This is a genomic window from Paenibacillus sp. HWE-109 (assembly GCF_022163125.1).
Classification (GTDB): domain Bacteria; phylum Bacillota; class Bacilli; order Paenibacillales; family NBRC-103111; genus Paenibacillus_E.
Genome location: NZ_CP091881.1, coordinates 2,768,231 through 2,825,901, shown reverse-complemented (window position 1 = coordinate 2,825,901; position 57,671 = coordinate 2,768,231). Strand labels below are relative to the sequence as shown.

Annotated in this window: 37 protein-coding genes (2 of these 37 running past the window's edge); 4 read left to right on the top strand and 33 right to left on the bottom strand. The window is 44.0% G+C overall.

Annotated elements, in window-relative coordinates; genetic code table 11:
• The 6 genes from pgmB to LOZ80_RS11455 all read right to left on the bottom strand — a co-directional run.
• A protein-coding gene (gene pgmB / locus LOZ80_RS11480; RefSeq protein WP_238171560.1) for a beta-phosphoglucomutase crosses the window boundary here: on the bottom strand, window positions 1-169 show its start. The gene continues 473 nt to the left of window position 1, outside the view; only the first 169 of its 642 coding nucleotides appear in the window; its start codon is at window positions 167-169; the stop codon falls past the left edge of the window.
• 40 nt (window positions 170-209) lie between these two features.
• Window positions 210-1,946 carry a glycoside hydrolase family 3 protein gene (locus LOZ80_RS11475; protein WP_238171559.1) on the bottom strand — a complete coding sequence of 579 codons (1,737 nt, stop codon included), beginning with the start codon at window positions 1,944-1,946 and terminating at the stop codon, window positions 210-212.
• 7 nt (window positions 1,947-1,953) lie between these two features.
• Window positions 1,954-2,742 carry a tyrosine-protein phosphatase gene (locus tag LOZ80_RS11470; protein WP_238171558.1) on the bottom strand — a complete coding sequence of 263 codons (789 nt, stop codon included), beginning with the start codon at window positions 2,740-2,742 and terminating at the stop codon, window positions 1,954-1,956.
• 28 nt (window positions 2,743-2,770) lie between these two features.
• Window positions 2,771-4,276 (bottom strand): ABC transporter substrate-binding protein, encoded by a 1,506-nt coding sequence (locus tag LOZ80_RS11465; RefSeq protein WP_238171557.1) that lies wholly within the window; start codon window positions 4,274-4,276, stop codon window positions 2,771-2,773.
• A gap of 66 nt (window positions 4,277-4,342) precedes the next feature.
• Window positions 4,343-5,971, bottom strand: coding sequence for a response regulator (locus LOZ80_RS11460; RefSeq protein WP_238171556.1), 1,629 nt, complete (start codon window positions 5,969-5,971; stop codon window positions 4,343-4,345).
• Window positions 5,968-7,719, bottom strand: coding sequence for a sensor histidine kinase (locus LOZ80_RS11455; RefSeq protein ID WP_238171555.1), 1,752 nt, complete (start codon window positions 7,717-7,719; stop codon window positions 5,968-5,970). The genes LOZ80_RS11460 and LOZ80_RS11455 overlap by 4 nt, the downstream gene beginning before the upstream one ends.
• 296 nt (window positions 7,720-8,015) lie before the next feature.
• Between LOZ80_RS11455 and LOZ80_RS11450 the strand changes: the two genes are divergently transcribed.
• Together LOZ80_RS11450 and LOZ80_RS11445 are read left to right on the top strand one after the other, a co-directional pair.
• Window positions 8,016-9,569: a response regulator gene (locus LOZ80_RS11450; protein WP_238171554.1), complete on the top strand. Its 1,554-nt coding sequence runs from the start codon at window positions 8,016-8,018 to the stop codon at window positions 9,567-9,569.
• On the top strand, window positions 9,562-11,352 hold the full coding sequence (locus LOZ80_RS11445; RefSeq protein WP_238171553.1) for a cache domain-containing sensor histidine kinase: 1,791 nt from the start codon (window positions 9,562-9,564) through the stop codon (window positions 11,350-11,352). Before LOZ80_RS11450 ends, LOZ80_RS11445 begins: the two co-directional genes overlap by 8 nt.
• A gap of 95 nt (window positions 11,353-11,447) precedes the next feature.
• Here the strand turns inward: LOZ80_RS11445 and LOZ80_RS11440 are convergent, their stop codons facing one another.
• From LOZ80_RS11440 to LOZ80_RS11365, 16 genes are all read right to left on the bottom strand, one after another.
• Window positions 11,448-17,306, bottom strand: coding sequence for an OmpL47-type beta-barrel domain-containing protein (locus tag LOZ80_RS11440; protein WP_238171552.1), 5,859 nt, complete (start codon window positions 17,304-17,306; stop codon window positions 11,448-11,450).
• A 228-nt stretch (window positions 17,307-17,534) separates the two neighbouring features.
• A complete protein-coding gene (locus LOZ80_RS11435; protein ID WP_238171551.1) occupies window positions 17,535-18,401 on the bottom strand; it encodes a carbohydrate ABC transporter permease in 867 nt (288 codons plus the stop codon).
• Between the two features lie 15 nt (window positions 18,402-18,416).
• A complete protein-coding gene (locus tag LOZ80_RS11430; protein ID WP_238171550.1) occupies window positions 18,417-19,325 on the bottom strand; it encodes an ABC transporter permease in 909 nt (302 codons plus the stop codon).
• A gap of 79 nt (window positions 19,326-19,404) precedes the next feature.
• The gene (locus tag LOZ80_RS11425) at window positions 19,405-20,856 is read right to left on the bottom strand and encodes an extracellular solute-binding protein (RefSeq protein ID WP_238171549.1); all 1,452 of its coding nucleotides are present in this window, start codon (window positions 20,854-20,856) and stop codon (window positions 19,405-19,407) included.
• Between the two features lie 319 nt (window positions 20,857-21,175).
• Window positions 21,176-23,494 carry a helix-turn-helix domain-containing protein gene (locus tag LOZ80_RS11420; RefSeq protein ID WP_238171548.1) on the bottom strand — a complete coding sequence of 773 codons (2,319 nt, stop codon included), beginning with the start codon at window positions 23,492-23,494 and terminating at the stop codon, window positions 21,176-21,178.
• A 136-nt stretch (window positions 23,495-23,630) separates the two neighbouring features.
• On the bottom strand, window positions 23,631-24,806 hold the full coding sequence (locus LOZ80_RS11415; RefSeq protein WP_238171547.1) for an amidohydrolase: 1,176 nt from the start codon (window positions 24,804-24,806) through the stop codon (window positions 23,631-23,633).
• Window positions 24,803-25,630 (bottom strand): GNAT family N-acetyltransferase, encoded by an 828-nt coding sequence (locus tag LOZ80_RS11410; protein WP_238171546.1) that lies wholly within the window; start codon window positions 25,628-25,630, stop codon window positions 24,803-24,805. The genes LOZ80_RS11415 and LOZ80_RS11410 overlap by 4 nt, the downstream gene beginning before the upstream one ends.
• Before the next feature lie 28 nt (window positions 25,631-25,658).
• Complete coding sequence (locus LOZ80_RS11405; RefSeq protein ID WP_238171545.1) at window positions 25,659-26,612, bottom strand: carbon-nitrogen hydrolase family protein; 954 nt, start codon at window positions 26,610-26,612, stop codon at window positions 25,659-25,661.
• A gap of 27 nt (window positions 26,613-26,639) precedes the next feature.
• Window positions 26,640-27,752, bottom strand: a complete 1,113-nt coding sequence (gene menC, locus LOZ80_RS11400) for an o-succinylbenzoate synthase (RefSeq protein WP_238171544.1) — start codon at window positions 27,750-27,752, stop codon at window positions 26,640-26,642.
• A gap of 228 nt (window positions 27,753-27,980) precedes the next feature.
• Window positions 27,981-31,706: a stalk domain-containing protein gene (locus LOZ80_RS11395; RefSeq protein ID WP_238171543.1), complete on the bottom strand. Its 3,726-nt coding sequence runs from the start codon at window positions 31,704-31,706 to the stop codon at window positions 27,981-27,983.
• A gap of 118 nt (window positions 31,707-31,824) precedes the next feature.
• Window positions 31,825-35,988, bottom strand: coding sequence for a stalk domain-containing protein (locus tag LOZ80_RS11390; protein WP_238171542.1), 4,164 nt, complete (start codon window positions 35,986-35,988; stop codon window positions 31,825-31,827).
• Between the two features lie 219 nt (window positions 35,989-36,207).
• Window positions 36,208-37,794 carry an ABC transporter substrate-binding protein gene (locus LOZ80_RS11385; RefSeq protein ID WP_238171541.1) on the bottom strand — a complete coding sequence of 529 codons (1,587 nt, stop codon included), beginning with the start codon at window positions 37,792-37,794 and terminating at the stop codon, window positions 36,208-36,210.
• Between the two features lie 51 nt (window positions 37,795-37,845).
• Window positions 37,846-38,784, bottom strand: coding sequence for a carbohydrate ABC transporter permease (locus LOZ80_RS11380; protein ID WP_238171540.1), 939 nt, complete (start codon window positions 38,782-38,784; stop codon window positions 37,846-37,848).
• Window positions 38,785-38,807: 23 nt separating this feature from the next.
• Window positions 38,808-39,725 (bottom strand): ABC transporter permease, encoded by a 918-nt coding sequence (locus LOZ80_RS11375; RefSeq protein WP_238171539.1) that lies wholly within the window; start codon window positions 39,723-39,725, stop codon window positions 38,808-38,810.
• Window positions 39,726-40,229: 504 nt separating this feature from the next.
• On the bottom strand, window positions 40,230-40,676 hold the full coding sequence (locus tag LOZ80_RS11370) for a DUF2269 family protein (RefSeq protein WP_238171538.1): 447 nt from the start codon (window positions 40,674-40,676) through the stop codon (window positions 40,230-40,232).
• A 16-nt stretch (window positions 40,677-40,692) separates the two neighbouring features.
• Complete coding sequence (locus tag LOZ80_RS11365; RefSeq protein ID WP_238171537.1) at window positions 40,693-41,136, bottom strand: DUF4267 domain-containing protein; 444 nt, start codon at window positions 41,134-41,136, stop codon at window positions 40,693-40,695.
• A 119-nt stretch (window positions 41,137-41,255) separates the two neighbouring features.
• Here LOZ80_RS11365 and LOZ80_RS11360 point away from each other — a divergent pair, with 119 nt between their 5' ends.
• Entirely contained in the window at window positions 41,256-41,588 is a 333-nt protein-coding gene (locus LOZ80_RS11360) for a winged helix-turn-helix transcriptional regulator (RefSeq protein ID WP_238171536.1), read from the top strand.
• Between the two features lie 745 nt (window positions 41,589-42,333).
• Here LOZ80_RS11360 and LOZ80_RS11355 read toward each other — a convergent pair.
• From LOZ80_RS11355 to LOZ80_RS11310, 10 genes are all read right to left on the bottom strand, one after another.
• Complete coding sequence (locus LOZ80_RS11355) at window positions 42,334-42,681, bottom strand: VOC family protein (protein ID WP_238171535.1); 348 nt, start codon at window positions 42,679-42,681, stop codon at window positions 42,334-42,336.
• 262 nt (window positions 42,682-42,943) lie between these two features.
• Window positions 42,944-43,369: an HIT family protein gene (locus LOZ80_RS11350; protein ID WP_238171534.1), complete on the bottom strand. Its 426-nt coding sequence runs from the start codon at window positions 43,367-43,369 to the stop codon at window positions 42,944-42,946.
• A gap of 54 nt (window positions 43,370-43,423) precedes the next feature.
• The gene (locus tag LOZ80_RS11345) at window positions 43,424-45,028 is read right to left on the bottom strand and encodes a response regulator transcription factor (RefSeq protein WP_238171533.1); all 1,605 of its coding nucleotides are present in this window, start codon (window positions 45,026-45,028) and stop codon (window positions 43,424-43,426) included.
• A gap of 3 nt (window positions 45,029-45,031) precedes the next feature.
• Window positions 45,032-45,943 (bottom strand): sensor histidine kinase, encoded by a 912-nt coding sequence (locus tag LOZ80_RS11340; RefSeq protein ID WP_283214784.1) that lies wholly within the window; start codon window positions 45,941-45,943, stop codon window positions 45,032-45,034.
• Between the two features lie 96 nt (window positions 45,944-46,039).
• The gene (locus LOZ80_RS11335; RefSeq protein ID WP_238171531.1) at window positions 46,040-46,879 is read right to left on the bottom strand and encodes a hypothetical protein; all 840 of its coding nucleotides are present in this window, start codon (window positions 46,877-46,879) and stop codon (window positions 46,040-46,042) included.
• A gap of 18 nt (window positions 46,880-46,897) precedes the next feature.
• Window positions 46,898-48,490, bottom strand: a complete 1,593-nt coding sequence (locus tag LOZ80_RS11330; RefSeq protein WP_238171530.1) for a type 2 periplasmic-binding domain-containing protein — start codon at window positions 48,488-48,490, stop codon at window positions 46,898-46,900.
• A gap of 190 nt (window positions 48,491-48,680) precedes the next feature.
• Window positions 48,681-51,788, bottom strand: coding sequence for an alpha-mannosidase (locus LOZ80_RS11325; RefSeq protein WP_238171529.1), 3,108 nt, complete (start codon window positions 51,786-51,788; stop codon window positions 48,681-48,683).
• Between the two features lie 34 nt (window positions 51,789-51,822).
• Window positions 51,823-53,448 carry an extracellular solute-binding protein gene (locus LOZ80_RS11320; RefSeq protein ID WP_238171528.1) on the bottom strand — a complete coding sequence of 542 codons (1,626 nt, stop codon included), beginning with the start codon at window positions 53,446-53,448 and terminating at the stop codon, window positions 51,823-51,825.
• Window positions 53,449-53,626: 178 nt separating this feature from the next.
• The gene (locus LOZ80_RS11315) at window positions 53,627-54,403 is read right to left on the bottom strand and encodes a carbohydrate ABC transporter permease (RefSeq protein WP_238171527.1); all 777 of its coding nucleotides are present in this window, start codon (window positions 54,401-54,403) and stop codon (window positions 53,627-53,629) included.
• Between the two features lie 27 nt (window positions 54,404-54,430).
• Entirely contained in the window at window positions 54,431-55,318 is an 888-nt protein-coding gene (locus LOZ80_RS11310) for an ABC transporter permease (RefSeq protein ID WP_238171526.1), read from the bottom strand.
• 478 nt (window positions 55,319-55,796) lie between these two features.
• On the opposite strand from LOZ80_RS11310, the gene LOZ80_RS11305 reads away from it, so the two are divergent.
• Window positions 55,797-56,438, top strand: coding sequence for an MFS transporter (locus tag LOZ80_RS11305; protein WP_238171525.1), 642 nt, complete (start codon window positions 55,797-55,799; stop codon window positions 56,436-56,438).
• Here the strand turns inward: LOZ80_RS11305 and LOZ80_RS11300 are convergent.
• Window positions 56,368-57,671, bottom strand: partial view of a glycoside hydrolase family 31 protein gene (locus LOZ80_RS11300; RefSeq protein WP_238171524.1) — the 3' portion only. It continues 235 nt past the right edge of the window; only the last 1,304 of its 1,539 coding nucleotides appear in the window; its start codon lies beyond the right edge, outside the window; it ends in the stop codon at window positions 56,368-56,370. The genes LOZ80_RS11305 and LOZ80_RS11300 overlap by 71 nt on opposite strands.

The following is a 57,671-nucleotide window of genomic DNA, read 5'->3' as shown; positions in this document are numbered from 1 at the left end:
GAATAACTTCCAAGCTCTCCATACGGCTAACGCCACGCAGTCGGTCACCCGCGGACTCCTCGAATACAATGCCTTCTTCGTCCGCCATACGCTTCCATGCTTGGTAGTGATACTGATCTGTATGCACAAGCACGCCGTCCAAATCAAAAATGACTGCTAGTATCGACATGGTAGAAATCCCCTTTCATCGTCCGGCTTACGCGTATTGCTTACAGACGAGTATCCCAATAGCCGCAAAATGGATCTACTGGGTTAATCCCCTTGAAGGAGGAGCGTCCCAGCAGCTTCTCAATAATCGCGTCCACGACATGCTCGCTGGCTGAATACGCATTAATAAACGTTGGGATGCGCGGTACATCCAGCAGATGGTACGGATTAGCTACGGAAATGAACATCGTTGGCAGTTCCTGAATAAACCACGGCATATCTAGACCATAAGGAGGCGCCCAGTTAATGCGGACAGTAGTTTGGTTGCTGTGAGTCTCAAAATTGGAGAAGTAGATAGCAGCATCATACTGATCACTCATCGCCTTCACTCCAGCAAACATCGTTCTGAAATCGAAATTTTTCGAATCAAATATCTTGATCTCGAAGCCCTCCGCTTCCATTTTGGAAATGAAGTAAGGTGCAATGTTCGTTGATTTGAACAAGCCGTCCTCGCCGCCAAGAGAGAACAGTAGAATACGCTTGTGATGGTCTGGGCTTATGGGCAGCAATTGCTGCGTGTCCTTCACGAGCGTGACCGATTGATCAGCACACTCCTCTGCCCATCTCAGATGTTCGTCGCATTTCAGAACGGATAGCGCCTCTACGCCCGGCACAAGTGTCCCTTCCCGCTTCATCTTATGCAAGCCAAGCGACGCTTTAACACCAAGAATGCGTGTCACCGCTTCATCCACCCGCTCCACGGTCAGGATGCCCGTCTCGATCCCTTTCATCATGAAGAAAAAATCTTCCTCGATACTCTTATTAAACAAGAACATATCGCAGCCTGCAGCAATCGAAGCCGGAACGGCTGTCTCCCGCTTCATCGCCATCATAAATCCGGCCATAGGCGTAGCATCCGTCGTAATAAGCCCATTGAATCCGAGTTTTCCTCGCAGCAGATCGTTCAGCAGCTCCGGCGCCAAAGTTGCAGGCATAATGTCCGAATCTGGGATCTCTGGACGAAGCTGCCTGCTGTACGCAGGCTGAGCGATATGTCCGACCATTACGCTCAAGGCTCCGGCATCAATACAATCTTGATACACGCTGCCGAACGTAGCGTCCCACTCCTCAACCGATAACGAGTTGATCGACGTTACCAAATGCTGATCGCGTTCATCCACGCCGTCGCCTGGGAAATGCTTAATCGATACAGCCATGCCAAGCTCCTGAACCGCAGTTGTATAAGCTTTGCTCATACGAGCAACCCGGTCTGGATCAGAACCAAACGTTCTCACATTGGTGATTGGATTGCGGAAGTTGATGTCGATATCCACAACTGGCGCGAACGCCCAGTTTGCGCCTACTGCGCTGCCTTCCCGAGCTGCAATGACACCGAGTCTGCGGGCCATTTCCGTATTATCCGTAGCAGCAACTTGTAATTGCTTACCGAAAAAAGTACCATCCACAGTGGAGCCGTTGCCCCCTGCTTCCAGATTAGCCGCAATAAGGAGAGGAATTTCCGATGTATCCTGCAAAAAGCGATGCGTTTCCTGAACTTTCTCCCCGGGTCCAGGCCGATACAGGATGCCGCCAATCCTCATCTTTTGCGTCAGCTTCGCTAGCTGCTCTTTGTCATCGGTGAATCCAATTGGGCAAAACAACTGTCCAACCTTAGCTGTAAGATCCATGGCGGCCAAAGTATCCTTGACCCACTTCATCCCCTCGTCATCCAGATGAAAAGGTTTTGCCTGCAAATCAACCATGTATCGTTCCTCATCTCTTATGACAAATTTGGCCATATCACTTTTACTCTAAATAAAAGCTTTTCAATTTTTCTCGCGCCTCAGGCGTCAAGCCGAGCACTTCTTCCATATAAGTTTCCATCGTCCCATAGTTCATTTGGATTTCATTTAGTGCCGTAGTCAAGTATTCCTGCTTTACAGCCATCATTTCCCTAACCTTTGCAAGCTTCACGTCATCTCCTAGCCTTTCTTGAATCGAGCTAAGCATGTGCTCTATCGCTTCTTTCCGGTTATTATTGCTTCTTAAGAAATCTTCCATGACGGTTTCCATCGGCACTTCTAATGCAAGAAGCAGGATGGCTCCAGCAAAACCCGTTCGGTCTTTACCTGCTGCACAGTGCCAGAGCAGCGGACTGCCTTCTGCCTGCAGCACCAGATCAAAAAATCGGCGATAAGCAGCCTGAGCGACTGGATCAGAGACAAACTGTACATATACGTTTTCCAGCCAATCTCCCTTGAACTCAGATATGTCCATTTTCATAATCACTTCAAACATTTCTTGTGGATTTACAACTCCACCAAGTACGGAAATATGAATGTCTTCTGCACCAGTGACGACTGGGTTCGGCTTAGCTCTTTGTTCACCTTCCGAACGGAAATCGCAAATATAACGCAAACCGTTTTCTTGCAGGTAAGCAATATCTGCTCCGTTCATTTCCGCTAGCTCTGCGGAACGGAACAATAGATTAGGCTTGATTGTCCTTCCATCTGTCGTGTGATATCCACCTAAATTACGCAAGTTGGTTCTGTGCTCTATTTCCTCTACTCTTTGCTTGTAGGCAGTTTCCATCATATCCTCCTGAATTTCACTGATATTTCGCTTACTTCACGTTATTTTCTTTGGCCCAAACATCCAACTGTTTTTGCTTTTCAGCAATAATTTTATCGATTCCAGCAGCTTTCAGCTCCGAAATGAACTTAGGCAGTTCTTTATCCGGATCGAAGGCTCCATCCTCCAGCCCTAATCGGTACTGATTCACGACGTTGCTTACAGCGGCAACTTCTGTCTTCACCGACGTGTTGTCATACGTGAACCCAAGTGCTTTCGATCTTGTTGCACTTTCGTTGAACTTCTTCGTTTCCTGCCATATATTCTTGTCATTACCTTCCCATACATCGGCAAGGAACGAATTACCGAACATAAACCCTTGGTTCAAAGCGTAACCTGTATTATTCTCATCTACTCCTGAAGGGTAGCTGATCAAACCGTCTTGCTTTTTGATATAATGCTTGCCTTCGATACCCCAAGAGAACAAATTGACAATCTCTTTGTTAGCGTACATCAGATTAAGGAATTGCATAGCTTTCTCGGGATTTTTGGAGCCTTGGGAAATTCCCCACATTACGCTATTTACCGTACTTGTATTCGCAGCAGCTGGAGCAAGTTTGACCGAGGTCATTTCAGTACCGATTATTTTCGACTGCTGCTCAGCAAAGCCCGGTTTCATATGTGTTAGATTCCCTGCTGCTTTACCTGCTTTAATAATGGTGTTTTCACTTTCTTTATTTGTCACGACATCTTTAATCGCGTATCCCGCTTGGTTCCATTTTCTCATGAGTTTCACCATGTCGGCATATTCAGGAGTCTCGTACCAGTTCACGACTTTCAACTCGCCTTGTCCATTATTCAGGAGCACCCCTAAATCGTCGCCCAAAGAATCTCTAGTGCTAAACGAACCGTATAGGGAACTAGTCACCTTATTCGTCATAGGAGCCATGCTCGGCTCGTTTTCTTTAAGCACCTTTAGCACACTTTCAAGATCGTCCAATTTTTTCACATTACTCAAATCTATGTTGTATTTGGTCACCAAGTCTTTTCTCAAGATAAAGCCGTAATCTTGCGCTAAATCACGAATGGTCGGCACGCCATAAATTTTACCCTTCACTTTCGGGGCATTTAGAAATACAGGCCCTAATGATTCTGAAACATCTTTGCCGTATTTGTTGAGTAAATCATCAAGTGCAAGCAATTGTCCTTTGGCAATATAGTTGGAGTAAAACGCTCCCCATTCCACCATTAAATCGAGCTTTTCACCGCCGGTCATCATCAAATTCATTTGATTCACATAGGCACTGTAACTGATCGGCAGGAGCTTCACGGTGGCGTTGATTTTCTCTTTGGCAATCTTGTTAATTTCGTCATTCACCAACTGCATGTCTTTCGGAATGGCACCTTTAACTGGGAATGCCACTGTAAGCTCATATGGCGCTTCGGTCTTCTTGTCGTCCTGCTTCTTGGGACTTGCTGCATCATTCTCGGAACCGCAACCTGAAACAATAACCGTCAATGCGACAATCGAACTTAAGAAACTCAATCTTTTCTTCATGGTTATCTCCTTTTATGTGTTGTTCTCCGATACAATTTTCATTATAAGTACCCAGTACAACGGTCACTACTCCGTTTTCGACTTTCCGTTTGTATCATTCCGACCATGCTGCTGTCGATAATCATTCGGATTCATCCCTGCCACACTTTTGAATCGTTTGGAGAAATGCGCAAGATTCGAGTACCCGACATGCGCGGCGATGCTGCTGATCGACATGCCGCTTTTGGACAACAGCTCCTTGGCCATTCCCATACGCTCCTGAACCAAATATTCAGTAACAGATACACCGGTTTCTTTTTTGAAAATGCGATCCAAATAATCCGGGTTCAAATAGACATAATTAGCAATTTCCTCGCGTGAAAGCTCCTGTTCATTCAAGTGAAGAGCAATATGATTTTTAACACGTTCCGCAACAGACTGCGTTTGCTCAATCGTTTTCACGTATTGTAGAGATCTCTCCATGATGTGCTTGATCCATGCCATCGTATCCGTTACAGAACGTGTAGCACGCGGTGCAAGCTCAATCGAAACAGCATCACTTAACAGCTCGCGTGCTTGAATGCCTTTCAGCATAATGACGTGATACAGCATTTGCAGGAAATCGTGGTGAAATTGATGCAATATCCTTGCATCCAGTTCTCCTGTCTGCATCAAACTCTCCAAATATCGCTCAGCCTCCGCTAGAACCTTCGACATTGAACCTTCCTTCAACATGACCGACCACACAGGCAGATTAGGCATTGCAACTTGCTTGGAGGATTGTTTTTTATCAGATAGCATGAAAATTGTATTGTTATAGGCAACATTGCTTTTCTCGCGATGAGACAGCTCGTGAACCATCGATGGCAGTTCATGCACGAACACCCGATTCCCGATATAGCAGGAGATATCGCAATAGAAGAAGCTTCTGCAGGAAGCGATGAAAGCTTCGCACTTTTGTTTCAATCGCTCCATCTCCGGTTCAGCTTCTTGATCCCAAGACACGATTGCAAGCAGATTTTGGCTGCCCAACAACAGAACTTGTCCCTTTTCTTTTTGTTCAACGATCATTTCTTCGGCGCTGTTTTGAATGGCATATTCCAGAATCTTCTCATCACGTAAACTCAACTCTTTATGATAACGTTGTATGCTGATCAGAACTGGCAAGAACCTCATTTCCTCGGAAAAGGGGATATTGCGCTCCGCGGCAGACGCTCGAATAGCTTCCAGATTTGACGGTATGGTTTCATGCAAAATATCAAGCCAAAACCGCTCAATCAGGATCGGCTGATGCTGGACCCAAAATTGGCCGTAACGGCTGTATTGCTGCAGTTCGCTTTCTTTATTGATTTTGGCCCCTGCTTTCACAATCACTTCTTCCAGCTGAGCAAGAGTAACTGGTTTCAATAAATAATCAAAGCAGCCAAGCTGAATGGCTTGCTGCGCAAATTTAAAATCAGCATGACAAGTTAAGAATATCGATTCCGTTTTTGGATAGTGTTCCCTTACCCATATCAAGAGATCCAGGCCGCTGCCTTGCGGCATTTCAATGTCACAAAGCATCATATCGATGGGATGATTCTCAAAAACTTCTTTCGCTTGCCTAATATTATAAGCCGTATGGACGGTTGAAACCCCGAACGTCTCCCAGTGTAAATCTGATTTAAGACCTTCCACGAACAAAATTTCATCGTCTACAATAAGCAGCTGCATCATAATCGCTCTCCTTTTCCCATATCCGGTGTAAGTGGCAGTGTAATAACAATGACAGCACCACCAGAAGCCACATTGGCAAATAAGATGTCAGCGCGGCTCTGGTACAACAACAACAACCTTTGTTGAACATTCCAAATGCCGATATGTTCACCTTGTGCACTCGTCATCTGGATTCCACTGCGAATTTCCTCCAGCACGTCCTCTGGAAATCCAGGTCCCGTATCTTGTATCGTTATTTGCAGAGTGGGGGCCGCAGCCGCATCGTCAAGTTCCATGTCGATCGTCAACAGAACCGGTTCGTCCATCGTTACCGCATGCTTGATCGCATTTTCCACAAAAGTTTGAACGACAAGCGGGGGGATCGGGGTACGCAGCAAATAGTCAGGAACCTGAATCGTACACTGTAAATGATTCGGGAAACGCAGCTCCTGAATACGCAAATAATTACGAACATGCTGTAATTCTTCTTGTACGGAGACAAAGGTCAAATTGCTTCGGAACATATAGCGGAAATAACCAACCAAACATAGCGCCATCTCTTCAATCAGCGCATAATTTTTGGCGCGCGCGAGCGTGTGCATAATATTAAGCGAATTCAAATAAAAATGCGGATTGATTTGCAGCTGCAAATGCTGAAGCTCCGCCTTTTGCTTGTTCATCTGCTCTTCATAGACATGGATCCGCAATTCTTGAATTTGTGACATCATAGTATTAAAGGTTTCATAGACAAGCTGAAATTCATCTGAAGTCCGAAAGGATTGAATCCGCATATCCAAATTGCCGTCCTTAATCCGCTTCATCGCCGAAATTAGGCGATTGATTGGAAGAAGCACCGTTTTTCGTAGAAGCAGCAAACAGACGGGCAATAAGATGAGAACGCCGACGAGAATGAAATTAACAATGTTTCGGAGGATCGGTAGATTTTTCAGAATTTGTTCATCTGGGATGAGGGCGATCAAGTTGAAATTCCCCACAGCCGACTTTTCGCCGACAACCAAATAACGGTGATCGTCTCCGGTTAAATAATAGTGTTGCAGATTTTTGTTGACATCAAGCCGGTTATTTTTAACAATTTCCGCATTCACCAAAGGCACGCCATCATTCGTTGTAAATAAAACAGCTCCTTTATCTCCTAGTCCGATAAGATTTAGCGGCATCATCAAATTGTCGAATAAAATCCAAGTACCCACATACGTATTGCTAACCTTGATCGTACGCAACAAATAATATTTTTCTCCAATTTCCTGCACGTACCAACGATTAATCGGTAAATTGGGCGCTGCCTTCCCCGTTTCATCCTCAATAAAGTTTCTGACCGATTCGCGTTCCGCATAACTCGTAACTTCCCGGAAGGCATTCATGTAATATTGATTAGGAGCCGAATAAATGAAAAAACCGTCCACCGATTTGAAATTCAACATATTTTCAGTAATCCGATTAGATAATCTTCTTAGAGCGAAGTAGCGATCACTCTCCGAAACTTTGTTCTCAATACCGGTAAAATCGGCTTCAGCGATCGTCAAGCCCATTAAAGACGATTCGGCAAACCGTAATTGCTCATCGATTTGTCCCATATACAAAGACATCATTTTTTTGTTGGAATCGGCCACTTGGCTCCGAACAACGCCTATCGCATAATAGTTGGTATAAATGAGCAGCAAGCTCAGCGGCACTGTAATCAGCACCACGCCGACGATCAGCTTGAAACGAATGGAATTGAAAGGAATTCGGAAAAAACGGCTTGTCATGCATGCTCCTCCTGTTCATATTGTTCTCTACTCATTATTGACGGAATATGCGAATAAAAAAAGCCAGCAATCTGCTGGCTTCGCCTGTTAACAAGAATAATATATTTATCATAGTGACTGGTCAGGAAAATCACTACTCCGTTTTTGACTTCTTGCTTGTACAATTTCGACCATGTAAGTTAGAAAGCCCCCTCAATTTTTCGATTTCATGTCTAGAATTAAGATTCCGTGTTGCATTCGCAAGAATCCTATTATAATGAAATTATCAACTATGGTGTACTGTAAGGGGGATCTTCATGAAGCTTTTGCTTGTGGATGACGAACAATTGATTCGCAAAGGGATACTGATGAAGACCGACTGGCAACAATATGGTATCGATGAAGTGATGCAGGCAGATGATGGCCGTGATGCTGTTCGGATCGCCGAGCTGTTCCGCCCCGACATCCTGCTTACCGATATTCGAATGCCCCGTATGGATGGAATTGAAGCAGCGCGCTGCATTCGGATGTTTTGTCCGAAAGTTTGCATCATCTTTATGAGCGGATTCTCGGACAAAGAGTACCTGAAAGCCGCTATTTCCATGCAAGCCGTTGATTATGTAGAAAAGCCCATCCATCCAGACGAACTGGGCAAAGCTATCCTCAACGCTTCCAGCATGATCAAGAAAGACCGGCAAACCGACATGGGCGAGGAAGAAAGCATACCTCTAATCAAACGGGAAATAGCCGCACTGCTTTGTTCTCCCCACTATCAGGCAGACAAGCTTGCTCGATTATTCCCGTTAATCGGGTCGCAACTGTGGGATTCCAGTTCCTGTATGTCCTCCATTCTCAAATGGCATCATCCTATCGAACAGCCCGAGAGCCTTCTGCACAAGCTTGAATCGGCTGCACAGACGGTAGGTTTGATTTGTTTTAATATGATGAAAGACGACTTTCATGTCGTCATCCATTTGATCTCTCGTTTCGAGAAAGATGACTCCTTCGAGGATAATGTTCATCGATGGGTCCGTGATGTATCCCATTGTTTACCCAAACATCCGGGCTTCCACATGGCAGTTGGCCAACAAGTTCATGGTATAGATCAGTTGTATACCTCCTATTTATCCGCGGTGATCCATCTTCAAAGAAGCTTTTACGAGCCGTCGAATACCATTATTTGGAAGATGTCCGATCATTCCTACACCGATGCTTTCTTTTTTGACGACAAGCGTGCTGGAGCTTTTGCCCTCTCCCTTCAACAAGATGGAGCCACTCAGGCAAAGAACTGGCTGGCGGATTTGATGAATGACATTCGGAAATATCCAAATACATCTGTGAGTTATACCAAAGGCATTTATTTGCAGCTCTATCAAACGGTTCAACAAGTCGGCAAAGAAAGCGGTATTCCTTCCTTGAAACAGGAGGCGTCTGTCATTAAATACGCAGAGCGATTGTACGCTTGTCAGACATTGGACGATCTAGCTCAGCTCCTGAACGATGAACTAGATGTGCTTTTTGATTATTTGGAAGCTCGCAAAGGTAACTCGATCATCCGGTATGTGACGCTTTATATCGAGAGAAACTACCCCAATCGTCAGCTGTCCCTGAACGAAATCAGCGAGTTTGTAGGTGTGACAGTCCCCCACTTATGTTTCGTTTTTAAAGAAGGTACCGGCATGACGATCAAGCATTTCCTGTCGGAATATCGAATTGATCGGGCCAAAGAGCTTTTGATCAACAGGGAGCTCAAGCTGTTTGATATCGCCTTGCAGGTGGGATATGGGGACGGCGAATATTTCAGCAAAATATTCAAAAAAATAACCGGCCTGCAGCCTTCGGAATATAGGAAGCGGCTTGCCGATGTCTAATATCTTCAATCGCATTCTACTAAAGCTGAGATTGAAACAAAAGTTGCTTCTTTCTTACCTGCTGCTCATCCTGCTTCCGATTCTCTATCTCCAATTCTATGCATCCGGGAGGGTGGCTGGCATTATTCAGGAAATGGTCAGCTTTTCATTGGATCAAAGTTTTAGCCAAACGCATTCCTTTCTAGCTTATAAACTGAATCGCATAACCGACGTTTCAGATCTAATCGCACTGGACGAGGTTCAAATGACTCGCATACTGACCACCAACGTGGCCGATTACCAACTCCAAGATCAGTTGCAAGACGGAAATAAGCTGGTTCAGTTTCTTTCTTCCTTCCGCGATGGCACAGATGTAAGTAAGATTCGACTCTATTTACCGGACGGTTTCCTGTTCGCCAATGAAGGCAGCAGCATATTCCCATTACAAGAAGCGCAGAGCACGACATGGTATGCCAAATTGGTTACTTCGAGGGTGAAGCTCATGTGGTTCTCCTCACTCGATTACCCAAGTAAAACGACCGATACGACTCCAGTCATATCGCTTGTCCGCCTCATTCGCCATCCCGATCACTATAACGAAACCATCGGAATTCTGCGTTTGGACATGGATGAACGAATGCTCAAAGAAATCGTTTCTCGTGCCAACACCGTGAAGAATAGTCTAACTTACTTGCAGAGTAGTGATGGCCTGGTTTTGATCGCTTCGGATGATGCACTCCTGGAGCAATATCTTCCTGCTGAAGGCACCGCACCTCCAATATTCCAGCCTGCCAACAGCAATAATACGCAGCTCATAAAGGGCAAAAGGCTAGAATTCCACCAATTGCAAATTCCGCAAACTGACCTGACTATGGTTACGGTGATTCCACATCAGGAGATTGTGTCAACAAGCACACGCCTCCAACAGGAGCTTCTTGTTAGTTTGCTTGCCGTCGGACTGCTAGCCATCGGACTTGCCCATTTCATCTCCCTTCATATGACAAGGCGGATTACTCACTTAAGTCAAAAGATGAAGGCCATGGAGGCTGGAATTCTTGAGCCTATCGTAAAGCCATCAGGAGATGATGAGGTCGGAGAACTCATCCAAAGCTATAACTATATGTCGCAAAAGCTGGCATTGTTAAAGGATATAGAAGTGAAGGCAATCAAATCTGAATTAAAGGCTCTTCAATCCCAAATCAATCCTCACTTCTTATACAATACACTGGATCAAATCAATTGGATGGCTCAATTCGGGATGTACGATCAAATCACAACAATTGTACAGTCGCTAGCCGGATACTATAAACTCACGCTGAGCAACGGGCAGGATATCATAACAATTGGGCAGGAATTGAAGCTGGTCACCTATTATGTTGAAATCCAAAACATTCGTTTCGAACAAAGAATCGAGCTTAACTTGCAGGTCGATGAGGCATTTCAACAGGGACTCATTCCAAAGCTAACTCTTCAGCCAATCATCGAGAATGCCATTCTACATGGCATTTTAAGGAATGAGAACCGTGAGGGAGGCATTACGGTAACCTGCGAACGCCATGCAGATCGGATCGTCCTGTCTGTCATTGACGATGGCGTTGGGATGGACGATATGCATCTGGAAGCACTTCGTTCCGGCAACAAGATCATAAATCCCACCGGCAGTGGATATGGGATTCGCAACGTTCAGGAGCGTATCAAATTATACTATGGTGAAGCATTCGGATTGCATTTTTTCAGTTCACCCGGAGATGGTATGATCGTTGAAGTGCACATACCGTTAATTGTGGAATCGGATTCCGTGTGAAAATATCTCATGTACATGCTGGCAAATATCAGCTATTAAAGGTATCACAAGAACTCTCAAGATCAAATGATCTTGAGAGTTTGAATGATGCATACTCACAGCTGAAATAGTATCGTTGGACTTGTTGCGATGTTATTTACGCTTTCCTTGTGAGTTCCTCCATATGTCACACTAAACGTATAGGAACCAGACAACAATTCCTTGTTAATCTCTCCGTTGTTTGTAGTTCCGAAAGGCCTCCAGCTTCCTGCATAATAGCTCACTATGCCGCCTCCCATTGAATTCCCTTGGCTATCCTTCAGCTGCACCTTAACGTTGATTGTTTGGAAGACAACCAAAGGGTCAGTTCCAATATTTTGTACCTTTTCGTTGTGCGTTCCTTCATAAGTCATGTTAAACGTATAGGAGCCAGGCAATAATTCCTTGTTGATCTCACCGCTGTTTGTAGTTCCAATGGCCCGCCAGCTTCCAGCATAGTAGCTTGCGCTGCCAACATCCAGTGGATTCCCTTGACTATCCTTCAATTGCAGCTTGACTTTAACTGTCTGGAACACAATGACGGCGTCGGCTTCCGTATTCTGTACCTTTTCCTTATGCGTTCCTTCATAAGTCATGTCAAACGTATAGGAGCCAGGCAATAATTCCTTGCTAATCTCACCGCCGCTTGTAGTTCCGATAGCCCGCCAGCTCCCTGCATAATAGCTCGCACTGCCGCCATCCAGCGGATTCCCCTGGCTATCCTTCAATTGCAGATTGACTTTAACCGTCTGGAACACAACCACAGCGTCGGTTCCAGTATTCTGTACCTTCTCCTTGATCGTGCCTTCATATTTCATGGAGAAAGTGTAGCTTTTATTTGGCAAAGCTTTACTTACTGATCCGGAGGCATCCGTTATGCCAAAATCCTTCCATCCTCCGTCGTAATAACTGACTTCCCCTCCACGGAGTGGATTTCCGCTGCTGTCTTTGAGTTGTACCTTAACAGCTGTCGACGACAGTGTAAAGCCAACCATTTGCGGAGTCTCAATATTCCCTGCTTGATCCGTTGACTTATAACTCAAGCTGACCTGCCCTTGCTTATCAAACGTGACCAGCGCCGCATAAAGCTGCCAGGTAGTCCCGTTATCCAGACTGTACTCGGTTTTGGCTACACCCGATGAACTATCGCTGCTATTCAAGTTAACCGTGACAGGACCTGCGTACGTCCCGTTCGGTCCATCCGGCTGCAAAGGCGATACGCTTGCTGTAGTAACTGGAGCTATTTTATCGATATTACTTACTACATAACTAGCTTCATTGGATACGTTGCCTGCGGCATCGGCGGCTCTTGCATACAAGGTGTTATTGTCCGAAACGGCGATAGGACTTGTGTATGCTGTCCATGCACCGCCAGAGCCTAGTTTATATTGTTTCACTGCTGCGTTAGTTGGATAGCCGATCGTTACGGTGACGTCCGTGTTGGTCGACGTTGTCTTATCTGCAGTAAAGGTAGGATCAGACGACTGGGATTTGACCAAGCCTATCCAGTCCAAATTCATCGCCCCCATTACGTCCCACATTTTAAGTTCAACAGGTCCCGCCGGCAGATTCGTTCCGGAATGTATAGTCGACGCTCTCCAGTATTCCGGCTTCGTCCCCCAGTCCGTCGTAGTCGGCGCTTCTGCAGAATAGAATTGAGAGCCTAGTTTAATCAATCGCGTCGTAATTCCGTTGGTTAAATCCCAACCACCTACATATTTCATCACGATATCGTATTTACCAGCTTCAGGAACATTCAGCATCCATGAAATACTTTGACCGGGGTTGCTCCATCCTGTGACGCCTTTCCCCCCTGATAAAAACGGACGTGTGCTGTAAATGGATAATGCTCCACCGTCGGAATCACTGAAGCTTTCGGCTTCCGCAAAAACATCCAGGCCGCTCTTCACGGTATCGTAATCGGCCGTAGCGTCGGCTGGTGTTTTGGCTCCCGAGCCAGCGCTGCGCAGCTTCAGGGTTCCGCTTTGGTTAGGCACAATGATCTTCGCACTCGCTCCTAAGAACATGACTGGCTTCACGCCGCCGATTGCCTCGAAGATAAGGCCACTAGGAGCTTCAAGAACTTCGTACAGGCCAGCGGTATTGGTCAATGCTCCCCATGCGGCAACACCCCCGTTTCCGTTGCCGTAGGCTGACAACGTTACCGTTGATGCCACACCGTTAATCTCAACCGGCAAGGAAACTGCGGCCATTGGAGCCGGTGCCGGGACATTGCTCAATCGAAGCTGATGCTGACCCGGTTCAACATTTACTGTTAATGTGCTGGCAGATGCAACCCAATGGACACCGCGTGCATAAACGGCTGCCGTCACGCTGCCACCTTGCGGAATGCTGCGGTACGATTCATCAAGCATAGTTGTAATACCAGGCTTTTGCAGGCTCACTTGCGTTGCCTTCGTACCGGTGATGGACAGCTCGTCACCCGATAGTGCGATTGTTGCCGGTTGTGCGCTGCTGATCAGAGTTACTTCGTTCTTGATCAACTGGGTCCCGCCAACTAGCAGAATGGAATCTCCTTTTACAGTAGCAGCAATCCCTTCGAACTGTATGCTGCCGGTATCGACGACACCGCTTTGCGCCTTGCGAACGTAAACATCCGTTCCATCGTTAAAATGCAGCTTCCGGTATGTGCTGTATTCTTCGCTTACAATATTCTCCGGAGTGGACTCCTTACTGTAGGGTACATACGTGGAGACGATCGTCGCATAATCCGTTTTTGGAGTTGTAAACCCGGCATGAACCCGTGTAAGACCTATATATAAATTATTTGCAGTTGGAGGCAGTTCTTCGTCATTAACGCCGAGATACTTGTCTGTGATCGACGCCGTCAGATTCGGATAGTACAGTCTCACTTTCATCGCAGCCTTGTTTTTGACGATCGTCGCGCCACTCTGATCCGCATCCAACGTCATCTGCTTGTCGGCGTGCAGCCAATATTCGAAGCTGGAACCGCCAGGCTCCCGGGTTTTCAAATTATCGACGACCACGAATGCGCCTGGCTTCACATAAATGATGCTGCGCTGAGCCTGATCCAGGCCGATTTTGCTTGAATCGATGTTGTAGGCCGCTGTGGCGTCACCCACCGCAGCGTCGAAATCCTTGTTGGTCGCGAAGCCTGTGATTTGTCCCGAGGCTTTCATATCCCAATTTGTTTGTCCTTTTTTGCCATCGTACGTAATCGCATTTTTGGCAAACGTTTGTTTGGCATATTTCGAATGATGATTATTCCCGAAAGAATCATAAAATCCGCCGTCTACCGCAAGCTCCTCGCCGAATGCGTTGATGATGATCCCGTTTTGATCCGCATGGCTATGATTATAGCTGCCGAAAGGACTGGATCTGAAATAGAGTGATATTCGCTTCGGATCATACAGACTGGAATGCATGGCTACCGAACCGATGGTATCGAAATATTTGGCCGTCGGCATCTCTACAGGGGGGCGCGCTATCAAGCTGCTGTCGGCATATAGATAGCTGACCCAGTCACTAGGATCGTACGTATTCATCTGAGCATACCACTGCATCACCGGATTTTGGAGCATCTGTGCGTTTCGCGTAATACTTTCAGAGGAATAAGATCTATCCATTTCGTTGATAGAGTCGCCGAATTCGCCCGATTTCTGGCCGACCGGGAACATGTAGAACGGGAACCAGGACTCGTTGCGTGAAAATGCCTTTTGATAAGCATTAAAGTCTGTCGCTGCATAGAGTACATCCATGAACAACTTGTTGCTGAGTGTAGAATATTGCCAATAGCCGATTCCATTGCCCCAGCCGCCGTCTTCTCCTCCCCATGGCGGCAGTAGATTAATGTAAGTAGGAACGATCTTATTGAACCATTCCTGTGCTTTCGCCGAAGTGACGGTACCGTTGACGTTGATGTCGTCATGCAGGAGGGACATAGCAATGATGCCTAAGTAACCATACACAGTCCAGCCATGGGAATCGTAGGGCTTTGTAGTGATTGGCAAATCATCGTATAGAACATCGTCAGCAATCGTTTGGGCTCTGTCCATAATCATCGTTAAAGCTGTCATTTTATCTTGTGGGTTAAGACGGTCGTAGATCCAGTCATAGGCCATGGCGCTTTGCAATGCGATATCCCGATGGATCTGGTCATTGACCGCATAGGAAGTTGGACCTACCTTTGTTCTCCAAGTTGAGAGATTCAGCAGCCTCGCTTTCGCGTAGTCCCCGTATGCAGCATTACCGGTGATCAAATAAACGAAAGCGGCATTCATCATTTTACTCGTTTCCGCGCCTTGTAGAGCACGTGCTGTTTTGGTATCTATCGGATCCATCGGTTCAGCCGTCAATGCTGTGTCGGTCAAATTGACTTTCGAGAAAACTTTATCATAGGTTAACTTGCCGTCACCATCTTTCCTCGAACGAAATGTACTTAAATTGGAAGGATTCGTCAGGATACGCGGATGAGAGGTCGACACGCTATTCATCAGCTGTGAAACAGGCGGCACCGGGAACGGTACGGCATTCGCATCGATACGGAATTTGCGAATATCACTCCAATTCGACCAGCCTGCCGGTTTATGAAACCTTACCCTCCAGAAGTACGATTGACCTGCCACAAATGGTTGCGGGAAATTATAGTAGTTGATAGCGATATCGTTCTTTTGGTAGACGATATTATTGAACGTGTTATCATTTGCCACTTGCAACTCATACAAATCCCCGCCTGCTATGAATGGCCAGCCGAAATCTGGTGGATTCTGAGTCGTTACGAAATCATTGCCCGGTTGAAAGTGCCTTGTTTCGGACGGTTCGAGTACAGTTGGCCATATAAGCGTTCCTGCCGGTGGCGTTGACGATGGCGTTGGCGTGACTGTCGGCGTAGGAGTCGGTCCCGGGGTTGCATCGGATGCCGTCAACGATGCTTGATCGAAATATACATCGGCTTTCCCTACGCCAGGCGTAGACAATTCCATCTGTACATCGGTCGTACCGGCAGGTGGTACAGCCGATAAAGATAAGGTTTCCCAGCTGCCCGTGATTGTTGACTGCGCTTCCATATATGGTTGGCCAGCGGACCCGATAAAGTGCATAATCAGAATCCCGTTGCCCGACAGCACATTGGTTTTCACGGTTGCCGTGTACGTTTTGTTGGACACAACAGGAATCGTCGGACTTTTTACACTATATGCGTCAGTTGTCGGGCTATCAGAGATGTGCAGCGACTTCCAACCGTGAGCCACATAGACCGCTGTGGTGACCGCAGTGATGCTGGATGACAACCCATGGTCAATGGCGGTCCATCCCGTTGGCCTTGAACCCGACGTTGCTTCAAAGCTCGGATTGACGAGCAGCTCGGTTGTCTTAAACGATACGTCGTCCAAATAAGCAGTGCCAGTGCCAGCGCCGTTATTGGCGAAGCTCGGAATGACAAGAACAATCTGTATATTCACAGTACTGGATGGCGGTGTATCGCTAACCTCAATCGTCTGCCAGTCCGCAGCGGGCAATTTGTTTGCAACTTTTTGCGTGAAAGCATTGTTTTTATCGAAATAACGGACAAGCATGGAAACTCCGCCATCCACAATTTTCGCTTTGACGCTGGCTTGGTAGGAGGTTCCCGGGGAATAGGGCATCATCGGACTTACGATTCCCGCTCCTGCAGTTGACGTAGTGTCCGTGAGCTTCACACTGCGTATCCCTCCCGTAGCCTGGTCGGTAACCGACACTACGGATATGCCCGTTGTATTTTCGAATATCGTCCAGCTTGAAGGCATGTTTCCAGACACCTGTTCAAATCCGGGATTGACGAGCAGCTCAGGTCCCAGGACCGGGTTACTGCCGGCCGCGCTGGCGAATTGAAAAGAAAACAAATTCAGAATCAGACTAATTCCCAATACGAATACAAGACATGTAGAAATTTTGCGCTGCCAATAACGATTGACCAAATTGATTCGCCTCCTACTTTTTCAAATTGCCGTCTCGATACGTTTGCTACTTCCTTCCACTTCTAAGTTAGACTAGTGAAACCCATATAATGAATGCGCTTTCAATTATCCCCTCCTTTCACGTCCATGAATGCAACAAACCGCCGCTAGATCAATCAACTGAACGGCAGAATGTTTATCTTTTTTAGAATCTTCATGGCTGTTTCATTACAAACCGGAACATCTCACTCAGCCTTTTACGGAGCCAATCAAGGCACCTTTAACAAAGTGCTTCTGAATAAAAGGATATACCAACAGAATTGGCAGTGTGCTAACGAGAATAACCGTATACTTCAGCGATTCCAATACGAGCGTCTTATTCCCGATGGCAGAACTTACGGTATTTTCTTCGACTTGACCTATCAGGACGATATTCCGAACCGCTACCTGGAGCGGGAACAAGTTTGGATCCCGTAAATAGAGAAGCGCGGAGAAGAAGTTGCCCCAAATCGCCACAGCGTAGAATAACGAGATCGTCATCATCACGGGCTTCGTTAAAGGGAGAACGATTCTTAGCAGGATGCCAAAATTGGATAACCCATCTATTCTACCGGACTCCTCGAGCTCTCGAGGAATTCCTTGAAAAAATGTGCGCATGATGATCAGGTAATAGGAAGACACTAGTCCTGGCAACACCATTGCCCATATCGTATTCAACAAACCATAACTGCGTATAACGAGATAAGTTGGAATCATGCCGCCGTTGAACAGCATAGTGAATACGATCATCAACATAAACGTTTTACCGAATACTAGATTTTTTCTGGACAATGCATAGGCTCCCATCGTTGTGAATATCAGCGAGAGCGTAGTTCCTAGCACCACATAAATGATTGTATTTTTGTAGCCAACGAGAATACGTTTGTCCCTTAGAACAGCCGTATATGCATCAAATTTGATACCTTTGGGCCATAGAGTAATTTCATTTTTAAGTACATACTCCGAAGAACTTATGGAAACCGCTGCCATATGGATGAAAGGAAACAGCATGGAGCAAACGACGATTCCCATCAATAGAACATTAACAATATCGAAAAGACGAATACGCTTATTCATACAATAGATTCTCCCTTACCATAAGCTGGTTTCCCCTACTCTGCGGCTAATCTTATTGCTTATATAAACAAGCAGGAAACCGATGACACCCATGAATAAATCGATCGCCGTAGCATAGCTAAATCCACCTTGTATAATACCTACACGGTACACATATGTGGCGATAACGTCCGAAGTGTCGTAAGTAGCTGCATTGGATAGCAGAAATACCTTTTCAAAACCAATTTCCAGTACATGACCGATCTGCAAGATGAACAGGATAACAATAGCCGGCGCAATCCCCGGCAATGATACATGCAAGGTTTGCTTCCACCTGCCTGCGCCATCCATTTTTGACGCCTCATACAGTTGTGGGTCAATTGTGGTTAAGGCCGCTAGATAGATAATGGAGCCCCAGCCAACCTGCTGCCATACTTCTGAGCTGATGTAGATCGTACGAAACCAATCTGCCTTCTGTAAAAAATCGATAGTCGGGAGCCCGAGCCCTTGCATCGCATGGCTGACCCAACCCGTGCTCGGGGATAATAGCATGACAATCATGCTAGAAACCACTACACTGGACAAAAAATGGGGAAGATAGCTAACCGTCTGTACGAATCGTTTGTATATTGAACTCCTAAGCTCATTAAGCAAAAGGGCTAGAATGATCGGTGCAGGAAATCCAAAAAAGAGATTATATCCCCCAAGGAGAATCGTATTTTTGATAATGACTAAGGCATCACGGTTTTCCAAGAATATCTTGTAATGTTTAAATCCAACCCATGGACTCGCCAAAAATCCCTTGAACATATTGTAATCAAGGAAAGATATACTAATGCCGAACATAGGAACATACTTAAACAGGATGTAATAGATCAACACAGGTGCCAGCAGAAGCACATAGGTCTGATCACGCTTCAACTGCTTGAAGATGGATAGCTTCATACGGTGTCTCCTTCCAAAAAGAAATGGATAGGGCTGGAGGCTCATCAACCTGATTGTCAGCCCTATCATCTTCATGCAATTACTTCTTCACTTTAATCCGATCCAACCCAACCTGATAGGTATCTATGATTTTCTGCACTCCGAGCTTATTCAAATCACTAATAAATGTGTCCCATTGCGTCATTGGTGTTTGTCCCAGAATAAATTTAGCTACGGATGTCTCATAGAATTTGGTCACCTTTTCCTGATCTACCGCGATCGCAGCTCTCTCTTCTTCTTTTAGTATAGGCAGGATGGGAACAACAGGGTATTGATATTTCTCTGCCTCTTTGTAGGAATATTGTTCATTCTCACTTCTGAGCGACATCACGGCATTAGCATCGGCTATTCCGTAAGTGCCTGCTGTCATAATACCCGCTTCTTTGGCCAGGTCAACAACTTCTTTGAATTGCGGCATAAACTTCCGTTTACCGTTTTCGATTGTATAGGTTTCTCCTTCTTTACCCCAACTAAGGATATCCTTTCCTTCTTTGGAATAGATAAAATCGAGGAAACGCAGTGCAGCATCCAAGTTTTTCGTTTTTGAGTATACGGCAAATCCTAAAACATCGAAATCAGCTTTGGGAATGTATGCTTTGCTGCCAGCTCCAAGCGGCGGCGGCATAAACTTCAAATGAGCGCCATTCTGAAGCTGATTGTTCATGATTTCAATTTGTGGGATATATTGAATTGTGATGAACGACTTGTTCGTCGTTATAAATTGTGTCCATGCCTTATAGTCCATAGAGAGCCAGTCTGGTGGGATTAGCCCTTCCTTGTAAAATTTATTCAAATATTCAATCATCGTTTTGAAAGCCGGATCGTTCACCCCATACTTGAACTTACCCGTATCCTTTTCCTCGAAAAACGTCGGATACAAACCAAATGACGGACCAAAAGCACCTAGGGTATTCAATCCATGGCGGAAAACAAACGGATAGCTGTCCGGGTATAGCTGTTTCAGTTTCTTCGCTGTCTCATATAATTCTTCCCACGTTTTCGGCTCGTTCAAAGAGTGCTTCTTGAAGATATCATCCCTATAAAACCAGACCCTCATGTTTCCTGCACCTGCACCATCGTTGAGCAATTCGTACTTTTCCCCTCCTGGTGACGTCAGTCTTTGGGCGACATCAGGTCTGGAGGCTAAAAATGCTTTCGCATTAGGCATTTTGTCCATATATTTAGACAAGTCGAGGAAAGCACCCTGGGCTCCATACTTCTGAGCTTCTTCAGGATAAACAGAGTACAGGTCAGGCATATCTCCCGATGCGATCGAAAGCGCTACTGACTCCGGTCCTGTTTGCGTCTCCTGCAAGATCGTGATATTCGTCTTCTCCTTCACCCATTTCCATACAGCCCAATCTTTCTTAGCCGGCCATGACGGTGAATTTTCCGTTAAAATACGAAGACTTGCTACTTCTGGCAATTTGACCTTAGTTAATTCACTTGGTTCAGGTGATTCCACTTTCAATTCCGTTTTGCTTCCATTCATGGAACAACCTGCAATGATAACGAGTATAAGGACTACTATTATCAACATAAAATTACTTTTCGTTATTCGCTTCAAGTTAAATCCACCCGCCCTTATTATATTGTTGTATTTCCCAATCACTCACGAAATCCGTTTCAATCGCTGCACCTCCTCTTGATAGCGTCATCTTAAGCCATTGATAGCTGTTAGGTAAATGTACAGAACTGTTGAGCCTGCAACTACTTTACGGTTTTCTTAAAATAAGCCCAGCTTTCGCAAAATCGCCCATTACATGGATTCCGCAGTATGAGGTTTTCATACAAATGAAAAAAAAGTCCCTCTACGGAACTTTTTTTTCAGAAGCGGAATCGTACTTTTTCCGGTATTCACTTGGCGTTAACCCCGTATATTTCTTGAACATTCGATTAAATGACGTAATATTTTGGTATCCAACTGCCTGCGCTGCCTCAAGAATTTTAGTTTGATTATCGGCTAGAAGACTTGTCGCTTTCGTGATTCGAGTTTCATTAATATAGTCTACGATATTCTTACCGGTTTTCCCCTTGAAATAGGAGGACAAGTATCCACTGCTCATCTTTACCTTTTCCGCCAGTAGATCCAAATATAAATCTTCAGCTAAGTGCTCGTTAATATAATCAATAACAAAAGATGTAACCGGGTACTTTTCTTCTTTTTTTTCCTGAACGGCTTCTGCTGTCTTCGTCACCCATTCAATTAGCAGAAGCTCCAGTTCCCTGATCGTGCAGCAACGTTGTATTCGTTCTACTGCTTTCTCAAGAATTGCATCCAATCCGTCCGGAGCAAGAGGAAAAGGCGTTGTCGCATTCTGGATCTTGCCGATCAGCGATTCGGCAAACCGCATCATCACAGCCGCCGACAGTCTTTTACTGTGCCATCGAGCAAATAAATGCTCCAGAAGTGCAACTAGCTGCTGGGTATTGCCTGCTTTCAAATGAACTTCAAACTCCTTTTCCTGATCAGGGGAAAAGCCGACCGCAACTTGTGCCGCAGCACGCTTATGTATAATTTGTGTTTCGTCGATTAATAGACGTTCTCCCAACAGTTCTTGGACTTCCTCATAAGCCGCAGACAATTGATCCGAAGTCAAATAAACCGATGTGATCGCAATCGTAATGACACCGTATTCCTTATCGTGATCGAAGACCTCTTTCATTTGACTAAGCAGTTCCATTAAGTCAGGCACTTGTTTGGTGAACACTAAACTTAAAATCTGATCACGTTCGATTTGAAACGTCAGAGAGTCAGCAAATGTTGGTCTTAACTTGCTATCTATAAATATCTTAATATAATACAACCATTTCTGGACTAAAGCTTGCGTATTCAAATCACTTTTGTAATGTTGGATTTGAAAAAGCACAAAGACGAACGGCTTGTTAGTAAAATCGAGTTTCATGGTATCGTGATCATGATTTCGAATTTCTTTTAAATGGTTTATAAATGACATCTGCTTGCGCATCATTGTATGATCATGAATTTCACCACTGATAATATCAAATTCCTTGATATTCGACCGGTAGGGAACTTCGTCGTTCATATGACGTATCGATTCGATCACTTTCTTCAACGGGTTATTGATTCGTGCAGCAAACAGGAAAGAGAACAGGATGCTGAGTGTAATCGCTGTCACAATAATCACAATAAGTGTAATATTCAATCGTGTTTGACTTACAATTTGTTCAACAGGCACCCGGTAGACATACGTTAAACCAGTACCCTCTCCTTTTATCAGAAAATAATACTTTTTATCCTTAATGAACTCACTGCTTCCGTATTTCTGCAGATCTTCAAAGGCAATGAAAGGCCCCTGTTCCGCTACCTTGAAAATGGTCTTTCCGTCCTCGTCATATATGATAAAGTCATTATAGATACTTTGATGAAACGCATTGTATATTTTATTAGCATCAATAAAAACGATCATATACAAATCCTGATTTTCTTTGTTTTTGATAATGATCGGAATTAACTCGCCAAGCAACTGTGGGCTAGTGCGATACATCGTATTCGAAAAATGGGCAGATGGCAAGATCCGACTCATATAAGGTTCTTTGAACTGCTGCCTCCAGAAGTCCAATGGATATTCACTGCTCGTATTAAATACGTTGAACATCATACCAGCATTCGTACTTGTCGCCTTCTCCAGAACCAGTTCTTCACGCTTTGAATATAAAACAATATTATTGATAAACAGATAGGGATTGCTAGTCCATGTTCGAATTTCCTCCACAATGTCGGGGAGCTTTTCGTATTGTGGGCTATCTTTCAGCTGTTGAATTTCTTTATTGATAAAAAACAGATACATTTGCCGTTTGATGAGATCCAAGTGTTTTTCATAGCTGTCCCTTGTGTTGTTAAGCATCATCGTGTTGTATTTAACAATTTCCTGCTTAATATTTTTTTGGGAAATCGAGATGGCGTAGAACGTAAGGGAAGCCAGCAGAAGAACAATACATAAAAAACCCACAACCAGCCGTAGGAAGAGGGAATTTGATTTGTTCCTGATAAAAAGGATCGACTGAATATTTTTGATTGAACCTCCCCACCTTTTCATGAATATCTGTTTTACAATATCGAGCTTAAGTACTTGTATTTTATCAAACAAGTTAAATAGTGTAAACAAAATCGCACATTCCCGTCAAACGGTTCCACAAATCTGGCAGCAAAACAAAATAGCGGGCCATGAGGCCCGCTTGTTATATGAATGAGAGAATGGATAGATACTCATTTATGGAGATAGAGCACGAGAGTGGCTCCATTTAATTAGATAAACCTGAGTTTATCCTAACTACAGATAAGGCCAAGAGCCCTGCGCCAATCTCCAATGCATCTAAATTAAATTGCATCTGCGGATGATGCAGTCCGGGAAGTAATCCGCAACCGAGGCCGATCATGGTGGCGTGAAGCTCTGGCTTGTGTAAGGGATAAAAGTGAAAATCTTCCCCACCTGGCGTCAACGGAGGCTGAGCCAAACTGGCATCTCCAAGGAACTCTGATATTACATCTCCAATCAGAGTTTCAAGATAGAGATCAGGACTTGCAGCCACCATACGGGACGCCATTTGAAGCTCCATTGAGATACCGTATGCCCTGCCAACTGAGTGAACAGCAGCTTCTAACTTAGGAAGTAAAGCGTCCATAGCAACATTCGTCTGTGCGCGTATATCAATGGTGAAGGTTCCAAAGTCAGGTATTATATTGCTGCTTCCATTTGGAACATGAAGCTTAGTCACTTTACAGGAAGCCGGGACAGCAGCATAATCTGTCGAGACAGCACGAACAGCCTGTATGATGTCTGCCAATACCTCAATCACGTTTAATCCGTCACTTGGTCGGGAAGCATGGGCCTGAGCGCCTGTGACCTTCCCTTCCATAACGGCACAAGCCCCATGATAGATGGCGCTGGAGGCTTGTCCATATGGAAGCTCCTTTGCCGGCCTCAAATGGATCCCTAATAAATAGTCTACGTCCTCTAGACTACCTGCTTCAAGCAGCTTGAGCGCACCTTCCCCAGCTTCCTCGGCAGGTTGAAACAACACCCGCAGTTCCCCGGCAGGCTTAAACCCAATTGCTTGTAATACCTTAAGTGCGAACAATACCATGGTCATATGTGCATCATGACCACAAGAATGATTCGCTCTGCCTACTCCATCCACTTGCTGCCATAGAGCGTCGATATCCGTACGAAGCGCTATTGTTGAGCCTTTCTTCTCATCATCAAGCGATGAGATCTTACTTCCATACCAACGAGCTACAAGGCCAGTATGAGTAGAGAAACCCTCGAACTCTACCTCCATCTCATCTAAAACTTGCTGCAAATATCGAGTCGTCTGATGCTCCTGCCAGCTTGTTTCCGCTAAATCATGCAATTCTTCATAGGTCATCTTCAACTCTTGGCGATGTGCGTGGAGCCATGCCACTATCGCTTCTTTCATACTTTCATTTCAAGCACGTAGTCTTGAACCTCAGGTTTCGATTGATGGCAAGATACAACTTGGTAACCATGTGCAAAAGCTGACGTGGATAGCTCTCGAAATTGCCGCTGCCAAACCTTATACAGATCAGGTTGTGTTTGCCTTAACTTAGACGCTGCCTGTGGGACTGGTAACCTCAGTCCATGTGAATTGCCTATCTTAGACTTTGCTGCCATATCCACAAGACCTGTCACCTTACCATCTGTATATTCGAATTCCAGAAGTTGAGGATAATCAGTCGAGTCACCATTCAATTGGTGCTGCCTATTGATTGCGCGTACCACACGATCTGAGGACAACATCCACTCCACAAGGAAGCGATCCGTTGGGTAACCGGCAGGATCGCTTCCATAGAAATCGGGTATATAGGTAGACACCGTCCCACCAAGTTTGCAAATATTCAGGTAAGCATTCCTTGATTCAAAGGGATCGAAGGTCCATACGATTTTGCTGAGTCCAGCGTGCATCGCCCATAACCGCTGCTCTAGCTTCAAACGCATACCTATTCCTCTGTCCCGATAAGCAGGATGGATAGCCATCATGTGTGAACCCACGTAAGGGTTTTTGCCGTCATAGCCAATGAAGCCATAACAGAATCCAACGAGAGCCTCTTTACAGAATGCTCCAATCACCGCTCCTCCGTGTAGAATCGCTGCACGCATATGCTGCATGGAGGAGACCGGATCGGGTCCCCACACCATTTTCTGCAGCTCAACAACCTCGCCAAGCTCTCTAACTTCCGTAACTATACGATATTGAACGCTATCGTCATGAGCATGTGTCAAACTGTTCCCCTCCTTGTCGAGCCCGTCATTACGGCTCCAAATGACCGCTCTTGAAGCGATCAGCCCGTGATCTTATCCAATAATCATCCAATAATTCCAGGTTGAATTCTTGCACAATATCCTGAATCGTGAACGCCTCGCTTTCGCTTGAGATCACGAACGCATTCAGTCGGGTAGGATCACTGATTAGAACATTCGAGCCGTACTTCTGTTTCACCAACTCGAGCTTTTCCCAGTTATAATCATAATGAACGACCGCACAATCCATATTCACAGTCCTTGTCACAAAGGGATAAAAGAGCGTACTTTCCCCGACAACTTCACCTACAGGGTTAAGAATGGAACAAGGATCGGGACGCCATATTGCACCCGCGAAATGTGCCCTGCATGTGTAAGCCCAATAGGATTGCATCAAGCCCCCATGGTAAGCTGAAGAAAACACGATCAAATCAGGCTTTTGCTTCACATATTGCTCTAACAATTCATTAAAATTAATATCAAAGCAGACCATGCAAGCAACACGGCCAAAATCAGTCTCAATAACTTGAGCTTCTTTACCGTATAACGTGCTGGACGTTGACTTCTGTCTAATCGTAATATGATTCTTGTTATAAACACCACAAATAACTCCAGAACGATCAATAAACTGGGTAGCATTACGGAAGGTACCATCTTGCATCTCCACCATAGCTGAATAAGCAATATAACACCGATGAGTTTTCGCAATCCCGGCGAAGAAATCGAGGATCCGATTCCCTCGATAGCGATAAAATTCGTACAACCATTCTGGACTCGTGGCATTAATCTGCGGATCATCACAACACTCAGGCAATACGATTAGATCAGGCTGTTCCGGCAGGACATGCTGCAGCTGCTTTTCCCATTTTGCTATCATTTGAAGAACAACGCCTTCCAAACCCTGTCCAGAATCAACCTCTTTATTTGGAGGTGCTAAGCAGCTTATTTTCACATACTTGGACATGCCAATACTCTCCCCTCTGTACTTCGTTTAAGCGCTCCGTGTTAGCTTCCTGATTGTCAATCGCTCAAGCAATTGCTCACATACTTCGTGACCGATACCATCTCTAGTGGGAACTGCTATAACTCCTGGCTGAAGCATTTCAATGTTCGGTATAACAATGTCCTGCTCCCAAAATCTCTTTGAGGCCGATACATCCCCAGGTATTGCGAAATTTGACAAGGATGAAAGTGCAATGTTATGGAGACGTCCTATACCGAGTTCAAGCATGCCTCCGCACCAGACCGGGATTCCTCGTTCCATACAAAGGTCATGAATTTTCTTCGCATTCGTTAATCCTCCTACCCGGCCGATCTTAATATTCATGATCCGGCAGCTCCCAAGATCAATGGCATGACGAGCATCTACTAAGGTGTGAATACTCTCATCCAGACACACAGGTGTTCGCAGCTGCCGCTGCAGCGCAGCATGTTCGATAATATCATCATGCGCAAGCGGCTGCTCAATCATCATCAGATTATAATTGTCCATCTCCTTCAATATATGCACATCTTGAAGTGAATAGGCGGAGTTTGCATCAACCATCAGAGGCACATCTTCCCCAAATCGTTTGCGGATCGCTTCGACTAATTGGATATCAAACCCTGGTTTAATCTTAACCTTCATTCGCTTATAGCCTTGCTCCAGAAATCGTTCTACGTTCTGAACAACCAGTTCAATCGTAGGCTCAATACCGATACTCACACCAACCTCGATTTCTTGCTTCTCGCCTCCCAGTGCATGCGCTAGCGAAATTCCATTCTGTTTGGCATACAAATCCCACACTGCCGTCTCGATCGCGGCAATAGCCATATGATTTCGGCGGATTGGAGCGAATAAAACGGATATTTCCTCGGGATTAGTCACTTCTCTCCCTACTAATGCCGGAATTAAATAATGCTCCAACATATACCAGATCGTTTCCGTCGTTTCCTCATTGTAATAGGGTGCCGAGAAAGCTACGCTTTCTCCATACCCGATCATCCCGTCGCTATGTACACTGACGATCACACAATCCTTCTTGGCCATCCGTCCGAAGCTTGTCTCGAATGGAGCCTTTAAGGGAACTTGAACCTGTCTTAACTCAATTTTATTTATTTTCATCTGCTAACCATTCCTTTCATCGTTCGCGTTTCCATTCATAATTGTAAAGGAACCGCTCTTCATTTGGACCCCATCAAACTTTCGATTTCATGTCCTGAATTAAGGTTCTTCAAAGACGGGAGAGATCGCCTTCTTCAGAAGGCAATCCTCAAGTAAAGAAGCCGTACCACGGGCAGACCCCTAAGTACGGCATTTACGCTTTAATTCCGTTACCAATCATTCTGACTTCTACTTCTTAACAAAGAATTTCAGCTCAGAGATGGATACCCATTCCGGGTCCGCTGTAGCGTCTGGTGAACCGAAAACAGCTACTCTTAAGTATTTGCAGCTCAGTGACGAGAAGTTGAAAGGAATAAAACCGCTGGCATTGGGAGCCGTAACTCCTCCGTACACATGCGTCCAATTTTCGCCGTCTTCCGAAACGGAAAACATGAGTTTGTTGGATCTCATTTTTCCGTAGTTATGCATGGCTACGTCCAACCTCTCCAATTGAATGGTTTCTCCGAAATTAAATATAATATGGGATCCAATATCACCTGACCAGCGTGATGCGTTGGATTGCTCATTATCAAACATTTTCCAAACATTTTGCGGGGAGATGGTTGACCTGAAGCTCCTATATTTGATTTCTTTTAAGTTTGCACTTGGCATCGGCACAACAGGATCAAGAGCTTTTGCCTGCCATTGCAGCGGCACGACCGGCGGTAGGGTGTCAAACTCAATGACTTGTTTTTCAACATCCCAGATCGCTTTATAACGCATGTTTTGCGGAATAAACGTATGTGGAATACGCATTTGGTTATTAGCGCCGGTTGCTGGGGCATCCATCGTTTTATTCACTCCGTTGACCTTAGCGATATTGCTGCCCGTTACAAGCTGAATCGTCAAGTTGCCTTTGGTCGCCGTTGCCGTTTGCGTGGCAGCATTCCAATCTACCGCCATCCCCAGCGCTTCAAAGACTCCTTTCATCGGAACCATCACGAGATTATTGTTCAGCGTTGGTCGAACATCCAATTCCTGTCCCTGTGCATCAATCCGGACACGAATCTTTCTCTCTACCGGTTCTGACGAAACCTTGCCGGCGAGCGGAAGCGTACTTGAATCTGCTTTCCGTAACGTATACGTGCCTGGTTTACCCTCAAAATAGATCGAATTTCCTTCTTGGACTACTTGATACTTGACCGCTGCCGTCCCGCCTTCCGTCACGGCTGTCCAGTATCCGTCTTTCAGGTCGGTAACCAAAATCTTATAGGTCTGATTCGCAACGCCATCGAAGGTAATTGTCGCTTCTTGATTGATCAGATCAAAGCCTTTTGCAAAAAACACAACGCGATCCTGAATTCTGGCCCCTGCATAGTCATTCGTCTCGGAATAATAAACATCTTGCGGCGCAGGACCATACACAGCATCCATCACCTGCATCACGTTTAAGAACCGCGTTTGGTTAGCAGGAGCCTTATTGGAAAGCTCAATCCTCCAATTACCAGCATCAATGGTGGCAATGTCGGATGGATTGGTGGACATAATTGGCTTATTCACGCCATCTACCTCAAATTCACGTCCAGGGCCGCCGATTTTTTCGACCTTCAGATCACTGCTCTTTGGCAGAAGCGTGTTGGTAACCAACTTGCCGTTATAGCTCCGCTCCGTCACTTCATTGGTGTATCTGCTGCCTTCAACTGCAGGCTCAAAACCGGTATGGAGCAGCCATTTTTTCTCGGCGCTTGCATTCGGCGTGTTGATATGATCATATACGATCATCGCAGCCGGATATTTATCATTCTTGAAATTCAAAAATGCCATGCTTCTCGTATAATTCCCGGTTCTAGTCTTTCCATAGGCCAAACTGAGCTCACCCTTGATGTAAGAGTAATCGGGATACATCTCATCATCTCCGATGGAGTGGGAAATCATCGTTCCTCTTTGGTAGTTACGATCGGTATTCCACTGCTCGATCGTTCTTGGGATTTGTGTATAATAGAGCTGATTTGACGGGGAAAAGGTTCCCTTCTCAAGCGCATTCGGATCGTTGATTTGCACAACATTATGCGCGATGGACTGCTTATGATATTGCAGGTCGTGTTCGGATCCGTATCCCATTTCAGCTCCTGTTGCCGGATTTTTTCCTGAATAAATGCCTGAGTCAATCGCCAGATTGCCTTTATAGTAGAGAGAGAATGCACCGGCGTCGAAATGCTGATGATTGGTCTGGTTTCTTTCTCCGATATTCATGACTGCGACTGCCGCTTTGGAATCCTGATCTTCATCCCAGCCTGTTCTTGCAACCATAGAACCATACGGCGCGGGGAAGTATCTGGACAGCGGCGTATCATAGACGGACTGCGACGGTGCGTTCGGATTGAAGAAAAGAAGATAATACAAATCATCCTCATAAGTCTTTTGCTTTAAAAACTCGTTCTGCGCTCTTGGATTGTTGTAAATGCTGCCGGCTATCATATTAGTGATATTACCTTGAACGAATCTATTCCATGACGTTTGATAATCCGTATTAAAATCATCGCCCTCCGTCATGATATAGCCGTCCGATCTGCGGGTATACACCTGGCGGTCGAGCGCTAAACCGACTTTCTCCGTTAGCGGCTCAACGCCAATAGCCTTCCAAAGCTGATTGCCCATCATGATATACTTCAGCCTGTTGTCTCCATAGGGGGGGCCTTCAAACATCATCTCGGCGTCGAGCAATGTATTGAATCCAGGCATGCTAACATTCAAGATGAAGTCCGCGATGTCATTGTAGTACTCGGGATTCGTATCATAAACTGCAATCGCCATGGCCAATTTAAACTGATGGTGCACGTCGCCGTTGACATGCCCGGCAAGAATAACCTTGTCATTCTCCTTCATCGGATACGGGTACTCAAGGCCATTTCTCACCCAAGTCCCAAGGGCTTGGCGGATGGCTGATTTCTGTCCGTCATTCATGAGCGTATAGCACCAATCATAGACAACTGATTCAAGGAAGATCAGGCTTCCTACTTCTCTGCCTACATTAAAGACAGTGGTGGAATTATTCCGATCCGGGTTCCACTGCACCGAATTCGCCATATTCACAGCAAGTTGAACCGCTTTTTGACCAGCTACTTCATCTCCGTATATCAGATATCGAATTGCATTGGCTTTCATGACTTCCACCGTATTTTTATCAATATTGGTGGTTGCAGATCCTGTTCTAGGGGGAAAGTTGCCGTTCACCTGGGTTTGTGCTTTCGTGTTGATGTTGTTCCATACACTGGTAAACGCTGATTGTGTCACTCTTGTCTTCAGAGCCGGAAGCGTTTCCTTATTGACCAAAACACGCGGACGATCGCTCGGCGGCAGCGGAATCGGATCGTACTGATTGGATTGTTTGGGAGCTACGACGCCTGGCGTTTGCACCTGAAACAATACGATCGGATTTGCCGCAAGATCGCCTACTTTCTGGGTTGTCGTTCCTCCATAATTCATAGCGAAAGTATAGGAGCCGGGCAGCAATTGCTTGCTCGCTTCGCCACTCGCGGTGGTGCCGAGTGCCCTCCAGCCATCCGCATAATAGGACACAATGCCTCCGTTCAGCGGATTATTCTGACTGTTCTTCAACTGTACTCTGGCGTTTACAGTCTGAAAAATAACCACGGGATCGGTACCGGTATGCTGCACCTTATCCAATCCGGTCCCTACATAAGTGACATGAAACGTATACGATTGATCCGGCAGAGGCTTGCTGGCCATCCCGCCTTCATCGGTCGTTCCGAACGATTTCCACCCCGAATCATAATAATCAACCGTTGCGCCAGCGAGCGGATTCCCGTTGCTATCTTTTAATTGAACTATAACGGTCGATACGGCTGCTTGCACCTTCTGTGGAGCTATTCCGAATAATTCCCCTCCTGCCATGATTAAACATAACAACACTGCAATCCATTTATTGTTCATACCAGTCAACAAACCGGTCATTTTCTTCACCCTTTCCTTAAATTTAAAGAAGAGTGCCGGGCTGCGGTTTCATAGGACAATACAATAGCAGCCCAGCCATCGTCTTTATATCTTTGCCTAGGATTCAGTTAGATCATTTCTACTTCTTCACAAAGAACTTCATCTCAGAGAATGATATCCATTCCGGATTCGATAGAGCGTCTGTTGAACCGAAAACTGCCACTCTAAAGTATCTGAATTTCGGTGACGGGAAGTTGAAAGGAATAAAATCACTGGTGTCACCCACAGTATCACCTCCGTACACATGCGTCCAATGTTCACCATCTTCCGAAACAGAGAGCATGATCCTGCTTGATCTCGTATGACCGTTATATATCGCTGCGTCAAATCTCTCAAGTTGAATGGTTTCTCCGAAATCAAATATAATATGAGATCCAATATTACCTGCCCAACGTGATGCATTGGACTGGATATTGTCAAACAATTTTGGAACATTTTCCGGACTAACGGTTGCCGTGAAGATCTTATACTTCACTTCTTTTAGGTCTGTAATCGGAAGCGGAGTAACAGGTGCAAGTGCTTTTCTCTCCCATTGGAGAATCTCAACCGGCGGTAGGGTGAAAATCTCAATGACTTGATTTTCACGATCCCAGGTAACTTTATCATGGAGGCTTTCCGCAATAAATGTATGGGGAATAAGCATTTGGTTATTAGCGCCGGTTGCCGGGGCGTCCATGTTCATACTCTGACCGTTGACTTTCGCCATATTGCTGCCCGTTACAAGCTCAATCTTCAAACTTCCTTTGGTTGCCGTTGCCGTTTGAGTGGCAGCATTCCAATCCACCGCCATGCCCAGCGCTTCAAAGACTCCTTTCATCGGAACCATCACAAGGTTATTGTTCAGCGTAGGCCGAACATCCAATTCCTGCCCCTGTGCATCAATTCTGACACGGATCTTTCTCTCCACCGGTTCTGACGGAACCTTGCCGGCGAGCGGAAGCGTACTTGAGTCTGCTTTCCGTAACGTATACGTGCCTGGTTTCCCCTCAAAATAGATCGAATTTCCTTCTTGGACTGCTTGATACTTGACCGCCGCCGTACCGCCTTCCGTCACAGCTGTCCAGTATCCGTCTTTCAGGTCGGTAACCAAAATCTTATAGGTCTGATTCGCAACGCCATCGAAGGTAATCGTCGCTTCTTGATTGATCAGATCAAAGCCTTTTGCGAAAAACACAACGCGATCCTGAATTCTGGCCCCTGCATAGTCATTCGTCTCGGAATAATGAACATCTTGCGGCGCAGGACCATATACAGCATCCATCACCTGCATCACATTTAAGAACCGTGTTTGGTTAGCAGGAGCCTTATTGGAAAGCTCAAGTCTCCATTTACCTGCATCCATGCTGGCAATGTTGGTTTCATTATTGGACTTAATCGGCTTATTCACGCCATCTACCTCAAATTCACGTCCAGGGCCGCCGATTTTTTCAACCTTCAGATCCCCGCTCTTGGGCAGCAGCGTGTCGGTAACCAGCTTACCGTTATAGCTCCGCTCCGTCACTTCATTGGTGTATCTGCTGCCTTCGACTAAAGGCTCAAAACCGGTATGGAGCAGCCATTTTTTCTCAGCGCTGGCATTCGGCGTGTTGATATGATCATATACGATCATCGCAGCCGGATATTTATCATTCTTGAAATTCAAAAATGCCATGCTCCTCGTATAATTCTCGGTTCTTGTCTTTCCATAGGCCAAACTGAGCTCACCCTTGATATAAGAGTAATCGGGATACATCTCATTATCTCCGATGGAGTGGGAAATCATCTTTCCTCTTTGGTAGTTACGATCGGTATTCCACTGCTCGATCGTTCTTGGGATTTGTGTAGAATAGAGCTGATTTGACGGGGAGAAGGTTCCCTTCTCAAGCGCATTCGGATCGTTGATTTGCACAACATTATGCGCAATGGACTGCTTATGATACTGCAGGTCATGTGGACTTCCATATTCCATAGCTACTCCGGTTGCCGGATTTTTTCCTGAATAAATGCCTGAGTCAATCGCCAGATTGCCTTTATAGTAGAGAGAGAATGCACCGGCGTCGAAATGCTGATGATTGGTCTGGTTTCTTTCTCCAATATTCATGACAGCAACTACTGCTTTGGAATCCTGTCCTTCATCCCAGCCTGTTCTTGCCACAATGGAGCCATACGGCGCAGGGAAGTATCTGGATAGTGGCGTATCATATACGGACTGCGACAGCGCGTTCGGGTCAAAGAAAAGTAGGTAATACAACTCATCCTGATAGACATTTTGCTTTATAAATTCGTACTGCGCTCTCGGATTGTTGTAAATGCTGCCTGCTATCATGTTTGTGATGTTACCTTGAATGAACCTTTTCCATGGCGATTGATAATCGGTATTAAAGTCATCGCCCTCCGTCATGATAAAACCGTCCGATCTTCGGGTATAAATCTGTCTGTCGAGCGCCAATCCGACTTTCTCCGTGAGCGGCTCCACACCAATGGCCTTCCAGAGCTGATTGCCCATCATGATATACTTCAGCCTGTTGTCTCCGTAGGCGGAGCCTTCAAAGCTCATCTCCGCATCGAGTAATACATTGAACCCGGGCATGGTAACATTTAAGAGATAGTCTGCGATGTCATTGTAATACTCAGGATTCGTATCATAAAGCGCAATACCCATGGCAAGTTTAAACTGATGATGCACATCGCCGTTGGCATGCCCGGCAATAATAACCTTGTCATTCTCCTTCATCGGATACGGGTACTCAAGACCATTCCTTACCCAAGTGTCAAGCGCTTGGCGGATTGCTGATCTCTGTACGTCATTCATAAGAGGATAGCACCAATCATAGACAACAGATTCAAGGAAGATCAAGTTCCCTATTTCTCTGCCTACATTAAATACGACGGTCGAATCCGGATTCGGGTTCCATTGTGCCGTTTTCGCCATATTCACAGCAAGCTGGACCGCTTTTTGACCCGCAGCTATATCTTCATGAATCAGATATCGAACGGCATTGGCTTTCATGACCTCCACCGTTCTTACATCAATATTGGTGTATGCGGTTCCTGTTCTAAGGGGGAAGTTGCCGTCCACTTGTCTTTGCGCTTTCGTGTTGATGCTTGCCCATACATCATCAAAAGCCGCAAGATTCAATCTCTCTTTCAGAGCTGGAAGTGTTCCCTTGTTTACCAAAACACGCGGTCGATCCATCGGCGGTTGTGGTAACGGTTCGTATTGATTGGATTGTTTGGGAGCAATGACGCCTGGTGTTTGCACCTGGAACAATACGATCGGATTTGCCGCAAGATCGCCTACCTTCTGGGTTGTCGTTCCTCCATAATTCATAGCGACAGTATAGGAGCCGGGCAGCAATTGCTTGCTCGCTTCGCCACTCGCAGTGGTCCCGAATGCCCTCCAGCCATCCGCATAATAAGACACAACGCCTCCGTTCAGCGGATTATTCTGACTGTTCTTCAACTGTACTCTGGCGTTTACAGTCTGAAAAATAACCACGGGATTGGTACCGATATGCTGCACTTTATCCAATTTAGTTCCTTCATATGTCATGTTGAAGGTATAAGAACCTGGAAGAAGCTCTTTGCTGACTTGGCCGCCGGTTACATGTCCGAAAGTTTTCCAACCATCCGCATAGTAAGAAGCTTCGCCCCCGTTCAGCGGATTCCCTTGACTATCCTTCAGCTGCACCTTCACATTCGCTGTTTGAAATACAACCACGGGATCGGTACCGGTATGCTGCACCTTATCCAATTTAGTCCCTTCATACGTCACGTTGAAGGTATATGAGCCTGGAAGAAGCTCCTTACTAACTTGGCCGCCGGTTACATGTCCGAAAGTTTTCCAACCATCCGCATAGTAGGAGGCTTCGCCCCCGCTCAGCGGATTCCCTTGACTATCCTTCAGCTGCACCTTCGCATTCACCGTTTGGAACACAACCACTGGATCAGTTCCCGTATGCTGCATCTTATCCAATCCGGTCCCTTCATAAGTGACATGAAACGTATACGACTGATCCGGAAGAGGTTTGCTTGCTATCCCCGATGCATCGGTCGTTCCGAACGGTTTCCATCCCGCATCATAATAATCAACAGGTGCGCCAACGAGCGGATTTCCGTTGCTATCTTTTAATTGAACCTTAACGGTTGATACTGCCGCTTGTACCTTCCGTGGAGCTAATCCGAATAATACCCCTCCTACCATGATCAAACATAACAACATAGCGATCCATTTTCTGTTCATCCCAGTCAATAAACCGGTCATCTTCTTCACCCATTCTTTATGAACTTGAACTCTCTCTTCAGTCGAAGCCCCTCATACGCACATTTGTAAGCGCTTTACAATTTTTCAATATAAACATCACTGCAACATTCATTCGCTCCAGTTCGACCAACCGAAACACGGAGCTACTGAGCTTTTAAATTTAATAGAGCGGGGCTGCCGTTTCATAGGAAAGAAACATGAGTAGCCCCGCCAAAGTCTTTATTTCTTGCTTTCGATATAGGCATCCAATTGTGCTTGGAACTCTGCCTGAACCTTCTCAATTCCTGCTTGCTTCAGCTTTTCGAGCACTTGAGGAACACCTACTTCCGGTTTGACCAAGCCGTGGTATATCGGCAGCAAATAGGTTTGTTGGACATTATCAAGTGCGGCCAACTCGTTTTTGATTTTTGAATCATCCAGAGCAAAGGTTTCAAGCGGACTATGGATAATATTCCCCGCTTTCCATCTGCTGTAGACAGACTGAACCAAATCGCCGGTTACCCCCTCCAGCTGTAGGGAATTCGGGGTTCTCCAGCCCCAGGGACTAGCACCTTCAGGCGGATAACCAGCAGATGCCGCCAGACTTTTGAACTTTTTATCTCCGACAGGTTCCCAGTGCTTCCCTTTGATCCCATAGAAGGTTAAGTAATACAAATCTTTGTCGTACCGGAGAAGATCCAGCGCCATCAACGCCCGCTCAGCATTCTTGGAGGTTGCGTGAATCCCGATTCCACCGCCGACCAGCGGGGCTTGGTACTGTTTCGCCGTCGGATTTACGTCAATTAATTCTGGTTTCCACTCCGGATGAGTTCTCAGAATAGTGTCCATCGAGCCAGCCAACGTCGATATATTGCTAAAGTCAGCAGCCGTCTTGCCTTCTTTAAATGCCACTCTCCAATCCGTCTTGGACACAATCGAATCCTTCGTCCAAACGCCTTGCTGAGCCATGTCATAAAACATTTTCAATTTTTCCATCGTTTTCGGGTTCTCGAGATAATTCGTGAGCTTCGGATTCTTGCTTTTCAAGTCGTAGACCAGTGGAACGCCTCCATGGACGAAGCGCATTTCCATATCGAGGAAGAACACAGGAACCCCGACAGCACTTAATTTGGCAGGAGGACCGCTAAAAGCAATCATGTCCTTCTCGTTCTTGGCAATCGTAGTCAAATAGTTGACCAAATCGGTTTGCGTCTTCACTTCTGGCAGCTTATATTTTTCTCTCAAGTCGCCTCGGATCAATCCTACTTGAAAACCGCTTTCGAAGGTATCCTGCGGCACCATATAAATCTTTCCGTTGATCTTGGCTTGATCCCAACCGATCTTGTCCTGTTTTTCCCACGTGTTTGGCGTGTATTTTTTGAGCATATCTTCGGTTAATTCCAGGAAACCGTCTTTACGAGCCGTTTGATTGTAGAACGCCCAGTCACCGGTAAAGATCATGTCAAAATCCTCATTAGCGGCAAACAATAGCGGGTATTTCTGATTGTATTCATTCCAGTCCAAGAACCTGACCTCTAATTCAGCATTGATTTTTTGCTTAAGTATTTTGTTGACTTCCGCATAAACTTCATCCGTATCCGGCTGTTTCGTACCAACCAATATCAATTTCAGCTTGACCGGTGTTGAAGTGTCTATTTTCGCTGCGCTTTCGGAAGGCTTCGCTGACATGGACGCATTTGGCGATGACGATGATTGGCCCCCCGCATCTCCGCCGCACGCACTTACCAGCACGCTCAGCAAAAGGGCCGGCACGATGCCCATCCAAGTTCTTTTTTGTATACTCTTCATTGTCTTCATCCCTGTCATGCACTTCCCCCCTATTATATGCCATGCTATGATAAACCGGATTTACCGGGATTATCCTTTAACTGCACCAATCGTAAGTCCCTTGACAAAATAGCGTTGAATAAATGGATAAAGAAGCACGATCGGTCCAGTTACTACGATAGTCAGAGCCATTTTGAGACCTTCACCTGGTAGCTCCCGTGCGCTGATTCCGCTTTTCTCCGCAACGCTTTTGAGAGCATCGACACTGCCAATAACCTTATATAAATAATATTGTAAGGGGTAGAGTTTTTGATTATTAATGAAAAGCAAAGAGTTAAACCAATCATTCCAATAACCGAGAGCCACAAACAGTCCAATCGTAGCAAGTGCAGGTTTGCATAAAGGTAGAATAAGCCTGATGAAAATCGTAAAGTCTCCTGCACCATCAATTTTAGCAGATTCTGTGATTGCCGCTGGAATGCTCTTCATAAAACTTTTCATGACCAAAATATAGAATACATTAATAAGAGGAAGCAATAGCAATACAAGGTACGTATCGTTTAATTTCAAATAGTTGACAACCAGGATATAGAGTGGAACCAGTCCTCCGCTAAACAAGGTCGTGAAATAGTAGTAGAACGAGAACGCATTTCTCCACTTGAAGTCCGATCGTTGAAGCACATAACTGCTCATGGAGATCAGAAAAAGCGAAAGACATGTCCCGATAAGAGTCAAAGAAACGGTCACGCCATAAGCCCGGAGAATCTCTTCAGGAATCTTAAAAATAAATTGATAAGCCTTGAAAGAAATGCTTGAAGGAAATAGTTTATAGCCCTCCAGGATGATTGCTCTCTCTTCCGTTATGGAACCACTGAGAATAAGCAGGAAGGGTATGATACAAATCAGAGCTACGAACGATACACAACTATAAGCCAATACGTTCATGACTAACTGGTCTGTCCGGATCTTTGCGGAGCGCGTCATACTTAAGTCCGCGACTTCCGTTTGTTGTTTAAATGCCGACTTCATCGAAGGGCAACCTCCTTTCCAGTTTAAAACAAAGCTGAATCTTTATCTGCTTTACGTACGATTCCGTTAACCACCAGGATCGTGACAAAACATAGGATGGATTGAAAGAATCCGATGGCCGCCGACATGCCAATTTCATTGCTTTGTACTAAGGAGCGGTAAACGTAGGTATCAATGACGTCCGTGTTGGCGAATAATAAGCCGTTATTCCCGATCACATTGTAGAAGAGTCCGAAATCGCCTCGGAAAATATGGCCAACAGACAACAGTGTCAGGATGATCATCGTTGGTTTCAAACAGGGAATGGTAATATGCCAGACTTTCTGGAAAACGTTGGCTCCATCGGTCTCAGCCGCTTCATACATTTCCTGATCGATGCTCATGATGGCTGCCAGATAGAAAACAACGCCATAACCAACAGATTTCCAAGCCGAGAAGAACACGAGCAAGTATGGCCAAATCCCGGTAGTGCTGTAGAAATTGACTGATTCCATACCGAATGTTCGCAATAAGGTATTGACAGTGCCATGCTCATAATTCAACAAGTTATAAGCGATTGACCCTACCACAACCCAGGAAAAGAAGTAAGGCAAGAACATGACGGATTGGCTGATCTTCTTAAACCATCTGCCTTTAATTTCCGAAATCAAGATAGCAATTCCTACCTGCAGTACCAGATTGATGACGATAAACACCGCATTATAAAGCACAGTATTGCGAGTCACCCTCCAGGCATCTCCCGAGATAAAGAAGAACCGGAAATTTTCTATACCGCTCCAGTCGCTGCCTAGAATCCCTTTACTGTACGTATAATGTTTGAATGCCATTACCAAGCCGAGCATCGGCACATATTGGAATAACGCTACAAACAGAACGGAAGGGATAAGCATAAGCAGCATGGTTCTGTAACTGATCAAATCGCGAATGAACGGTGTTTTCATTGTTTTTCTCCTCCTTCTCTGTGATCACCGCTCTATATCCGTTATTATAATGGAACCGTTGTCATTTGGGTCCCCATCATTCTTTCGACTTCATGTCCAGAATTAAGATTATGAAGCAAAATCTAACGAATTCCTGATGAGCTATTTCGAGCAAACTTCTTGAACATCAATAAGAAAAACCGTCAGGGAAAACATCCTGACGGTCCTTTTAGTCAAAACTCTATATAAAATGGATGAAGTTCACACAGGTGCCCGGTCGGTAGGGCTCACCGCGAATGACATACAGGCAAGCAAAATCTTCTTCCATATTCGTACCTCCGTTTGCCATCTGGGGAATGTTTCCACTATTTATCGTAACTCAAACTGAGTCTGAATAAAATCCCTTTTTACTGACGCCTCACTCATATTTCAATAACGCTGATAAACAGCACAAGTTTTCCAACATCTCCTTTAATGAAAAAGAGGAACTGCATCACTGCTAGCTCCTCCACTATTATGAGTACATTAGTATGGCTTGAGCACCATTAGTAGGATCGAGATGAGCGCTGCAACATTCGCGATCCCTTCCAACCAAGCGGAGCGTCTGCGACTCAATCGGTACGCCTCAGGCAGCACATCGCCCTGCGTCTGCTGAAGCAGCGTAAGCTGCTGTTTAATGCCGGAGGGAATTAGGCCAGCAAAGATAACTAGAATGACAATGAAAATGGCAATTGAGGACACATACCACAGCTCTCGGAACAAAGAAATTTCTAAGAAGCCAAGAGCAAGCCCTGTAAGAAGCAACAGCGTGCCACCGAATTTCGGCAGGATCGCCGTCTTCTCCAGCAACGCAAGCGCGAACTTGGCTTGACCTACTGTCTTGGCGCTGCTCATAATCAAGGGATAGCAGATGATTGCAGCCATGGCCACCACGGCGGAAATAATATGGATGAACAACAGGTAAATATACATGAACTGCCCCCTTATTTTAGATATACCTTTCAGATGATAATCCTGATCTAGTATTTGCTTTTTGAACTCGCTGTTCTTCTCGATACAACATCCAACCTACTGCAAGTCCATATACCGCAGTAATAATATGAATCCAAGAAGGTGTTTTATCTACGGCATTCGTTAATACCAATAATGCATCAATTGCAGGCATTAAAACAGAAGTTAACATAACAACGATCAATGCTTTTCTCATACGAAGTATCATCATGGCTAGTAAGAAGATTCCAATAAACAGATCACGATCTGCTTTTATTAGAACAAGATATTTATCAGAAACGTCATGCAGGGGGATACCAAAATCTCGAATCGCAGCTTCTGGCTGGATAAAACCTTTTACTCCTAAAAACAACATCAACAGTGTAACAACGCCTACTAACCAAAATGTTACTGACTTTAGTCCCCAATATGGTTTACTCATTTGACTGTCTCCTTTTTCCAATTGATTTGATTGACTTTATTGTATATCGGTACTAATATTCTGTTAAGAACGCACTTTAAAGTACGGTACATACTTAAAAGTAAGGGAGTGATTTATCAATGATTCATCAGCGCGAATGTCCAATAGAGACTGTCATTCATGTTTTAGGTGGGAAATGGAAGCCGATGATTTTATGGCATTTGATTGAATCAACCAAGCGGTATAACGATCTGGAAAAGCTAATACCTGATGTCTCCCAAAAAATGCTCACGCAACATCTTCGAGACTTGGAACAAGAAGGCGTGATCGAAAGAACGGTCTACCCCACCGTCCCGCCAAAAGTAGAATATTCGCTTAGTAAATATGGCAGAACATTAATTCCTGTAACAGAAGTGATGTGTGCTTGGGGAGAAAATCATAATGAGCGAAAACAAGAAGAACCAGCGTCTTAACGCTGGTTCTTCTTGTTTTCGTAACTTTGATGGACGAGCTTCCTAGTGGAAAAACAAACCAAAAATCACCACTGGATCTCCGATGACTCTTCGCTTCGGATAAGCCCTACTACCTGATCCATCAACTCTTCTCCTTTTCCCATTCCCCTTACGAACTCAGCAACCTTTATTCGCTCAAAATCTCTCTTTCAGAAAATCTAATGAATTCCATCTGCTCTATTTCAAGTAAATGATCACCTTTCCGCCTAAAATCTGCACGATAGCGCCTATTCAGTTCATTAAGTCTCGAAAGTAACCATTTTCTCGTCTATAAGCATCATACAGTTCATTGGTTGCCCTCCTCAATTTTCATCTTATAGGTACTTCAAAATGATAGTACTTAATTAGTGATTCTTAAACTGATACCCTGCTATGCTGCAATTCCAGCCCACCCGCTTTTGTTCTCAGAATCAGCCATAACAAGATTACAGCAAGTAATAGCTAATATTAAGCTGTATACCAATAAGATTCTCGGAACTATTCTATCCAATACTCCGTTAATCCCAAACCATAATAAGTGATCCGTCATCTGTTACAGGTACGCTGTGAATGCCCGCTATTCTTTTATCTGTCGGAAATACTTAGCTCACACCAAACAGTCCAGCCCTTTAGATCACGAAAAAGCAGGATCGCCGCGACGCCTGCTCGGATAGTTCTTATAAAGCTATCGTTTTCAGTTGCTCAATAGCAAGTGAATGACAACTCGTTATTTCTCCCAAAGCTCGACCAACCGACCTTCAGGATCTTCAATCCAAATAAACTTTCCAAAGTCACTACTCTCTTCTTGCTTGGCAAGAGGTACACCCAAATGCTCAAGATGCTTAATAGTCTCGTCTAGATTATGTACTTGGAAATTTAACATCACTTGTTGTTCTGTTGGAAAGTAACTGTCATTCTCAGTAAAGAAAGAAAAGATAGTCTCATTTCCTAATTGGGGTTGTATCACTGTCCCATTCCAATTTTCTATTTCAATCTTCAACACTTCACTGTACCATTTTTTTACAACTTCAAGATTCTTAGTTCTCCAAAATATTCCTCCAAAACCTTTTATCATTGGATCTAACTCCTGTCGTCATCAAATTTTTCCTGTATAGATTTCAGTGTCTGCTCGTTAAAACAACTTATGTTGCTTTAATAATGCTATCATATTTCCCCATGTAAGAGCAAAGCACTGTTCCAGAGGAAATGGCTTTCAGTTATCCTCCACTAGCGAACGCGGATAACGATTTTACCTCGCGCTCGGCGACTTTCGCTCTTTTCAAGTGCTTTGGCCAAGGCGCAGGCCGAGTTGCACGCGACTTTCATTCCTCGTTTGCTTAATCGACTTTTTCATTCTTTTTGAATAAGTAGCGAATCCCTTTTCCCGCCATTGATTCGTCAGCATACCGAGGAATTATATGTAAATGGGAATGAAAAACATGTTGTCCCCCCACATGACCACAATTCCAACCAACATTGTAGCCATCTGGTTTGTAATTCCGATCCAAGTACAGCTTAACTTCTTGTAGCAACCGATATGTTTCGTTCCATTCATCTTGAGTTAACTCAAAAACATTTTCCCTATGTTCTTTTGGAACAATAATACCAGCTCCTTTAATCTCTTGTACTTTAAGCAAAGTATAGATGCATTTTTCATTGCTTAGTATGACTTCATGACTGTTATCATCGGAAATATTGCAATATGGACAATTCAACAAACACCACACCTCACAGATTATATGCTCTGAACTAATGTTCGCCATGCTGGGCAATCCTATGGTAGATAACTCAGAACCTCCAAGCAATTTCAGCCAAATTCATTCACGACCGTCCATGAATTGTTTCGGACTTTTCCCCGTAATTTTTTTGAATGTTCTGCTGAAATGTTCAGGTGACGTGTACCCTACTTTTTCCGTGACTTCATACATTTTCAGGTTGGAAGTTTTTATTAATTCAATAGCTTTTGTTATTCGAATATGCGCTAAATAATCTATGAAATTTGTATTCACTTTTTCAGAGAAAAGACGGCTAAGGTAACTGCTGTTTATATTGAATTTATTGGCGACGGATTGCAGGCTGATATCATTCGTATAATTCTCTTCAACAAAGTGTTTTACATGGCTGATGATCGAGTTTTCACCTTTGTTGGCCTTAATCTTTGTCATTATGGAAGCAAGCCATTTATTCAAAGAATCAAGGTCGTCGTAAAGCTTCAAATGCTTTATATACTCATTGCTTAAAGCGCGTATTTCGCCGTCAAGTCCGTTTTGCAACGAAAAATCAACAAGGATAAAATGGTACTTCATGTAAAGATCTTTAATCTCATGCATATGGCTGACACTCACGGAACGGGGAGCGACCATGACTTCACTGATATCCACTTTGCATGAATCAAAGAGTAAGGAATTAAGCAGTTTCTTCAAAATAGTAATTTGTTTCATACTATCTATTTCATATGGAGGCGTTTGATCAAATTGTGCTTGGTATCGGATTATGGACCCGTTGCCAGCTACAAAACAATAATCATTGGAAATCCTCGCTTCATGAATGAGCTGTGGGAGTTTGTCGAAATGAGAGGAAATATGGCTTAAACCTAGATTTATCTTGAATCCTAGGGGACAAAATTGGTCATAAAAATATGTTAAATAAGTCAATATAGAAGAGTCTGATTCCTGTTGGGCAAAGAGAAGAAGGATTAAGAACTCGTAGGGTGAAATCTGAACAATTTCATAGTGCACTTCACTGCTATAATCCAACATCTCTTCCTTATAAGATAAGTATTTTGAAATTCCATGTATAACAGATGCTTCTGGAACTGAGGCATGAATATCCGACTTATTCATTTTTAATATCATCAGTACTAATCTTTTCTTTTTATTTTCGCACAATAATTCCTTGAGAGCATCGATATCGTTTGTATGTATGTTTCCCGCAACTAGCCGGCTCAATAAGCTTTCCTTAATAAGTTCTCTGTTTGAAAAAGTTTGCGATTCCAGGCTGTAAGCTCCAGGTATCTGTTCCAGTCTGGTTATAGGATTTTTGGTATCGATTATTCGCAGATTAGACAAAGCATTATAGAGATGATCCTCCGTCATTTCGGACTTCAATAAATGATCTAATGCACCAAGTTTGAAAGCTTCTTTCACTAAATGATAGTCATCATAGGCACTGATTACTACAAATTTTAATTCGGGTCGAAAGGCTAACGCTTCTTTTATCAGGTTCAGCCCATCCATTACCGGCATTCGTAAATCCGAAATAACCAGATCAATGCTGCTGTCTTGCTTAATCCAGTTGTAATCATCTTCTCCATTGAAGAACTCGCCGACTAATTCCAGTGATAATTGATTCCAATTAATCATACTTTTTATCATCTGTCTTACGTAAGGTTCATCATCTACAATGATTACTTTCATCGCCATTCTTCACCCACTTCTCTCTGAAGTATAGTTTTCGATTTGATCGAACGAAATGGGAATGGATTCCTCCATATTTCTAATTACAGGTAAAATGAATTTCACATTGGTATATTCTCCAACAACGCTTTGAATTTCGATGCCATAGGGTTCCCCATATTGGAGTCTTATTCTTTTATGAATATTGTATAATCCGATTTGTGTAGAGTCCGAAACAATATTGGAATGATGTTCCATGATATTCTCCATTATAGGGCTTGCAATTCCGCCCCCATTATCATAAATGGAAATAATATGGGTATTATTATCATCTAAGTAGGAATTCAGAATGATGTTTGCAAAGCCACCTGAATTTAATTTCAAATTTAATCCATGCATAATAGAATTCTCAATAATTGGCTGTAAAATCATATAAGGAACATATAAATGCTGTGTTTTTCCTTCGATGTTATACTCTACATTCAACTTGTTGTCATATCTAAGCTGCTGCAAAATAATATAATCCCTAATAGTTTGCATTTCCTTCTTCAATTGAATTAAATTGCTCTTATGACTAAGTGTATTTCTAAGCAGACGGCTTAAGGTTATCAGCATATTGGTCGTTATTTCATCTTTGTGCTTCATAGCAGAAAATCGTATTGAATTTATCGTGTTATATAAAAAATGCGGATTTATCTGATATTTTAACATATCAATCTCAGACTTTCGCTTCTTGCGTTCGATTTCAATCATGAGTGTAAATAAATCGTCTATTCTTTTTATCATTTGATTAAATCCGCTTATGATTTCTCCGATTTCGTTCTTTGGTTTCTTGACGACTTCAATGTTAATTTTCGTCTCTCCAACCTTTTTCATAGCATGCGCCAAACGTTTAATAGGAAGTATGATCTCTTTTGAAATGAAATAAGAAAATAGAAACAAGATAACTAACAAGCCTAATACCAATAAAATGGCAAAGAGAATAATAGCCGTAGATGCTTTTGTTACATACTTGGATGGAGATAATTGCAGGATATTCTAATTGGAAGCACTTGAATAACTCTGTAAAAAGAGATAGTTGTCGAAATAGTTCGCCGTGTTTGCATGTTGATCAAAGGGCTTCTTTGGCATAATTTTATTGAAATGTTCATCGCAAGTCTGAGGATCACATGCATTGCTGGCAATAATGTTATCGTTTTCATCTATAACTCTAATTAAACTATCCGCATAGCGAAGATGTGTATCTAGTATTTCGCTCATTTTTTGCTGCTTAATCAAGATGATAAATTGGCAAATGCTGTACGTCGGGTTATTTCCTAAGATATCATAGATATTTTTTGTAACAATAGTATATTCCCCTTCGAACGAATCGAATGGATTATCCTGTTTGCTAAACCAGTGCATATTAGGAGTGTCTTCGGTATTCCTGATTATCGGATTATCTTTATAATTGTTTACAATGGAGACAAAATCTTTATAACTGTACACGACTCGTCCGTCGATAACGACCAAGGCGGCTGAAATTACTTCATCCGTTGCAAACAAACTCTTTAGTTGCGGTTCAAGGTTAATAGCAGCGAAGTATTTCGCTTGTTTGAAATCCCCTTTTTTAATTTCATTAGATGTCGTGACAACCGCATTATAAAAAACAGTGGAATTTGATAATATATCTGTATACTTCTGAAACCTCGTATATAAATTATCAAGTGAAGATTGGATTTGCCGCATATCGAATGAGATGGAATTGACCAATTCTTTTTGGGTGTTCGTCTTGATGTTGTAATAAGAATAATAGGAAAGTGCGATTAGCGGGATAACGGACAGAAAAAGATAGTACAAAATAAATTGCGTTTGAATTTTTGTTTTTATATGAATCAACTCCTAAAACTTACACACTTATTTGTTATACAATCTGTTGGCATTCCTCACTAATTCATCGCCATTTTGTTGTTTCCAATCCGCAATAAAGCTATCAAAATCTTCGATTTTTTTGGCGCCAACGATGACAGATGTGAACATGGTGTCCCATTCGGTCATGAACAAGTACTTCATAACATCCAATCTTTCACCGGATTCAGACGTAATTGGACCTTCTATACTCGGTTTATCCGCTGTGACAAGATAATCAATATTCTTCCGGCTGTATATTCCGTTATCATCATAGATCAGCTTTTGTCTATTTTCTTGAACAAAAGGAGGAAGAACAACTTTGTTCACTTCATCTGTCGGATCAAACGTGCTGTTGAAGACCCAACCAAAGCCTTCCATAGCTTTAGCATCATTCGTTGAAAACTCTTGTTTAGCAACAATAGCACCGTTAATTATAGAATAATGAGTATCCTTCAGACCATACTTTACAAGCGTATACAACTTAGGGTCACTAAATATTTTATCCCATGCAGACATAATGGCATGCAGTTTATCTCTATCTTTTTCCAGACTCTTGCTGAAGAAAGTTAAATTAGAAAACATTGGGGCGTTGGAGAAAACGGGCTTACTGCCGTCCCCCAAGGTTGGGAGCGGAACCCAATCAAGCTTGGCATTAGGGAAATTAAGCATTAACATGGCTCCAATGCTTCCTTCATCATACGGCGGGTTGATCTGAAGAATGGTATTGTAATATTGGTAAAAGAGAGCATTTTCTTTTACAAATTCCTTAATCGGTATGGTTGAATTTTGATACATGGCATAATATTCAGGATTAATATAGCCCTCTTCATACCATTTGTTGAGCTGAATAAGCGCATCTCTCATGCCTGGCATAAATGGAGCGAACTGAAACACATTATCTTTGTAGATCAATGCGTCGCGTCTTACGCCATAAGCAGACAGAAAGTAATACATCGCTTGGCTTTCTCCGCCATTTTGAACGGTGATCGGGTACTTGTTCGGGTACTTTACTTTATACTTTTTCAACAGTTGATCCCAATCCGCGATCGTCCTTGGCATATTAACTCCAAGCTCCGCCAATATATCCGAACGAATGACAACGCCATAAGGCAGGGAGTTGTTCAGGTTGCCATTACTAAACCCTTTAAGTTTACCGCCTTTTGACCATGTTTGGAGAATATGATCTTTTTGATCGCCCGCTCTGCTGACAAACGACGCATAGATATGGGGGGCAAATTGCTTAATTTCTTCCTCGGTCAAGTCTGCCGCTGAGTCAAATAGAGCATCACTGCTGAATGTATAGCCACCATAAACATCTGGCATCTGACCGGATGCAATAAACTGGTTTAACTTAGTATCATAATCTGCGTCGGGAACAGCGGTTACGTTAAATTGGAGGCCCAGCATTTCATTAATCTGTTTCATAACTTCAGATTTGGGATCCGGTTGGATTCTTGTTGTAAATATATGGACTGTGTTATCTTTTATTGACTGTGAGGCTTGCTCCTTACCATCGCTGGATGAAGAACAACCCGAAACGATAGTTACACCAGCCATGACAAAAGAAAGTGATGCCGTAAGCCATCTGAGTTTTTTCATAGGTGTGTTCCCCTTGCCTGTATCAAAATCCTTTCATATATTGTAGCGCTTTCACAAAATAAAAGACATGATTATTCTTTACAATAATTGATTAATTAATATAGCTCCTTCATTCTCGGCAAGCAGCGAGTGAAAATCAATGTGCCGAATAAAATTTCGGCACATTGATCACGCAGTTAACCCAAAGGATTTAATAACTAATTCTGATTGTTTTAATCTCGAACGGCTTAAAGCTTAGCTCAACATTGTTTATACACTCCAATTTCTGGATATCCTCTTCCAGCATGTTGGTCACTGTAACCAATTTTGCATTTCTATCAAACACCAGCGTTGAATTCGTATAGGTGCCTTCTGCTTCATACAGTCTAATCACATAAGCTTTTTCGTTATCTTCACAAGGCTTGATCGCTTCAACGATGATATTGGGTGCACTTACGCTGATAAATTTTGTGAAGCTGCACTCACCTGGAATAATAAGCGGCTTATAATTAAACACATAGGCAGGCTTGATTACAGAGTCGGCATCAAATCCGCTATGATGCGGCAAAAAAGCATAAGAGCACATATGCTCACCCTTGTCTCCCCTGAAATCCGGTCGGCATCCGCCTTTATGCAAGGTGAGAGCAAGCTGTGAATGATGGACGGAAATTCCGTATTTACAGTCGTTCAACAGACTGACACCGTACTTGTTTTCTGAAAGATCGGTATATTTATGATTGCAAACCTCAAACTTCGCCTTCTCCATATCCGTATTTCGGGTCGTCGGACGCTTGATGTACCCGAATTGAAGCTCCTGTCTCGCAAAATCCGCAAAAACATTCGTATCAAATACGGTCTTCAGCAATCTGTGATCATCTTGCCAATTCATGAGCGTTTCGAATTTGACCAACTTGCTGTCGCTATAAAAAATCAGGTCCTGAACCAAGCTTGATTTCTCGGTCAGCTTATAGGTATTGCGAATTCTAAATTCTACTAAACCATCCGATACGATTTCGCTTGCCAGTAGAACAGCGCTGTTCTTGAATTTCAACTCAATATCGGCATCGATGTCCCAGCTGTCCCACGCTGTAGGTACATCCTCAGCTATGAGCAAGGTATTCAGGGCATAACCTTCACCTCTTAATTCTCTGTTCAGGCTTTTATCGATAAATGACTTGATATACCTTCGATCATCTAGAACCACTTTGAAAAATGGCGTATCAAGCACCTTACCGTCAAAAGTAAAGCAAGAGCCTTGTCCTGGATAGCCTTCAATTCGTTCAAGCACCGCAGAGGACAACGCTTCCACTGTTACGCCTGAAACAGCCAACATTCTATGGCCCGAAATATCCGTTACAAGTTGCTGATTATATGCTCCTTCTACCACATACCCTTCAACATAATCCAGGTAAATAACATCGCTGCGGTCGAAAGATAAGGTGTTTATGATTGAAATTTTGTTCTGCGCATCGCTTACCGGCACAGCTTGCCTGATTAATTCATCGGCTCTTTGAATGATGTGCGTTGTTTCCGCAATACTTCTGTCATGGACTGCGGGAATGGACGTACCAGGCAATATGTCATGAAACTGATTGACAAGCAGCGTTTCGACAAGTGGCTTGATATGGGTATCCCTGCAAATAGAATCATTACTGACTGCATCGCGGACCGTGAGGTATTCCAAATCGTGCAAACGTATTTCTGACAATCGGTTATTCCGTTTAATTGTATGCTGGTTCGTAAGCGTTCCCCTGTGAAGCTCCAGATATAGTTCACCCGCATAGACGGAAGGGTTTGTAAGCGTCTTCTCCAGCCTTTGCATAAAATCGCCTACAAACATGGTCTCCACCTTCGGACATCCTTCCAAATCCGCAGATCTCCGAGCCATTTCAATCATTTCAAACTGTGGACCTCCTCCGCCATCGCCAAAGCCGTACGCTAATAGACGCATGTTGGATACCGATTTATCTGTAATAGTATCTTTGGAGCGATAGCCGTCCATTACGGAGTCAATGCAAGTTTCCGGGTCCGGCCACAAATGAGTTTTGTTCAAGTGTGTCAACACCCTCGTACCATCCAGCCCCTGCCAGTAAAAGGTATCGTAAGGGAATTTATTTGTATCATTCCATGCCATTTTGGTCGTAAGGAAATAATCGACCCCACACCCCTTCATAATTTGGGGAATGGAAGGACTATATCCGAACGTATCCGGCAGCCAAAAACAGTTTGAAGTATAACCGAAATGCTCCCGAGTAAATCTTTGCCCCCATAAGAATTGTCGCAGCAGCATTTCCCCGCCTACCAGATTGCAGTCACTCTCAATCCAGACAGCTCCATTCGGTTCATATCTGCCCGCTTTTACCGCATCTTTTATTTTTTCGAATAGATCGGGATAGTGATCCTTAATCATTTTCCCATGATACGCAGAGCTCTGTACAAATTTGTACTCTGGATACTGCTGCATGAGGCTTAGTTGGTTGGAGAAGGTTCGCGTACATTTTTTGATAGTTTCTTCAATTGTCCAACGCCATGCCGTATCCATATGAGAATGACCAATCACTGCAGCAATAGGTGCTAATGACGTATTCTTGTATTCATATAAGGTTTTGATTACCTTGCTTGCTCGTTCCACTGCCTCATCAAAAGTTTCTTTCTCAATATTATCCGGAGAATAATAAAGAATTTCATGGATCTGCGTTAACGTTTTTATGATATTTGCCCGGACAAAACTGTTTTTATCCAGTACACTGGCCATTTGATTAAAGGTTTTCAGATCAAAGTAAAAGTCCGCGATTTTCTCGTTTTTCACACAGATGTCCAGCGACTCGTATCTATGCATAAAATCGGAGTGCGGTGTTGGGGCTAAAGGCTGGCTCGCTATTGAAAAATGACCCGCATAGGATTCCAAGGCAATTTCAATTATTTCTCCACTCTGAACATTAGACTTCAACAGATCACAGTAGTGATTGCCGTGACTTGGGCTTGCTGTAAACGTAAATGTCCCAAATGGCGACCCATTCACCCATAGAAGTGATTCATGTCCTCCAACATGGGGTTTAAGAAACAGGGTTTGATTATTTAAGTCTTGCTTAACCTCGTATTTTCCCTTAAACCAGCAATAATTCTCCTCGCCGCCCCACATCTCTCCTGCTTCAGCCTTGATGAACAAATGGCTCTCAGGTATTCGATGGAATCTTTCCTTTGTCTTGAAAATCCCAACATCAAGGGTATCTACTCTTGTAAAAATGAAGGGTTCAATCGTATTTTCAAATCGTTTCAACTTGCCAAGCATTCGTTCTGTCTGTTTTTCATTCAGCATATTGAACTCCTCATTTAATAAAATTACAATTGACTTATTTTTTGTTATACAATCTGTTGGCACTCTTAACTAGTTCATCGCCAATTTGTTTTTTCCAATCTGCGATAAAGCTATCGAAATCTTCGATTTTTTTTGAACCAACGATTATAGATGTGAAGATGGTGTTCCATTGGGTCATGTATGTTTGGTTTTTGATATCCAATTTTTCACCGGATTCAGACGTAATCGGACCATTCACATTTGGTTTATCGTTCGTGTTTATATATTCGAGATTCTTTCGGCTGTATATTCCGTTATCATCAAAGAGCAGCTTTTGTCTGTTCTCTTGAACAAATGGAGGAAGAACGACCTTGTTCACTTCATCTGTCGGATCAAACGCGCTGTTAAAGGGCCATCCAAAGCCTTCTTTCGCTTTAGCATCATTCGTGGAAAACTCTTGTTTGGTCACAATAGCACCGTTAACAATCGAATAATGTGTGTCTTTAAGACCATATTTCACAAGCGTATACAATTCAGGATCACTAAACAGTTTATCCCATGCTGTCATAATGGCATGCAGCTTATCCCTATCTTTTTCCAAACTCTTGCTGAAGAAAGTTAAATTAGAAAACATTGGAGCGTTGGCAATAATGGGCTTGCTGCCGTCCTCCAAGGTTGGAAGTGGCACCCAATCAAGCTTGGCATTCGGGAAATTAGCCAACAGCTTGGCACCGACACTTCCTTCATCATAAGGTGGATTGCTCTGAAGAGTGGTATTGTAATATTGGTAAAAGAGCGCATTTCCTTTGACAAATTCATTCACTGGTGCGGTTGAATTCTGATACATCGTATAATACTCAGGATTAATGTAGCCGGCTTTATACCATTTATTAAGCTGAATAAGCGCATCTCTCATGCCGGGCATAAAAGGAGCAAACTGAAACGAATTTTCCTTGTAGATCCATTCGTCCCGTCTTACTCCAAACGCTGACAGGAAGTAATACATCGCTTGCTTTTCTCCGCCATTTTGAACGGTGATCGGGTAATTTTTCGGGTATTTGTCTTTATACTTTTTCAATAATTGATCCCAATCCGCAATCGTCTTAGGCATACTGACCCCAAGCTCTGCCAATATATCCGAGCGAACGACAACGCCATAGGGCAAGGAGTTGTTCAGGTTGCCATTACTAAACCCTTTAAGCTTTCCGCCTTTTGACCAGGTTTTAAGAATGTTAGCTTTTTGATCACCTGCTCTACTAACAAACGAAGCATAGGTTTTAGGTGCATATTGCTTGATTTCTTCTTCTGTCAAATCAGCAGCTGAGTCAAATAGAGCATCACTGCTGTTTGTGTAGCCGCCATAAACATCTGGCATCTGACCAGATGCAATAAACAGGTTTAGCTTGGTATCATAATCTGCATCAGGAACGGCGGTAACATTTAGTTTGAGACCCAGCTTTTCATTCACTTGCTTCATAACTTCGGATTTAGGATCCGGTTGGATTCGGATGGTAAACACATCGGCTGTGTAATCTTTTTTGGGCTGGCTTGATTGAGCTGGTTGCCCTGTTCCTTCTGAAGCCTCATTCTTGTCATTGCTGGTTGAAGAACAACCCGAAACTGCGATAACACTAGCCATGACCAAAGAAAGTGATGCTGTACGCCATTTGACATTTTTCATTGTGTTTTCCCCTTTACTTACATAGTTTTATTAGATAAAAAGCGCGTGAGCGCTGGTGAAACCCAGATTAACCCTTAACAGAACCAATCATAATTCCTTTGACAAAATACTTCTGAAGGAACGGATAGACCAAGATGATCGGTAGGGTAGTAACCAGAAGGATGGCTGCCTTTACTGATTATGCGTTGTATTTTTGTCCAGACATATCTACGGTTTCAAATCCCTTTACATCCGTCATCGCAGCATCCTGGGCATTATTAAGTACATCTCTCAACAGAAGTTGCAGAATCTTTATTTCTCCATTTGATACATATATCATCGCATCAAACCAGGCATTCCATTGGCCTACCATGGACCATAACGTTACAGTTGCAATAATAGGCGCAGAAAGCGGCAAAACGATTTTAAAGAAGACAGTAATATCATTGGCACCATCCATATAGGCACTTTCTTCAACCTCAACAGGCAGAGCAGTGAAGAAATTTCGAATGATAACGATGGTATAAGCACTGAGAAGTCCAGGCAATACCAGAGACCATATTGAATTTAGCATGTGCAGTTCTTTGACAAGCAAATAGGTTGGAATTAATCCACCACCAAAAAACATTGTGAAAATAATCAGCCCCATCCACACTTTCCTTCCAAGCAGATATCTTTTGGAAAGTGGATAAGCAAGCATGGCTGAAATCACAACCGTAAGTACGGTTCCTAGAACTGTGCGCAGAATTGTCCAGTAATAGGCTTCTAACACAGAACCCATTGAAAATATTTGCCTATAAGAATCCAAGGTAGGATTCTTCGTATACAGGTGAAGTCCGATTTCGCTAGATTCATTAGGCTGACTCATTGATATAACAACTTGCTGGACAAAAGGGAATACAATCGTCAAACATATAAATAACATCAGTGCTATATTAAAAATGTCGAATATTCTTGCTCCTATGCTTTTTTTCATGAGAACACTCCTTTATTACGTTAAAAGCTAAAAGATCGTATAGTTTGAAAGCTTGCCTACGATCCAGTTGGCACTCAGTACAAGAATGAGAGCAATAACACTTTTGGCAATACCAACCGCAGTTGAGAAACTATATTGCATTTCAACTAGGCCAATACGATAAACAAATGTATCGATGATATCCGCTGTAGGCATTACCATTGAATTGTATAAATTGAAAATTTGATCAAACCCGCCATCCAAAATTCCGCCAAGTCCAAGGACAAATAGCATGCATATGGTAGGCAATATACTTGGGATCGTGATATGAATAATCTGTTTAAACCGTCCTGCCCCGTCCATATAAGCAGATTCATACATTTCTGGGTTAATCCCGGCTATGGCAGCCAAGTAGATGATGCTGCTGTAACCGATCTCCTTCCACACATTGGAAACCAATAAGATTTGCAGAAATGATTTGCTATCACCCAATAACACTCTTGGCTCCCAACCAAATACATCACACAATAATCCGTATATACCATAGCTGGGTGAAACCAATTGATAAATTAAACCAGCTACAATCACCCAAGAAAGAAAGTGCGGAAGATACGAAATTGTTTGGACAATTCGTCTAAATTTGTTGGAAGCAAGCTCATTCAACAGTAGAGCAAAAATGATCGGTGCAGGGAAACCTACGAGAATCTTCATGAGACTAATTTTCAAAGTGTTTCCCGCAACGGTCCAAAAATATTTCATGTCAAACATCTGGTGGAAATACTTTAACCCTACCCAAGGACTTCCTAATATCCCCTCATGTGGGTTGTACTCTTTAAATGCAAGAAGAATGCCATACATAGGACCATATCTGAAAAGCATGAAATAAACTAAACCAGGCAATAACAACAAGAATAGAAACTTTTGTTTCATTAACATTGGAAGTATCCTTGATCTCTTTTTCGCAATACTGAAGTTTACTCCGATTTCTCCCTTAACTGCATTCATACTCATCGCCTGCCTGCCTTATTGTTTTGTTAACAGCACACCTAACTCATGATTACTTTTCCTTTACTCCTTTGCGTTGTTGAAATTATTGTAACGCTTTCATAAATTGAATTGAATGATGTATCTTTACAAATTTTGACGTATTTTTACTGTCGAGTGATTCGCTGGACATCTTGTGATCCAATGTTTTTCACACTGGTGTCCAATAAATAAGCACTTTCAGCTTACGAACTCAATACCCTTTATTCGAGCAAAATGGGGGATTTGAAAAATCTAATGAATCTCCAACACGTTATCTCGCGCAAACGGTCACCATTCCGCCTAAAATATGCTCGATAACCCCAATTCAGTTCATTAGATTATCAAAAACACTATTTTCTCCTCTATAAGCATCATACAGTTCATTAGAGTGAAGTTTGCATTAACCATCAAATTCTCGATCACTGCACTTTTTTGCTGCAACCAAGGAAACAAGGAAAGACCACACCGGATTATTTCCGAAGTGGCCTTATTTGTACTATGTTGTTGTCTGTGGTGGATTGGAATCGGCGTCCTGTTTTCTGGAACTGTCAGTGTGGTACTGTTCGGCTTTGGCGGCGGGGTGTTGGTCGATAAGTTAGGTAACGTATTCACCATGTTAGTTGGCTTACTTATGATTGGCGCAAGCTTTCTTTGCGTTTTATTGTTCCCGGATCGAACGCCATGGCTTATCTCTCTCTCCATGGTTTTGACATTCGGCGGACTTGCGTTTGTGAAAACCGTCGTATCCACCAGTGTTGCAGGAACCTTGGATTCCGAGGAATCTGGTTCGGGCATGGGCTTTTTGAACTTTGCTTGCTTCCTGGGCGAAGGGATTGGCGTGGCCGCAGTCGGAAGCTTGCTCACAAAACCATGGCTCGCCTTCCCACTTCTTCCTACTGTGACCGTTGATGCTGCATTTCATTACAGCAACTTGATGCTTATCTTTATTGCAGCTCTGGTTATGGGGACGATCGGTTTCCTTTCCTGTAATAAGGCAGCCTTCCGAGCGGCACTTCAATATCTTTCTTGATCGGGCCTATCACAATTGTGCCATCATCCCCCACCCAAGTCCCGGCTGGGAAACTTACTTGACGAGTACGTGCTCCTTTGACGATAACCGGGGCAACCAGCAGCGAGCTTCCCAACATAAATTGATCACGGATCGTCTCCAACCTCTCCTCAGGAAATTCATAGGCCATGTGGCGTAAAATGGGTTCTCCCGTTATAGCCGCCTGATTCGCGAGCTCCAGAACTTCCTCGCCGAAGGATGCATGCAGCTGCGCAGCCTCCACGCAATAACGCAGATGTTCGGAATCAAGAACTCGCCAAGGCGCCGCCGAAAACTGCATCATTGGAAATAAAGCCGAACATTGGGCTGAACGAACAAACAGCTCTGAATCCAACTTCTCTAGCGAAAAGCTCAAAAATTCGCCTCCACCAATCATATCGGGGCACGTATACGCATAGCCGAGAAGCCCTTGTGCCAGCCCATCGGGAATCAAACAATCCAGTCCGTTTCCCTCCCACTTATGCTGTTTGTCTTTCAGTCGCTGAACCAAAGGCTGACCAGCCAGTTTCCAGCATGCACGATACTCATTAAGCGGGTATTTCAAACCTACACGAGCCCATGCTTCGCTTTGTCCGTTTGGCGTTGTTTTTAAGTAACTCCGGTCATCAGGCTCGTAAAATTCCAAATCGCCCGCATCCAACTTGAACCCGTCAATGCCATAATCAGACCGCAGAGCGTCAAGCTGATCTTGAATCCACGCGACAGCCTGCGGGTTGGTGCAGTCCAGAACGGCACTGTGCCCGTTCCACCATTTGCGAATAGCCGTCTTGCCGTCGCGATCTTGCAGAAGAATGCCCTCCGGTTCAAGCTTTCGAAAAGTGATAGAATCCGGGCTGACAAACGGGCATACCCATAGCATGACTTGGAAACCCAACGTATGAAGTTCTTCGACCATTTGTTTCGACTGTGGAAAACGCCCAGAATGAAACATCCACGTGCCATAAGGCTCATGCCAATTGTCATCAATCATGATGACGCCAGGCGGCATGCCATTTGCCAACACATCTCTTGCGTACTGCAGCACTTTCTCCTGCGTTGGCTCATACAGCAGCTCAATCCATAGATTATACTGCGGAGCCGTGAACAACAACGGTTCAGGGATGGATGGAATCGGCGGAAAGTACGTGCGAGCCGCATAGAGGTAAGCTCCTTTTAAACTTCCATGTCCTTCTCCTACAATCAGCGGCGCATGCT

What these genes read in the sequence shown, in the direction of transcription:
- LOZ80_RS11475 (WP_238171559.1), bottom strand. Translation starts at nt 1,946, where the DNA reads ATGGCCAAATTTGTCATAAGAGATGAGGAACGATACATGGTTGATTTG.
- LOZ80_RS11470 (WP_238171558.1), bottom strand. Translation starts at nt 2,742, where the DNA reads ATGATGGAAACTGCCTACAAGCAAAGAGTAGAGGAAATAGAGCACAGA.
- LOZ80_RS11465 (WP_238171557.1), bottom strand. Translation starts at nt 4,276, where the DNA reads ATGAAGAAAAGATTGAGTTTCTTAAGTTCGATTGTCGCATTGACGGTT.
- LOZ80_RS11460 (WP_238171556.1), bottom strand. Translation starts at nt 5,971, where the DNA reads ATGATGCAGCTGCTTATTGTAGACGATGAAATTTTGTTCGTGGAAGGT.
- LOZ80_RS11455 (WP_238171555.1), bottom strand. Translation starts at nt 7,719, where the DNA reads ATGACAAGCCGTTTTTTCCGAATTCCTTTCAATTCCATTCGTTTCAAG.
- LOZ80_RS11450 (WP_238171554.1), top strand. Translation starts at nt 8,016, where the DNA reads ATGAAGCTTTTGCTTGTGGATGACGAACAATTGATTCGCAAAGGGATA.
- LOZ80_RS11445 (WP_238171553.1), top strand. Translation starts at nt 9,562, where the DNA reads ATGTCTAATATCTTCAATCGCATTCTACTAAAGCTGAGATTGAAACAA.
- LOZ80_RS11435 (WP_238171551.1), bottom strand. Translation starts at nt 18,401, where the DNA reads ATGAATAAGCGTATTCGTCTTTTCGATATTGTTAATGTTCTATTGATG.
- LOZ80_RS11430 (WP_238171550.1), bottom strand. Translation starts at nt 19,325, where the DNA reads ATGAAGCTATCCATCTTCAAGCAGTTGAAGCGTGATCAGACCTATGTG.
- LOZ80_RS11425 (WP_238171549.1), bottom strand. Translation starts at nt 20,856, where the DNA reads ATGAATGGAAGCAAAACGGAATTGAAAGTGGAATCACCTGAACCAAGT.
- LOZ80_RS11415 (WP_238171547.1), bottom strand. Translation starts at nt 24,806, where the DNA reads ATGAAAGAAGCGATAGTGGCATGGCTCCACGCACATCGCCAAGAGTTG.
- LOZ80_RS11405 (WP_238171545.1), bottom strand. Translation starts at nt 26,612, where the DNA reads ATGTCCAAGTATGTGAAAATAAGCTGCTTAGCACCTCCAAATAAAGAG.
- menC (WP_238171544.1), bottom strand. Translation starts at nt 27,752, where the DNA reads ATGAAAATAAATAAAATTGAGTTAAGACAGGTTCAAGTTCCCTTAAAG.
- LOZ80_RS11395 (WP_238171543.1), bottom strand. Translation starts at nt 31,706, where the DNA reads ATGACCGGTTTGTTGACTGGTATGAACAATAAATGGATTGCAGTGTTG.
- LOZ80_RS11390 (WP_238171542.1), bottom strand. Translation starts at nt 35,988, where the DNA reads ATGACCGGTTTATTGACTGGGATGAACAGAAAATGGATCGCTATGTTG.
- LOZ80_RS11385 (WP_238171541.1), bottom strand. Translation starts at nt 37,794, where the DNA reads ATGACAGGGATGAAGACAATGAAGAGTATACAAAAAAGAACTTGGATG.
- LOZ80_RS11380 (WP_238171540.1), bottom strand. Translation starts at nt 38,784, where the DNA reads ATGAAGTCGGCATTTAAACAACAAACGGAAGTCGCGGACTTAAGTATG.
- LOZ80_RS11375 (WP_238171539.1), bottom strand. Translation starts at nt 39,725, where the DNA reads ATGAAAACACCGTTCATTCGCGATTTGATCAGTTACAGAACCATGCTG.
- LOZ80_RS11370 (WP_238171538.1), bottom strand. Translation starts at nt 40,676, where the DNA reads ATGTATATTTACCTGTTGTTCATCCATATTATTTCCGCCGTGGTGGCC.
- LOZ80_RS11365 (WP_238171537.1), bottom strand. Translation starts at nt 41,136, where the DNA reads ATGAGTAAACCATATTGGGGACTAAAGTCAGTAACATTTTGGTTAGTA.
- LOZ80_RS11360 (WP_238171536.1), top strand. Translation starts at nt 41,256, where the DNA reads ATGATTCATCAGCGCGAATGTCCAATAGAGACTGTCATTCATGTTTTA.
- LOZ80_RS11355 (WP_238171535.1), bottom strand. Translation starts at nt 42,681, where the DNA reads ATGATAAAAGGTTTTGGAGGAATATTTTGGAGAACTAAGAATCTTGAA.
- LOZ80_RS11350 (WP_238171534.1), bottom strand. Translation starts at nt 43,369, where the DNA reads ATGGCGAACATTAGTTCAGAGCATATAATCTGTGAGGTGTGGTGTTTG.
- LOZ80_RS11345 (WP_238171533.1), bottom strand. Translation starts at nt 45,028, where the DNA reads ATGGCGATGAAAGTAATCATTGTAGATGATGAACCTTACGTAAGACAG.
- LOZ80_RS11330 (WP_238171530.1), bottom strand. Translation starts at nt 48,490, where the DNA reads ATGAAAAAACTCAGATGGCTTACGGCATCACTTTCTTTTGTCATGGCT.
- LOZ80_RS11325 (WP_238171529.1), bottom strand. Translation starts at nt 51,788, where the DNA reads ATGCTGAATGAAAAACAGACAGAACGAATGCTTGGCAAGTTGAAACGA.
- LOZ80_RS11320 (WP_238171528.1), bottom strand. Translation starts at nt 53,448, where the DNA reads ATGAAAAATGTCAAATGGCGTACAGCATCACTTTCTTTGGTCATGGCT.
- LOZ80_RS11315 (WP_238171527.1), bottom strand. Translation starts at nt 54,403, where the DNA reads ATGAAAAAAAGCATAGGAGCAAGAATATTCGACATTTTTAATATAGCA.
- LOZ80_RS11310 (WP_238171526.1), bottom strand. Translation starts at nt 55,318, where the DNA reads ATGTTAATGAAACAAAAGTTTCTATTCTTGTTGTTATTGCCTGGTTTA.